The organism is Stenotrophomonas sp. AS012628 (assembly GCF_010608305.1).
Taxonomy (GTDB): domain Bacteria; phylum Pseudomonadota; class Gammaproteobacteria; order Xanthomonadales; family Xanthomonadaceae; genus Stenotrophomonas; species Stenotrophomonas geniculata.
The window spans coordinates 1-41,899 of the sequence record NZ_VMBJ01000044.1 but is presented as its reverse complement, the minus strand read 5'-3'; the positions used below and the strand labels follow the sequence as shown (position 1 = coordinate 41,899).

Sequence of the window (41,899 nt, the reverse complement as noted above, 5' to 3'; positions counted from 1 at the left end):
AGGCTTGACCACGAACATAGGATCTCGACTCTACAGACGTGGTGCGAGAGCCGAGCATGGGCTCGGCTCTACAGGAGCATGGCGCTATCGCTTCAACCGCGGGTCCGCCAGCTGTGCATCCTCCCAGCCACGGCGCACCGCACCGCGCGCCTGCGCCCATTCCAGCCGGCTGCGGCCACGTTCATTGGCCCAGCGCGATTCCAGCTCGGCTTCGACCTGTTCGTAGGCGCGGATCATGTCCTGTGCGCGAGCCGCATGGCCGATACGGTAGGCAGGCTCGTAGTCCTCGAAGAACAACTGGTCGTCGTAGTAGGGCTCGGCCGTGTAGCGTTCGCGCCAGTAGTTGCTGACCGCATCGCGCGGGGTGCTGTCGTCCGGTACGCGGCCGGGGATCTGGTACTCGGTCATGGAAGGCTCCGTTGTGGACGAAGCCCGATCGTGCCTGCGTGGCGGTTAACGGCCCGGTCCGGCAGCGTGATAACCAGATCAATCCGCCGGGCATCCCGCGGCGTTACCGATCACCCGGCGTCGGCATCCTTGCGCGGCAGCTTGTAGATCACCGCGCCGATGGCAAACGCCACCAGTGCCGCGGCGATGTTCTGCCAGCTGGCACTGGCGAACAGCGCCAGGCACAGCAGCAGCGCCAGCACCGGAATAAGCGGGCCACCCGGCAGCTTCAGCGCACCTGGCCGGTCGGCGTAGCGCTTGGCCAGCACCAGCACCGCAGCGGCCGTTCCGATGTAGGCGAACAAGCGCGTGGTCATCGACAGCAGGGCCAGCTGCACGAACGAACCGGACAGGGCCAGGCCGAGCGCGATCAGGCCCTGGCAGAGGATCGAGGCGGCCGGGGTGTGGAAGCGTGGGTGTACCTGCGCCAGGATCTTCGGCCCGTAGCCATCGCGGGCCAGCGCGAACAGGAAGCGCGGGCCCATCATCATCGTGTTGCTGTTGGTGCCGAGGATGGAGATGGTGGCGCCGACCGTCAGGATCAGCGCAAGCGCTTCGCCACCGAAGCCGGCGGCGGCATCGGCCAGCGGCGTGGCCGAGCTGGACAGGCCGGCCAGCGTGCCCTGCGCCACCACCTGCACCGCGCCGTAGATGACGGTGACGGTGATGATCATGGTGATCAGGGCGAACGGAATATCGCGGCGCGGATTGCGGTACTCGCCGGCAGCGGCCGGGATGTTCTCGAAGCCCGCGTAGGCGTAAAGCAGCAGCAAGGCGGCTTCGCCCATGCGCTGCAGGTCATGCGGGTCCGGACGCTGTCCGGAGAAGGCCAGCTGTGGGTCGATGTAGAACGCACCGATGGCCACGAACAGCAGCAGCGGCAGCATCTTGCCGATCACCAGCACCACGCCGGTACGCGCGGCCGAGCGCACGCCGATGATGTTGACGCCGGTTAGGAAGCCCAGCGACACCACGATCACCGCGATGCGCCCCATGCCGGCACCGGCCCACGGCCAGAAACGCGCGACGGCATCGGCCAGCGCGTTGCTGAGTGCGGCCGCCGAGCTGATGCGGGTCAGCCAGATCATCCAGCCGATCTCGAACCCGGCGAATCGCCCGAACGCCTCGCGTGCATACAGGTAGCTGCCACCGGGTTCATCGAAGTAGCTGGCGGCCTGCGCGTAGCACAGCACCAGCAGCGCGACCACGATGCCGGCGGCGACCACGCCCCACAGGCTGAAGGGACCGAGCAGGGCGACGGTGGCGGCCGGCAGCAGGTAGATGCCGCTGCCGATCACATCGTTGATCGACAGGCCGACGATCTGCCAGCGGCTGACCGCGCGTTGCAGCTGCGGTTCGTCCTGTGCGCTCAATGGCCGTCTCCATTCAATGAAGGCAGCTCCCATTGCGCCTGCAGTCGCCTGTACTCGGCGCGCGGCAGCAGGACGAAACGCGGCGCGTCCTGCGGCCGCAGCCAGTCCAGCAGTGCCTGCATGCGTTCCTGCGGCATGGCCGTGCAGCCGGCGGTGGCCTCGCCGGGCTGGCGCCACAGATGGGCGAAGATGCAGCTGCCCTTGCCGGGCTGGTTGTCCGGGTTGTGGGCGATCACGAAGCCCTCCCGGTAGCGCACGTCGCTCTTGTTGTGCAGATCCAGCCGCATCGGCTCGGTGGAGCCCTTGACCGCTGCATTGCCGACCTTCTTTTCATCAACGATGCGGTTGTAGAACGGCGAACCGGGCACGTCCATGCAGTAGCTGCTGTCCAGCATCGGCTGGTAGGGCATGGCGGTGCCGCGGCGGGTGACGGCATAGCCGAACGCACTGCCGAGCGCGAATATGCCGGCCGGGCTGCGGCCATCGCCTTCCTGCTTCTGCGGGCCGTCGGCCTGCGCCGGGTGCAGGCCCAGGCCCCAGGCACTGCCGGTGCGGCCGAGCGCCACCGGGAACGCCTGTCCATGCGCGTGCCAGCCCTTGCCGTCGCGCACATAGGCCTGCAGTTGCCCCTGGGTGCTGTCCCAGCCTTCGCTGGTGACCACGATCAGCTGGCGCGCACCATCCAGCGGCGCAGCGTGGACGCATACCGCCGCGGCAAGCAGCAGTGCAGCGGTAGCGAAACGGACCAGTGATTTCATCAACAGGTGCTCCGGTCAGGAATCCAGCAGGTGGTCGATCCGCTCCAGGTTCACCGCAAGCTGCCGCTGGCGGTCCGGATTGGTGTGGCAGAGCAGCACGAACAGGAAATCGAGCAGGGCGTGCATGGCGCTACGGTACAGCAGCTGCGCGACCTGCGGCGTGCGGTCGTGCGCACACACCACCAGCGCAGCATCAGCATGCGCGCGCAGCGGGTTGGCGGTGTGGCGGGTGATGGAAATCACCTTGCCACCCATGTCCTGGAACTGCCGTGACAGCTGCGAAAGCTGGGGCAGGTTGCCGAACTCGGAGAACATCAGCAGCGCATCGCCCGGGCGTGCGGCCGACAGATTGGCCAGCATCAGGATCGGGTCGGTATGCGGCACCACCAGCAGGCCAAGCAGCGACAGCCGCATGGCGAACTCGCGCGCGAACAGGCCGTCGTCACCCAGGCCGTACACGAACAGCTTGGGCGCACCGTCGAGCAGCTGCACGATGCGCTCGATCTCCGCGCGTGGATTGGCCTGGCGTGTTTCCTCCTCGGCCTGCGCCTTGCTGCGGCGCAGCGCCTCGCCCAGGCGCAGGTAGTCATCGCCGCTGTCGGGTTCGTCGGGCGCCTGCTGCGGATCGGCACCGGCGCGGGCGACGTCCTGGCCGATGGAGTACTTCAGGTCCGGGTAGCCCTTGAAGCCGAGCTTCTGGCTGAACTTCACCACGCTGGACTGGCTGATGCCGAGCGCACTGGCCAGCTGCTGTGACGAGTAGTCGCGCAGCAGGTGGGCATTGTCGAGGATGAAGTCGGCGATGCGGCGCTCGATGGCCGACATCTGCCCGCGCTCGGTGCGGATCTTCAGCAGGGGCGGCATGCGGGGTGTCCGGGCATGTGTGGGCGCGTTGCGGCTGGCAGCGTAGAGCGTGTCATGGAATGGGTCGAGCGGGTTCCAGCCTCGAAGAGGTTACGGAGCGCAGTTGTTGCTTTTGACGTTGAGTCCGCCTTCAAGCGAGCCGAGCACCGCAGGTCCGGCGAGGGCGAAGAGGCGCGGGTGTCTGAGGGTAGCGAGTTCCCGCGCCGTCCCTCGACGGGCCGAGGAGCGCAGGGAACCGGTGCGTAGCACCGGCTCGCGGCCGGCGGAGCGTTTCTTTTGGTTACTTTTCTTTTCGCGAAAAGAAAAGTAACGCGCGACCCAACGCCAGTGGCACGCAACGTCAGCCGCAAGGCAGAAATCAACCCAGCATCTCCAGCCCACGCACTTCGGTGATGCCCAACCCCGGCACGTCGCTGATGCTGATCTCCGATTCGTTGAAATGCACGCCGCCGCTGACCGGGTCGAACTGGCCCAGCGAGGGACCGTCGAGGTCAACCTTGGTGATCACATCACTCTTGGCCACGGCCAGGTGCACGGCTGCGGCCACGCTGATGCTCGACTCGATCATGCAGCCGATCATGCACGGCACGCCGTAGATGCCGGCGATGTCGGCGATGCGGATCGCGTTGGACAGGCCGCCGGTCTTCATCAGCTTGATGTTGATGATGTCGGCCGCGCGCTGCTGGATCAGGTCCATCACCTGGCTGGGGCTGAACACGCTTTCGTCGGCCATCACCGGCGTGTTGACGCGGTCGGTGACGTACTTCAGGCCACTGATGTCCGCGGCCTTCACCGGCTGCTCCAGCAGCTCCAGCACCACGCCGGCTTCCTCCAGCGTGCGCATCGCATGCACCGCCTGCTTGGCGGTCCAGCCCTGGTTGGCATCCAGGCGCAGCAGGGCGCGGCCTTCCACGGCGGCATGGATCGCCTTGACCCGTTCGATGTCCAGCCCGATGTCCTTGCCGACCTTGATCTTCAACGACTCGAAGCCGCGTTCGATCGCCGACAACGAGTCGGCCACCATCTTGTCGATGTAGTCCACGCTGATGGTGATGTCGGTGGTGATCACCGGGTCGCCGCCGCCGAGCATCTGGTACAGCGGCGCACCGTGCAGCTGCGCCCACAGGTCGTACAGCGCGATCTCCACCGCCGCCTTGGCGCTGGTGTTGCGCTCCATGGCGGTCTGCACCAGCGTGCACAGATGGTTGAGGTTGACCACGTCCTGGCCGATCAGGCGCGGGGCGATGAAGTGGCGGATCGCTTCGATGATCGAGCCGTGCGTATCGCCGGTGATCACCGCAGTGGCCGGGGCTTCACCGTAACCGGTGTGGCCGGTGTCGGTGCGGATCAGAACCACCACGTCTTCCACGGTTTCCACCGTGCGCAGGGCAGTCTTGAACGGCGTCTTCAGCGGCACGCGCAGCATGCCCAGTTCGATGGCAGTGATCTTCATTCAGGAGTCTTGGCCCGCAGGCGCTGGATGTTGGTGATGCGGTCGATGTAGCGGACGGTATCGCTGGCCATCATCGGCTCCAGCGGCGTGACCGAAACACCATTGAGGTGGGCCTGCACGCGCGTGCCGTCGGTACCGAACCAGCTGCCGCCCGCCGTATCGTGGATCACCCAGGTGCGGCCGTCGACATGGCCGATGGCCATCATCACGTGCCCGGGAATGTAGACGAGGTCGCCCACCTGCAGGTCGGTGACGGCGCGGTCGCGTACCGCTTTGCCGTCCTTGCCGGTGAAGGGCAGGCGATCCAGCGCGGGGCTGACCGCCTGTGCACTGGTATTGCGCGGCAGCAGCACGCCGAAGCTGCGGTAGATCTCGGAAACGAACCCGCTGCAGTCGCGGGTGTCGTAGTCGTGGCCCCATCCGTAGCGTTCGCCCAGGAACTTGAAGGCCTGCTGCAGCAGCAGGCGCGGGGTCAGCGGCAGGTAGTCGGCGGCTGTGTCCTGCGAGCGCGGCAGCAGCGCCGGCACCAGCTTCAGGCGCCCGTTGGCCTCGCGCACCGGCAGCTGCACCACCCACGACGCGTGCGCCTGCTGGCCGTTCACGGGTTCTGAAGCGGGCCAGTCGGCCAGCACCGGCAGGCGCACGCCCATGTCCAGCTGCAGGCGCGAGACGCGCGGTTCCTCCGGGGTGTAGGCGGTCTGCGCGGTGGCGCCGGTGACGATGCGGTACGGGCCCTTCGTGCCATAGCCGAGCACCGTGGCCTTGTCGCCGCTGGCGATGGCATCGGCCTCGATCCATGCGCTGTAGCGCTCGCTGTGCACGAACAGCCAACGGCCATCGGTACTGCGATGGACCACCGCGACCTTGTCGCCGGGGAACAGTGCCGATTCCTGGAAGCGGTCGATGTCGGTGTCACCGGCAGTGCTGAAGACCCGCTCGCGGGTGGGGAAGGTACGCAGTGCCGCGCGCTTCACCACCAGCCCGTAGGCCGGTGGCACCTGGGCAGGAATCGCATCGAGGCCGAGGTTGGCTTCGATCGCGCTGCGCAGTGCGGTCGCGATCGCCTGGCCCTTGTCGTTGTAGAGGGCGCGGGTGGGCCAACTCGACAGCGCGGTGATGCTGGCGCGAACCGTCGCCGCATCAAGCTGGGCGGGCAGTGCGGCGATGTCCTGGATGTGGCTGTCCTGCGCCCGCATCCGCGCGTTCTGTGCTTCGATCTGCGCGCGATCCAGAATCGGCGCATCGGCGTTGTCCAGGCGCGCGGCCCAGTACTGCGGGGTCAGATAGGCCTCGTGCAGGCCGATCACATAGGGCAGCGGCGCACCCGGGTCGGGCGGTGGGGCCGCCTGTGCAAAGGCCGGAGCGGCCAGCAGGCACAGGGCCAGGGTCAAGCGGCGCGGCCAATGCCGGTGCCGTTCGCGGAAAGCCAGGCTCATGCGGTGCACACCCTCCTCGAATGCCTGTTGGAATATTTATTCCTTTTGGCCCCGAAAGCAAGAATAAATTATTGACCAACATCCCGGCCCGTGTTACACAGCCGTTACCACCCGCGCTGGGGAAGTGTCGCTGTGGATCCTGCCGTTCGCAAACCGCGTCTGACTGCCGCCGCCGGCCTGGGTGCCGTGTTGCTGCTGTGGGTGTCGGCCACGCAGGCGACGGATGGGCATAGCAGCCAGCAGCGGGCGCGCCAGACGCAGGTGATCGACCTGATCGACAGAGGTCGCTTCAGCGATGCCGAAGCGCTGCTGGCAACGGCAGGCGATACCACCGAGGGGACCTTCCAGCGCGAGCGCATGCGCCGCATCCGCCTGGATTTTTCCCTCGGCGAAAACGCCGCCAAGGACGCCGTGCGCCGCTGGATTCCCGATCTGACCGACGACGAATTTGCGCGCTGGGACCAACTCGGCCTGATCGAGCATCTCGATACCGATGGCGAGCGTTGGTACTTCAAGCGCGCACCGTCGAACCTGTTCCTGCTCAGCGACGAAGCACGCGCGCGCCGCCGCACGGATGCACCGATGCCGCCTCCGGGCCCCAACGAAGTGCTCAACGCCCACCACGCAGGCGTGGTTGCCGCGGCCGAACAGAGTGGCCAGGCGTCGGTACTGCCGCAGCGCTACGAATTCACCCAGTCGCTCACGGTGAAATCCGATGTGGTGCCCGCCGGTGAAACGATCCGCGCGTGGATTCCGTACCCGCGCGAGATCCCCGGGCAGCAGGAACAGGTGCAGTGGCTGGGCAGCACCCCGGGCAAGGCGCGGGTGGCACCGGCCAGTACCCTGCAGCGCACCGCGTACCTGGAAGCCAAGGCAGTGGCTGGGCAGCCGACGCGCTTCGAGATCCGCTACGCGGTCACGATCCTCGCCCGGCATACCGCGATCGACCCGGCCAAGGTACAGCCAACCCCGGCTGATCCGGCCTTGAAGCCCTATCTGGCCGAGCAGCTGCCGCATGTGCGCTTCACCCCGGCGCTGAAGCTGTTCTCCGACCAGGTACTGCAGGGCGAGACACGTCCGTATGAAGTGCTGCGCAAGCTGTTTGCTGCCGTGGATCGCATTCCCTGGGCCGGTGCGCGCGAATACTCCACGCTCAGCAACATCAGCGATTACGCGCTGCATGCCGGCCATGCCGACTGCGGCCAACAGACCCTGCTGCTGATCGCGCTGCTGCGCATGAACGGCATTCCCGCGCGCTGGCAGTCGGGCATGGTGTTCTCCGGCGATGGCAGCGGCTACAACAACCTGCATGACTGGGGCCAGGTCTACCTGGCGCCGTATGGCTGGCTGCCGATGGACGTGACCACCGGCGCGCTTGCCAGCGATGTGCCTGCACTGCGCGATTTCTACCTGGGTGGCCTCGACGGCTACCGCATCGCCTTCAACGACGATTTCGGCCAGCCCTTCGTGCCGGCCAAGCAGCACTTCCGCTCGGAAACGGTCGACTCGCAGCGCGGCGAGGCCGAGTGGGCAGGCGGCAACCTGTACTTCGACCAATGGAGCTACGACTTCCAGTGGCGGGTACTGCCAGCCAGGCAACGCTAGCGCGACACACCGCATTCCACACCATTCAATTCTTGCAGGAGAGAGCAGGGGATGAAGGCTTACAGCATCAAGCGGGCGGCGTTGTGCGTCGCCCTTGGGGCGTGTCTGGGCGTAGTGCTGCCCGGCATCGCGATGGCACAGAACGTGAGCGGCGCAGTTGCCGGCCGTGCAACCGCGGGCGACCAGGTGACCGTGGTCAGCAACAGTACGGGTCTGACCCGTACCGTCACCGTCGGCGCCGACGGCAGCTACCGCCTCGGCCAGCTGCCGGTAGGTGACTACCAGCTGCAGCTCAGCCGCGATGGCCAGAAGCTGGGCGATCAGATTGCTGTCAGTGTGGCAGTAGGCGGAACCACCACGGTCAACCTGGCCAGTGGCGGCGGCGTCACCAATCTCGATGCGCTGCAGGTGGTCGGCACCCGCGTGGTCAACCGCGTGGATGTCTACTCCACCGAGACATCCTTCAACATCAACCGCCAGGAGATCTCGCGGCTGCCGGTGGCGCAGGACCTGTCTGCGGTCGCGCTGATGGCGCCGGGCGTGGTCGGCGGCAACTCGTCATTCGGCGGCCTGTCATTCGCTGGTTCATCGGTGGCCGAGAATGCGGTCTTCATCAATGGCCTGAATGTCACCGACATGTATACCCGTCGCGGCTTCAGCACCGCGCCGTTCGCCTTCTTCAAGGAGTTCCAGGTCAAGACCGGTGGCTACTCGGTCGAGTTCGGCCGCTCCACCGGTGGCGTGATCAATGCGGTGACCCGTTCGGGCAGCAACGAATTCGAGGGCGGTGTTGAAGTCACCGCCGAGCCCAGTGCGTGGCGCGCCAGTGGCGGCGATCATTTCCACCGCGACGGCACCCCGCATTCCTACGGCAGCCGCGACAACAACTCCTTCCTGAAGACCAACGTGTGGGGCTCCGGCCCGATCGTCAAGGACAAGCTGTTCCTGTTCGCGATGTACGAAGACCGCAGCGACAAGGGACACAACACCTCGTCCGATGGCAGTACCTGGTTCAAGAACGATTCCGGCAACGGCTTCTGGGGCACCAAGCTGGACTGGAACATCAACGACAACCACAGCCTGGCGCTGCTGGCGTTTTCGGATGAGGGCGATGTCACCAATGCGTCGTACGGTTACAACTGGAACGCCGACCAGCTCGGCGCCTGGGGCGGCGATTCGGTCACCGAGACCGGCGGCCGCAACTGGTCGGCCACCTACACCGGCCACTTCGGACAGAACTTCACCGCGCGCGCCATGGTCGGCCAGAACAACCAGCGTGCGTTCACCAATTCATCGCTGGATCAGGCCTGCAGCCCCGTGTTCACCGACAGTACCTACGGCCCGCGCCTGGGCAAGCTGCAGGGCCTGCGCGCAGGCTGCCACCCCACGGGCACGGCAGTGGCCGAGCGTGACGATACCCGTGACGTGGCGCGACTGGACTTCGAATGGCAGCTGGGTGACCACCTGCTGCGCTTCGGTGTCGACCGTGAGCTGATGACCACAAAGCAGTCCACCCGCTACCCCGGCCCGACCGAACTGAGCTACACCGCCTACGTGGCGCGCCCCGGCGATGAAGTCTGGGACGGTGCCAATGCCTACGTACCGGCTGGCGTTACCGAAATGCTGCGTGCGCGCAACCGCAAGTCGGGCGGCACGTTCGAGACCGAAGCCAATGCGCTGTACGTGGAAGACATCTGGAACATCACCCCGAACCTGATGCTGAACCTGGGCGTGCGCTGGGACCGTTTCGAGAACCGTACCGCCGCCGGCAAGGCGTTCATCAAGATGGATGACCTGATCGCACCTCGCGTCGGCTTCTCGTGGGACATGCGCGGTGATGGCAGCACCAAGCTGTTCGGCAACGCCGGCCGCTACTACCTGCCTGTCACCAACAACATCAACGTGAATTTCGCAGGTGGCCTGACTGACGAGTACAGCTACTACGTGCTCAATGGCTGGGAGAGGAAAACCTCGCCGACCGGCTCACCGTACATGGCACCGGTCGTCGGCCAGCAGATCGGGCCGACCGACACCCGCATGAACACCGGCGGTGCCGACCTGCGCCAGAGTGTGGATCGCGACCTCAAGGCGGTCTACCAGGACGAGTACATCCTGGGCTTCCAGAACATGATCAACCAGGCATGGTCGTGGGGCGTCAACGCCACCTATCGACGCATGACCCGTGCGCTGGACGACATCCGCATCAATTACACCCCATGCGGCCCGACCCCCAGCACGCTGTGGCCGATCGCCAACCCGGGCGAGAGCCTGACGATCTGGGGTGATAAGAGCATCGGCTGCGCCAACGAGGGCTGGATCACCATCGATACCGCCAACAGCGGTTATCGCAAGGGTGGCAGCGGCGAGGTGATCGGTTACTCCAAGCCCAAGCGCACCTACAAGGCACTGGAGTTCCAGATCGACCGTGCATGGGACGAGAAGTGGATGTTCAACGCGTCCTACCTGTGGTCGAAGAGCGAGGGCAATTTCGAAGGCCCTGTGAATTCCGATACCAACTACGGCGACACGGGCATGGTTCAGTTCTGGGACCATCCGGCCACCAACGAGCGCTATGGCGTGCTGTTCAACGACTTCCGCCACCAGTTCAAGCTGCGTGCCGCTTACGCGCTGAACAAGCAATGGTCGTTCGGAACCACGCTGCAGGTGCAGTCCGGTGGTCCGATCACGGCCTACGGCGTGATGTGGCCAAACGATTCCATCGCCGGTGGTAGTACCTCCAGCGAAGGTAGCGGTGGTGGCACCGGCTGGCTGTGCGTGGCCAACTGTTCCGGTCCGTACAACCAGCGGCAGTTCGAGTACAGCCCACGCGGTGCGTTCGGTCGCCTGCCGTGGACCTGGACCATGGGCGCCAATGTGACCTGGCGTTTGCCGGTGGAGGGCATCGACCTCAGTGCACGGCTGTCGGTGTACAACCTGTTCAACAACCAGAAGACCATCAACGTGCACCAGCGCTATGAAGCGCAGCCCGGCCAGTACCGCGAGGCGACGTTCGGCACCGGGACGCGCTGGCAGGCCCCGCGCTACACCCAGCTGGTGGTGACCTGGAACTTCTGAGGCCACGATCCCCGCCGTCCACCGTGACGGCGCGGGCAATGGAAGGGCTGCGCGCATGTACCACCTGCTGATCGTCGCGGCGGCACTGGCCGCACCGTCCGCTTCGGCGACCGACATCGCCTCCCTCGATGCCGACGTCGCCGCCGTGGTCCAGCACGAGCACCTGCCTGGGCTGGCCATGGCGGTGGTCGAGCAGGGGCGTGTGGTGTACCAGCATGCCGAGGGCGCGCGCGGCGATGGCGGCCATATCGACCAGGACACGCTGTTCAAGATCGCCTCCAACAGCAAGGCGATGACCGCCGCGCTGCTGGCGCGGCTGGTGCAGCAGGGCAAGCTGCGCTGGGAGGATCCGGTGCGGCGGCATCTGCCGGACTTCCGCATGCACGATGCGTGGGTGGGCGAGCAGATGCAGGTGCGCGACCTGCTGATCCACAACAGCGGCCTGGGCCTGGGCGCCGGTGACCTGATGCTGTGGCCGGAACCGAACACGTTCACCCGCGCCGACATCATTGCCGGGCTGGCGCACCTGAAGCCGGTCAGTAGTTTTCGCAGCCACTACGCCTACGACAACCTGATGTATGTGGTGGCAGGTGAAGTGGCGGCGGCGGCGGGTGGCAAGCCGTATGACCAGCTGATGCGCGAGCAGGTGTTCGAGCCACTGGGCATGACGCGCTGCCAGGTGGGGGCGTGGTCGGTGAAGCGCGTGGGCAACGTGGCGCAGCCGCATGCCCGGCGCGGTGATCGCAATAATAAAGTGGTGAACGCCGATGGAGCGATCAGCCCGGACCAACCCTCGATGGCGGCTGGGGGCATCCGCTGTTCGTTGCGCGACATGACGCGCTGGATGCAGGTGCTGCTGGATCCTGCGCTGGTGCCGGAATGGCTGGGCGCTGAGCAGCGCCGCACGCTGTGGACCCTGCACATGCCCATGCCGCTGGGCGAGCGCCAGCGGCGCTGGGACAACGCGCATTTCTACGGTTATGGGTATGGCTGGCGCGTGTCGGACATGGACGGGCAGTGGAAGGTGGCCCACACCGGCACGCTGTCGGGCATGTATTCGTCGCTGGCGCTGCTGCCCGACCGCAGGGTGGGCGTGGTGATGCTGATCAACGGCGAAGGCGAGGATGCGCGCACCGCGCTGATGCAGGCCACGCTGAAGCGCTTCACCGCACCCGACGATGCACGCCCGGCGATGGAATACCTGGCCGAACTGAAGGCGGACCAGGCCGCTCGTGCGGCAACCGGGCATCAGCGACCTGTGACTTCATCTGCGCAGCGACTCGCGGCTTCCGATCTGCAGCGCTGGCAGGGCCGCTACGCCGATCCCTGGCTGGGCCCGGCCTCGCTGTGCCCGGGCAAGGACGGCCTGCGCTTCAGCGTCGACAAGTCGCCAGCGCTGCAGGCGGCCGTGCTGAAGTTGCAGGGGCGCTGGCTGCTGCGCTGGGATACGCTTGGCGACGAAGCGCAGGCGTGGTTGCAGCCAGGCGAGGGCCCGGTACCGACGCTGGACCTGCGCGCCATCGATCCGGACATCGACTTCAGCTATGACTTCCAGGACCTGCATTTCACTCGTACTGGCGACTGCGCTGGCAGCGACCGCCAGCGCCGCTGAGCCACCGCGTGTTTCACCGGCCACCGACGCGGCCAGCGCTGGTTTGGTGGAGATCCGCGCGTTGTCGCCAGGCATCGACATGGACATCCGCTACGCCGGCGCCAACAACTTCACCGGCGCGCGCGTGCCCGGCTACGAGGCGTCGTCCTGCTACCTGCTGGCGCCGGTGGCGAAGGCGCTGGCCGAGGTGGAACAGGACCTGCGCGCCGATGGCTTCGGCCTGCGCCTCTACGACTGCTACCGGCCGGTGCGTTCGGTGCAGGCCTTCATGGCCTGGGTGAACGATCCGCGCGAGCTCTCGCGCAAGGCACAGCAGTATCCGGACCTGGACAAGTCGCGCCTGCTGGCCGATGGCTACATCGCCGAACGCTCCGGCCACAGCCGCGGTGCCACGGTGGATCTGGGCCTGCTGGATTGCCGCAGCAGAGCATGTACGCCGCTGGACATGGGCACCGACTTCGATTTCTTCGGGCCACGCGCGCATACGCAGACGAGCGGGCTGAGTGAGACGCAGCAGGCGAACCGGCGGCAACTGGTACAGGCAATGGCACGGCGTGGTTTCGTGAACTATCCGCAGGAGTGGTGGCACTACACGTTCCAGCCGGAACCGGATCCCGGCACCGCGTACGACGTCCCAGTGCGGTAGGGGTATCGGCAGGGCTGCGCCCTGCACCTGCAGAGGCAACTGCAACGGCCGAAGCAACAGCTGGCATTCCGTGGGATGGCTGGGTGGGTCCGGTTGCGTGGGACGCTGCAAGTCCCCCTCCGGGGTCCGGCCCAGCCGCTGGCGGCTGTGCGTTCGGGCGCTTGCGAAGCAGTGCTTCGCAAGCAAAGCGCCCTCACCCATGTAAGCTCGGTCGCCGCATCCATGCGGCTCACGCCCCCGCAACCGGACCCACCCAGCCTTCGACAATTCCCCGCGCGGTCCGTTGTAGAGCCGAGCCCATGCTCGGCTGTTCTTTGTTCAATCGTCGAGATATTCGATTTCGAGAGATTCACCCACGCATGGCGTGGATCTACCGTGGCTGCCGGATTGGGTCCGGGGCAGATCCCTTACACTGGCCGCCTCTTCATCCCTGCCCGCCCGATGAACCTTCCCCTGCACTTCGGCCTGCTCGGTACCCTGGAAGCCGGCGCCATCGCCCTGCTGGTCGGGCTGCTGGTGTACTTCCTGTGGTCGCAGCTGTGCCGGCTCCTGCACTGGACAGTCGGCCACGCGATCGGCTGGTCCTGCGTCATCGCCGTGATCATCTCCGCCGGCATCGATGCATGGAAGCTGTTCTACATGGGCATCGTGCGGCTGGAATCCCCACTGTACGCGCGCCTGTTCCTCGCCACCATCCATGATCCGAACGAACTCGGCAGCCGCGTGGTGCTGGAAATCGCCGGCGCGCTCGCCGGTGTTGCCCTCGGCTGGGTGTTGTTCAGTTCGCGGTCATTGGCACAGAACGTCGACTGACGCAGGTTTTTCGTTGGTTGCCGGTTAAATCCGGCAGCGCTGAATGCGCATCTTATGAGCTGCTCACTTGCTGCTAACCACCGCGCTAAAGCATGCGTGGAGGCGAGTGGTTAATCGTGCGTGTTGACGCTGGTCGCGGGGCAAAATCGATTCAGAAACGCGGTGGCAGGGTAGGTGCCGTGCGGAGACAACACGCCGCGCAACACCACCCAATCGGTAGGAGACACCCCTGATGACTATTCGCAACCGCAAGCCCCTGATCGCCCTGATCGTCGCCGCCGGCAGCGTGCTGGCCATTCCGGCGATGGCCCAGTCGGCCAAGCAGCAGGCCGCGCAGGCACAGAACGAAGCCGCGCAGGCGCAGCAGTCGGCGGCACAGGCAGGGCAGGCGGCTGACCAGGCGACCAATGCGGCCGCCGCGGCATCGGCGCAGGCCAATGGCGGTGGCCAGACCTGGGCCAGCATCGATACCGATGGCAACGGCACCATCAGCAAGACCGAGGCACAGGTGAACGCGGGCCTGGCCCAGGTGTTCGACCAGGCCGATACCAACAAGGACGGTGAACTGAGCGCCGATGAGTACAAGGCCTACGTGGCCGCGCAGCAGGCCGGTGCGGGTGCCGGCGCGGCCCAGGGCCGCTGATCCACACCTGATTCGGGAAGGCCGGTGCATGGGGACCCGGGCGGCTGCGGCCGCCCGGGTTTTTCTCGTCATCGCCACCCCTGTATCCTTGGCCGATGAACACCTCCACGCCTGCGCCGTCGCGCGCCATCGGCCTGGTCGGTTTTGACGGTGACGATACGCTGTGGAAGAGCGAGGACTACTACCGCAAGGCCGAGCAGGATTACCTTGACCTGCTGTCGCGCTACGTCGACGTGCATGACACCCAGACCGCGCGCCACCTGCTGGAAGTTCAGCAGCGCCACCTGGGCACCTTCGGCTACGGTGTGAAGAGCATGACCCTGTCGATGATCGAAGCGGCCATCGACATCACCGCTCAGCGCATCGAGGCCAAGGACATCCAGCGCATTCTGGACATCGGTCACGACACCCTACGCCATCCGGTCGAGCTGATCGACGGTGTGCGCGAAGCCGTGGCAGCCATCGCCGAGCACTACCCGGTAGTGCTGATCACCAAGGGCGATCTGTTCCACCAGGAAGCCAAGATCAAGGTCGCCAACCTGGGCGAGCTGTTCCCGCGCATCGAGATCGTCTCGGAGAAGGACCCGGAAACCTACGCCCGCGTGCTGGCCGAATTCGATCTGCCGATGCAGCGCTTCGTGATGGTCGGCAACTCGCTGCGTTCGGACATCGAGCCGGTGGTCACCCTCGGTGGCTGGGGCGTGCATACCCCGTATGCAGTGACCTGGGCACACGAGACCCAGCACGGCGTGGCCGACGATGAACCGCGCATGGTCACCGCCGATACCGCCCACGACTGGCCGGCCGCACTGGCGGCGATCGAAGCCAAGGCCGCGGCGGCGGCCTGACAGGGCCCGGCGGCTGCGGCAGAATCGGGCCATGAACCACCGACTGCGCATGCTGCTGTTGTCCCTGCTGCTGGCGCCGGCCACCGTGCTGGCCCAGCAGACGGCCGAGCGTTCGACCACCTATGAAGTGGACACCGGCGACAGCTGGGTCGATGCCCAGCTGCAGGACATCAATCATTACGCCGAGCGCTACCCGGATGCCTTTCTCGATGAGGTGTCGCGCTATGCCGGCGTGCCGCGCGGCTATATCAGCGCGCTGTTCACCACCCATGGCTGGCAGGCCGGGGACATCTACTTCGCCTGTTTCTGGGCCAAGGCCAGTGGCCAGACCTGCCGCGACAGCGTGCGCGCCTTCAGCCAGGACCCGGAGGGCGGCTGGGAGGCGGTGGTGAAGCGCATGCCCACCACGCCGGACAACCTGCATTACCGCGCCGTGCGCCATGCCATCGTGGCCAGCTACCAGCACTGGGACCGGCCGATCACCCTGGATGCCACCCTCAGGCGCCAGTTGAAGCGGTAGCGCCGGGCCAAGCCCGGCGAGCGCGCAGCGCGGCCTTGGGATCCGCCGGGCATGGCCCGGCGCTACCGATGTTTCATGTTGCTCTGCATATCGCCGCCGCCGCGCGCTCCGGCGACAATACGGGTTCGAGCTGTTCCCCGATCCCGTAATCGAGTGACTGATGAGCGCCTCTTTCGTTTCGCCTGATGTGATCCGCCGCCTGTTCGCACAGGCCATGTCCCGCATGTACCGCACCGAAGTGCCGTTGTACGGCACGCTGGTGGAACTGGTGGAGCGGATCAACGCGCAGGTGCTTGCCCAGGACCCGGCGCTGGCCGCGCAACTGCAGCGCAATGACGAGCGTGCGCGCCTGGATGAAGAACGCCATGGCGCGATCCGGGTGGGCACCGTGCAGGAACTGGCCACGCTGCGCCGCCTGTTCGCGGTGATGGGCATGTACCCGGTCGGCTACTACGACCTGTCGGTGGCCGGCGTGCCGGTGCATTCCACCGCGTTCCGCCCGCTGACCGGCGCCGCGCTGGCGCAGAATCCGTTCCGCGTGTTCACCTCGCTGCTGCGCCTGGAGCTGATCGAAGACGAAGCGCTGCGTGCCGAATCGGCGAAGATCCTTGCGCGCCGCCGCATCTTCACCGAGGGCGCGCTGGCGCTGATCGACCAGGCCGAGCGTGACGGTGGCCTGGCGCAGGCCGATGCCGAGCGCTTCGTCGAGCAAGCACTGGAAACCTTCCGTTGGCACGGCGATGCCACGGTCGACCTGCCGACCTACCACGCGCTGCACAACGCGCATCGGCTGGTGGCCGACGTGGTCAGTTTCCGCGGCCCGCACATCAATCACCTGACCCCGCGCACGCTGGACATCGACGCTGCGCAGGCGGCGATGATCGAACACGGCATGGCGGCCAAGGCGGTGATCGAAGGCCCGCCGCGCCGCGCCTGCCCGATCCTGCTGCGCCAGACCAGCTTCAAGGCGCTGGAAGAGGCAGTGCATTTCCCGGACGCGGAAGGTGGCGATGCCGGCACGCATACCGCGCGCTTCGGCGAGATCGAACAGCGCGGCCTTGCGCTGACCCCGAAGGGCCGCGCGCTGTACGACCAGCTGCTGTCGCAGGCACGCGATGCCGGTGGCGAAGGCAGCACCGGCGGCGACTACGGCCAGCGCCTGCAGGCGGTGTTCGCCAGCTTCCCGGATGACCATGACACGCTGCGCCAGGAAGGGCTGGGCTATTACCGCTACCAGCTGACCGACGCCGGCCGTGCCGCGCCCGAGCGCGTGGCGGATCTGCCGGCTGAAGTGCTGGTGGCCGCGGGCCTGGCGACGGCCGATCCGATCGTCTACGAGGATTTCCTGCCGGTCAGTGCCGCGGGCATCTTCCAGTCGAACCTGGGCGGCGAAGAACAGCGCGCCTATGCCGCGCACGCCAACCGCGAGGCCTTCGAGCAGGCGCTGGGCGTGGCGGTGAATGACGAGTTCGAGATCTACGAGCGGCTGCAGGCGGAATCGCTGGCGGCGCTGCGCGCCTGATCGGCACCGCTTTGGTGCGCGTGGTGGGTGCGGACCAAGGTCCGCACCCACTGGAAGCTGGTAGCGCCGGGCCATGCCCGGCGAACCGAGAATAATCAGCCCTTCATCGTGCCGGTATCCAGCCAGCGCTGGTGCCACGACAGCGCTTCCGGCAGCAGGTGCGGGGTGTGCTTGCCGTAGCTTTCGCGGCTGGCACGGTTGAAGTAATCCTGCAGCTGCGGGCGGAAATCCGGGTGCGCGCAGTTGTCGATCAGCACCTGCGCGCGCTTGCGCGGGGTCAGCCCACGCAGATCGGCCAGGCCCTGTTCGGTGACGATCACCGACACGTCGTGCTCGGTGTGATCGACATGGCTGGCCATCGGCACGATCGCCGAGATGGTGCCGTTCTTGGCGGTGGATGGGCTGAGGAACGCCGACAGGAAACCGTTGCGGGCAAAGTCACCCGAACCGCCAATGCCGTTCATGATCCGCGTGCCCATCACGTGCGTCGAATTGACGTTGCCATAGATGTCCACTTCGATCATGCCGTTCATGCCGATGCAGCCCAGGCGGCGCACCAGTTCGGGGTGGTTGGAGATTTCCTGCGTGCGCATGATGATGCGCTCGCGGTAGAAATCGATGTTCTCCTTGAACGTCTCGTTGGCCTGCGGGCTCAGCGCGAAGCCGGTGCACGAGGCATAGCTCAGCACGCCGTCGCGCAGCAGGTCGAGCATGCCGTCCTGGATCACTTCAGTGAACGCGGCCAGGTCGCGGAAACCGCTCTTGGCCAGGCCGGCCAGCACCGCGTTGGGGATGTTGCCCACGCCCGACTGCAGCGGCAGCAGGTTCGGCGGCAGGCGGCCCTTCTTCACCTCGTGCTTGAGGAACTCGATCAGGTGCGAGGCGATCTGTTCGCTGGTTGCATCGATCGGGCTGAACGGGCTGTTGCGGTCCGGGCCGTTGGTACGCACCACGGCCACGATCTTGTCCGGGTCGCAGCGCAGCGCGGTGTCGCCAATGCGGTCGTTGGCGTTCACCAGCGGAATCGGCTTGCGGTGCGGCGGCAGCGCAGTGCCGTAGTAGATGTCATGCATGCCGTCGACGCCGGCCGGCTGCCACTCGTTGACCTCGACGATCACTTTCTTGGCCAGGTCCAGCCAGGTCTTGTTGTTGCCGACCGAGGTGGAGGGCACCAGCGAACCGTCTTCACGGATGGCCGAGACTTCGATCACGGCGGTATCGATCTCGCCGTAGAAGCCGAACCACACGTGCTGGGCCACGTGGCTGAGGTGGATGTCGATGTAATCCAGCTTGCCCTCGTTGATGCGGTTGCGCGCATCCGGGTCGCTCTGGAACGGCATGCGCATGGCGATGCCATCGGCCTTGGCCAGCGCGCCATCGAGTTCCGGCGCGGTGGAGGCGCCGGTCATCAGGCTGATCTGGAAGGGCTGGCCCTGGGCATGCACCGTTTCGATGCGGCGGGCCAGTTCCACGGGAACGGCCTTGGGATACCCGGAGCCGGTAAAGCCGCTCATGGCCACGGTTTCACCGGGCTGGATCAGCGCGGCTGCGGCCTCTGCGGAGACCACGCGGTCACGGAGACGCGCGTTGGCGATGCGATCAACAGACATGACGACACGTGTTGCTGGGGGGAATCCCGATTATCGGCCATCCTCATCCGTACGGGGGGTTCTACCTTCGTGGAATGGCTTTTCCCCGGAGGGCTCACCCATACCCGCCGGTTTTGTTTTGCAGTGCAGCGTGCAAAGTGCTTTCGCAGCCCGCACGATGGCCCTGCATCCCGACGTGGGGGAGGGAGCAGAGCCCGCTGGCAGTTCGCTGCAAGCGGGCTTTTTTATTGCCTGCCGCCCAGCATGAATACGCGGCACCCCTTCAGGGTCGGATCCTTTTGCCAAGGGCAAAAGGCTCTGACCCCACCCGCGGCATCAAGCGGCGGCATCTCGGGGGCAGAGCCCTTCGCCGTTGGCAAAGGGATCCGACCCCGCGAGAATCAGGGCATGACTCTCGCCCCCGCTGACCTGCCCGCCTCCCTGCAGCCTCTTGTCGACCGCGCCCTGGCGCGCCTGGCCCAGGTCCTGCCCGAGCCCGTCCCGGCTGACCTGCTGCCGTTGCTGACCCGGTTGGCGGTCACCAGCGATTTCGCACTCGATACCCTGGTGCGGCAACCGGCGCTGCTGGCGCAGCTGGCCGCGCCCGGCTGCCCGCCGATCCCCGCACCCGTGCTCGACCCGCTGCAGCCCAGCGATTGGCCGGCGCAGATACGGCGCTGGCGCACGGCCATGTCCACGCGGCTGATCTGGCGTGACCTGACCGGGCTGGACGACGTGGCGCAGACCCTGGCCGGCGCCACCACCCTGGCCGAGGACTGCCTGCGGCTGGCGCTGGATGCCCTGCAGCAGGAGTTCGCCCAGCGCCACGGCGTGGTTCGCGATGGCGAAGGCGCTCCGCAGCAGCTGGTGGTGTTTGGCCTCGGCAAGCTGGGCGGCGGCGAGCTGAACTTCAGTTCCGATATCGACCTGGTCTACGCCTACCCACACGGCGGCGAATCCGACGGGCCGCGCGCGCTGGCCGCCGAAGAGTATTTCGCCCGGCTCGGCCAGCGCCTGGCCAAGCTGCTGGACGAAACCACCGTCGATGGCTTCAGCCACCGCGTCGACCTGCGCCTGCGCCCGTTCGGCAGCGCCGGCCGCGTCGCGCTGTCGTTCGCAGCGATGGATCAGTACTTCCAGCGCGAAGGCCGCGACTGGGAACGCTACGCCTGGCTGAAGGCGCGCGCGGTGGCCGGCGATATCGAGGCCGGTGAAGCGTGGCTGCAGACCCTGCGCCCGTTCGTGTACCGCCGCTACCTGGACTTCACCGCGCTCGATGGCCTGCGCGAGATGAAGGCGGCCATCACCGCCGAAGTCGCGCGCCGTGAACTGCATGAAGACATCAAGCGCGGCGCCGGTGGCATCCGCGAAATCGAATTCCTGTGCCAAGCGCTGCAGCTGATCCGGGGTGGCCGTGAACCAGCACTGCGCGAGCGCCGCCTGTTGGTGGCGCTGGACGCCTTGGTCGCCGCCGGACAGATCGCGCCTGAGGATGGCAGCGCGCTGCGCGAGGCTTACCTGTTCCTGCGCCGCCTGGAAAACCGCCTGCAGATGTTGCGTGATGCGCAGACGCATGTGCTGCCCAGCGATGCGCTGGACCGCGAGCGCATTGCCGTCGGCCTCGGCTACCCGGACTGGGACGTGCTGCGCGCGGCGTTGGCCGAACAGCAGCAGCGCGTCAGTACTGAATTCGCCGCGTTGCTGGCACCGCGCAAGGGCCAGGCCGCGCCCGATGCACTGGCCAACTACTGGCGCAGCCTGCCCGAAGGCAGCAATGCACCGCTGCTGGCCGAAGCCGGTTTCCTCGATGCCAATGGCGCCGACCAGTCGCTGCGCGATTTCGCCCAGGGCACCGGCGTGAAGTCACTGTCTGATGCCGCGCGTGCGCGACTGGACCGTGTGCTGCCCGCGTTGTTGCATGCGGCCACACGTTCGCCGCAGCCGGATGCCGCGCTCAAGCGCGTGCTTGGCCTGCTTCAGGCGGTGCTGCGCCGGACCAGTTATCTCGCGCTGCTGGACGAGCAGCCCAGCGCGTTGGCGCGGCTGGTCGATGTGCTGGCGCGCAGCGCACTGCTGGCCGAACGCCTGGCGGCGTATCCGCTGCTGTTGGACGAATTGCTGGACGTACGCGTGTCCGGGCCGATGCCGGATGCCGCCGGGATGCTGGCCGAGTGCCAGCAGGTGCTGCCGGTGGAGGATCCCGAATCGCAGCTGCGCTGGCTCAACGAGACGCGGCTGGCGCTGAGCTTCCGCATGGCGATGGCCACGCTGGACGGCCGCCAGGGCGCGGTGGACAGCACCCGGCAACTGGCCGAACTGGCGCAGGCGGTGGTGGTCACCGTGCTGGCAATGGCCGAGGCGGACATGCGCGCCGCACACGGTGAGATTCCCGGTGGCCGCTTCGCGATCATCGGCTACGGCAGCCTGGGTGGCCTGGAACTGGGCTTCGGCTCCGATCTGGACCTGGTGTTCCTGCACGACAATCCGGCCGGCGTGGACGCCAGCGACGGCGCGCGTCCGCTGGAGCCGGGGCGCTGGTATGCGCGCCTGGCGCAGAAGGTGATGGCGCTGCTCGGTGCGGTCACTGCTGCGGGCCGCCTGTACGACATCGACGTGCGCCTGCGCCCGGATGGCGGCAAGGGTTCGCTGGTGTCTTCGCTGGCCAGTTACACCGAGTACCAGCGCGAGCGTGCGTGGACCTGGGAACACCAGGCCCTGGTGCGCGCGCGTGGTGTGGCCGGCGATGCCAGCCTGCTGGCTGACTTCGAACAGGTGCGTGCGCAGACGCTGGGCCGCGAACGCGATCCGGCCACGCTGTATGCCGATGTGTTGAAGATGCGTGGCCGCATGCGCACCGAACTGGACCGCAGCGATGCCGCGCGGTTGGACCTGAAGCAGGGCGCGGGTGGTGTGGTGGACCTGGAGTTCCTGCTGCAGACCGGCGTGCTGGCGCGCAGTGCGCAGCATGCGGCGCTGCTGCAACCACGCGATACGCCGTCGTTGATCGATGCGCTGGCGGTTGCCGGTTTCCTGCCGGAAGACACGGCGCAGGCGCTGCATGGCGCGCATGCCACGCTGCTGGACGTGGGTCTGGCCTGCACGCTGGATCGACGTCCGCGACTGGCACCGACCACGCCCGCGATTGAAGAGGCGTGTGCCGCGATTACCGCAGCGTGCAGAGCTGCAGCGTTGCCGTTCGCCTGAGTGGTTGCATCCGCCAGAGCAATGGCCCTGCGATGACCCGCTGTTGGTAGGTGCCGACCGTTGGTCGGCACAATCTGTCAGCAGCGATGAATTCTGATGGAGCGTGCCGACCAACGGTCGGCACCCACCGGATCAATGGCTCGGCGCTGACCTGCCGGACCGATGATCTGGCCGTTGGCCTGCAGTTGGTAGGTGCCAACCTTGGTTGGCACAATCTGTCAGCGGTGATGAACTCTGATGGAGCGTGCCGACCAACGGTCGGTACCTACCAGAGCATGTGCGTTCAGCTGGTGGCGCGCAGCGGCGCCATCTTCCACAACAGCGCGCGGAACGGCGCCAGCAGGCAGACGCCGATCGCCAGCTTCACCGCCAGGTCGCCCGCAGCCCAGCTCACCCACGGCAGCGCCGAACCAGCAAACGCGATCGACCAGAAAACGGTGGTATCCACCGTTGCGCTGCAGGTGGTGGCCACCATCGGCGCGCGCCACCAGCTGCCACGGCGCAGGCGGTCGAACACGGTAATGTCCAGCAGCTGCGCCACGATGAACGCCGAGCACGAGGCAATGGCGATACGCGGGGTGGCCACCCAGATCGACAACAGCACCGCCACCGCGAAACCGATCCACGCCACGCGGCGGGCGGGGCCCGGGCCGAAACGGCGGTTGATCAGGTTGCTGACCAGGAACGCGACCGGATAGCTGAAGGCACCCCAGGTCAGCCAGTCGTTGATCGGGTACTGCACCAGTACGTTGGACAGCAGCACCACCGCGCCCATCGCCAGCACCGCCAGCACCAGGGCGCGCGGGGTCAGCGGGGCAAACACAGGGGCAGGACGCACGGACATGGCGAGCCGGGAGGACAAAGGGGATCGCCCATTATCCGCCCGGCCCGCGGCAAAGCCAAAACCGATCGTTCAGCTTTACAGCGCTTCGCTCATCACATCGCCAGCGGCGTAGGCGGTTGGCACATAGGCCAGCGCCTGGCCCTGCGCGCTCTTCACGGTCCAGCCGGCACCGGCGTCGGTCGGGTCGAAGCGCACCTGCTGGCCAACGACGAAGCCGGCGACCGGGTCATCGCCTGCAGCCGCCGGCCATTGCAGCGTTGCGGTCTGGTCGGCCTTGCCAGGTACCTGCAGGTGCACCTGGCGATCACCGGCTGGCGTGGTGGCGACCTGCTTCACCTCCATCGGCGGTAGCGGAACCGCCGGTGTGCGTGCGGCGACCTTGCCGTTGCGCTCGCTGGCCTTGAACGGGGCCTTGGACAGTTCGGCCAATCCCATCGACGTGGCCAACGGAATCGACAGCACGATCAGCGACGTGACCAGCACGCTGGTCTGGCCGCTGTTCAACTGCGGCGCGGCGCCGGCATGGACGTTGGGCACCAGCAGTGCGGAGAGCAGCAGGGCGGCAGCAGGAACGCGCAGGCAACGGAACATGGAGACCTCCTGGTCAGGGTGGGGACGGCGGCTCAGCGCCGGGTATCGAAGATGTCGCGCGGGCCGGTGGCCTCGGGCAGGTATTCCAGCGGGCGGCCCTGGTTGTCCTTCAGCTGCCAGCCCTGGTCGGCGCCGGTCGGTTCGAAGTTCACGGTCTGGCCCACGGTGAACTGCACGGCAGGATCGCCGATGCCGCGCGGGTACTGCATCGACGCGGTGTTCTGCGGGTCGTTGGCATCACGCAGCAGCACTTCGCGGCGGCCGTCGACGGTGGTGGCGATGGCGCTCACCTGCATCTGCGGCAGCTTGATCTGCTGCTGGCGGGCCAATGGCTGGCCAGCATCGGCGGCATCCTGGGCTTCCTTCGCCGCCGCCGCGCGGGCCGAGTTCACCATCTGCGAGGACATCTCCAGGCTCGGCCCCTGCGGACCCGGGTCATGGATGATCACGATGCGGCGCTCTGCATGGGCGGCCGTGGACCAGGCCAGGCTCGCGACGATCAGCATCGGCATCAGGAAAGCAGGCAGGGTGCGCATGTCGTTCTCCTTGCTGGATTCAGGGCGTGGCGGCGGCAGCACCGGCCACCGGTACATGGGGGATCACCAGTTCCTGCTGCAGCTGGCTGCGCTGGTGCAGGAAGTCGAACACCGATTCCACCGTCACCACCGAATAGTTGCCGGAGATGCGTTCGCCGGCGGGATGGTCGGTGGTGGTGGCATTGGCCACGAACAGGCGCGCACCCACGCGCTTGCCGAGGCCGATATGCAGCACGCTGGGCTGGTACTTCTGCTGGCGCAGCCACTGCTGTGCCTGTTCGCGCTTGACGATGGCCGGCGCGCCTTCGGTCTGCGCCATCGCTGCGGCCAGCACTTCCAGCACCCACTGGTTGGAGTTCTGGTAGTCGGTGGCGAACGGGTAGGCGACCACGTTGTACCTGGTTTCGTGCAGCGCCTTGGGCTGGATCGAGGGCGACACCAGCATCGCCTTCAACGCGGCACGCAGCGGCGCCGCCGGCACGCCGATGCGCAGGTCGGTATGGCCGCCGCTCTCGCCGACGAAGTTGCCCAGCCCTTCGTGGTACAGCTGCGAGCTGTCGGTCTTGCAGCGGTTGAGCAGGTGCATCGCGCGCCAGCGGCCATCGTCCTCGCGCAGCAGGAAGGCCAGGTGGCTGTGTCGCAGGCCGTATCGGCTCAGGTCCTGGCCACCGCGCGCGGCGACCACCACGTCCACATCGGGCAGCGCATCCAGGCGCTCGGCGGTAGTCCAGGCCACGTCCAGCATCGCTGCCTGTGAGGCGACGCTGGGGTAGCGTTCGCGGCATTCGGTGCTGTTGGCCCATGCGGGCGCGGTCGCCAGCAGGCTGGCGATCAGCAGGGCGGCGCGGGGCAGGCGGGAGAAACGATCCATGTCGATACCTTCAACGGCGGGCAGGCCCGCGCGCCGATCATACGCCGCTCAGCGCAGCGGGCGGTCCACGCCCTTGCGCTTGAGCTCGCGGTCGCAGGCCTCGCTGATCGGCGCGATCGGTAGCGGCAGGGGTTCATAACGCCCGTTCTCGTCGCGTGGATTGCGCAGGGTCGGCTGTTCGCGGTACGCGTCCAGCTGCTGCTGGCACTGGTAGGAAATCGGGTCCAGTTCGGTGGGTGCGGTGGAGCAGGCAGCGAGCAGGGCCAGCGGCAGCAGGAGCAGGGTGCGCATGAAGACGTTCAGCGTGATGGGGGAAGCTGGACTCTAACCGTGCAGCCGGATCGAAATGTTCAGAAATCGCTGCGTAATCGGGTCGTGCCGGGCGATGGCCGGGTCTTCGGCAATGCGTACAGCGTTGCCGGCCAGCGGCCGGCACTACCCCAGCGCGAGGCGCTGCTTCACTTCCGCCGCCACCCGCGCGGTCTCGCGCAGTGGCTCGATGCGGTCGTACTGCCAGTCCAGCCAGTGCGCCTGCAACCGCCCGCGCTCGCGCAGCTGCTGCTGGAAGCGCGCCAGGCGGCCCTGCGCGGTATCGGCCAGCGCCACCATCACCGGCATGCGCGTGGCACAGGCTTCAGAGAGCAGGTTCACCGAATCGGGCGAGACCACCACGCGGTTGGCCCAGCCGAGCAGGCCGCCATAGGGATTGGTGCCGTCGCCGCCGTCGCCCCAGATCACGTGCGGCAGGTCCGCGAAGGTCGCGCGCAGGATCTCGGCCAAGGCGGGCGGCGTGCGTCGCGAGGTGGTGGCCAGCAGGCTGCCGCCCTCGCTGTGGATCTGGTCGGCCAGCGCGCGGAACACACCGACCATCGACGTTTCATCCCACGGCGCCAGCGGCGTCGGTCCACCCACCAGCAGCGCGGTGCGCGGGCCGGGCAGGGTGCTGAAGCCGGCGAACGCGGCGCGGCCCCAGGCCAGCCAGTCATCGTCCACCGGGTTGAGGCTGCCGAGCAGGGTCAGCACGTTGCTGCCGCGCAGGGCGTCGTGTTCGGGCACCACCACCACATCCCAATGGCGAGCGTTGATGCGCGGGTCGAGGATCTGCACCACCTGGCTGCCACGGACACGCAGCACGCGCAGGGCACCCGCAGCCTGGCGGCCACAACCGATTGCCAGCGCCGGGGCATCGGCAGCCAGCGTCGCGAAGGCCTCGCCGTAGCCATTCACATCGCCGGGTAGGCGACGCGGCGACAGCCAGCGCCATGGCGCGCGGGGCTGCAGGACCAGCGGCCGATGGGTGCCCTGGCGCAGCGCCGAGGCCAGCGCAACCGCCTGGCGGACATTGCCTGCGCGGCCGTCCGTGACCGTCCAGGGCGCGCTCGATCGTTTCACCATTGGCATTAATTCGTTTCAGCCCTGCTGGGTGTTGCAACAGTCGCGACACTCTACACTGCGGCTCGTCGATTCGCCCCGCGCCGCCCGCGGGCACTGACTTCCTTTCGCCGCCCTGGAGATCCACCGATGTCCCACGCGCTCGACGCTGCTGCCCTCGATCAGATGTTCCGTACTGCCCGTACCCAGAACGCCTTCCTCGACAAGCCGGTTCCTGAGAGCCTGTTGAAGGAACTGTACGACCTGGTGAAGTGGGGCCCGACCGCCGCCAACACCACGCCGGCCCGCTTCGTCTTCGTCACCTCGAAGGAAGCCAAGGACAAGCTGGCCCCGGCCCTGTCCGAAGGCAACCTGGCCAAGACCATGGCCGCCCCGGTCACCGTCATCATCGGCTTCGACCTGGACTTCCACGAGAAGCTGCCCTACCTGTTCCCGCACACCGATGCCAAGGCCTGGTTCGACGGCCCGCAGGAAGGCCGCCACGAAGCCGCCATCCGCAACGGCAGCCTGCAGGGTGCCTACCTGATCCTGGCCGCTCGCGCGCTGGGCCTGGATGCCGGCCCGATGTCGGGCTTCGATCCGGCCAAGGTGGACGAAGCGTTCTTCGCCGGCACCTCCATCAAGTCGAATTTCCTGGTCAACCTGGGTTACGGTGACTCGGCGGGCTTGTTCCCGCGTCTGCCGCGCCTGTCGTTCGACGAAGCGGCGCGCATCGCGTAAGTCGTTGTATCGGTTTCGGGCCCGCCGTCCCGCGGCGGGCTCTTGCTGCACCGTGTACCCACCCTACGATCCGGAGAGTTCCTGAGATGAGCGCCACCCGTAAACTGCTGCTGCCGCTGGCCCTGACCCTGGCCATCGCCGCCTGCTCCAAGCCGGCCGACACCGCTGCCCCGGCCGCCGATGCCGCCGCCCCGGCCACCACCGAGCAGGCCGCCACCCCGGCTGCCGATGCCGCCGCCGCTGCGCCGGCCGCCGAAGCGATCAAGATCGCCTCGGGCACCTACAAGCTGGACCCGACCCACACCGACGTGCTGGCCCAGTGGAGCCACTTCGGCTTCTCCAACCCGAGCGCGCACTTCGGCAACGTCGAAGGCACCCTGGTGTACAACGCCGAAGACGTGACCAAGTCCACCGTGGAAGTGAAGCTGCCGCTGAGCGGCCTGAACAGCTTCACCGCCAAGTTCGACGAGCACCTGAAGAGCGCCGACTTCTTCGACGCCGCCAAGTTCGCCGATGCCACCTTCAAGAGCACCAAGGTGGAAGCGGCCGGCACCAACAAGCTGACCGTCACCGGCGACCTGACCATCAAGGGCATCACCAAGCCGGTCACCCTGGACGTCACCGTCAACGGCGGCGGCGAGCACCCGATGGCCAAGGTTCCGGCGGCTGGCTTCGATGCCACCACCACCCTGAAGCGCAGCGATTTCGGCGTCGGCGCCTACGCCCCGAACGTCAGCGATGAAGTGAAGATCCGCATCACCACCGAAGCCACCGGCGAAAAGCCGGCGGCTTGATGCATCCAACTCACTCGTCGTGAGAAGGCAGAAGGCCCGCTGAAAAGCGGGCCTTCTTTTTTGGGTGCGGGGGAACACGCGTTGGTAGATGCCAACTTTGGTTGGCGCACGAGCACTCCGCAGGCCAACCAAGGTTGAGCACTACCGGGTATGCGCGCTCAGCGCAGCGCGCCCAACCATGCCACGCACGTTTCGCTCGGGCTCTGCTTGGCCTTCACCGTCATCCCGCTCACGCGCACGAAGGTCTGCGCTGCCTGCGCCACTACCTGGCGTGCGATCAACGCCGCCTGCTTGGTCGCGGCCTGCTGCTTGCGCAGCTGCACGATGTGCACCGACGGGCGGCCCACCGGTGCGTACTTCTGGTCGCGGCGCAGCACATCGGCCACCTGCGCCACTTCGAACTCGGCCTGCAGGTAGCGGTGCTGTGCCTCCACCAGCTCGCGCAGCGGCGTGCGCAGGGCTTTGGTGTCGGCGAAGGCGGCCAGCGCCGCATCGCAGGCGGCGTCATCGGCAAAGCGGGTACGCAGCGCGTCCACGCTGGCCAGGGTCAGTTTGGCCATGTGGGCCTCGTTGCTGCAGGAAAGGAGCGCGATTGTCGCATTGCTTGGCGGCTGATGCGTTGAACCGGGCGGCGGAATACCTGTAGAGCCGAGCCCACGCTCGGCTCATCGCGCGCAGCGCGAGGGTTCGCCGATCGCGGAACGAAGAGCAGCCGAGCATGGGCTCGGCTCTACAATGGCCCGCTGTATCACCCACGGAAGTGCGCGAAGGTCTTCTGTGCGGGATGGTGGAAGACACGCTGGTGGAACGGGCCGGTACCCTCGGCCTGGAACCCAAAGTGGTGCGCGAGGCGCTGACCATGCACGTGGATGAGCTGCTGCACACCCGTGGCGTGCTGCGGCTGGTGAAGGCGCAGATCAACGGCATGATGCCCGGCGTGTACTTCGGGCTGCTGTTGCCGGTGCTGATCATCGCCCTGCTGGTGGCGCTGGAGATATGGGCCGCGAAGCGGTTCGGGTGGACGCGGCAGGGGGCGCCCAGTGCTCCTGTAGAGCCGAGCCCACGCTCGGCTCATCGCGCGCAGCGCGAGGGTGGATCGAAAAGCAGCCGAGCGTGGGCTCGGCTCTACATGGTCAAGGGCGTGCGGACCAACGGTCCGCACCCACCCAGGAAGGTGCGTCAAGGGCGTGCGGACCAACGGTCCGCACCCACCAAGCAGGGTCCGCACCCACCGGCTGCCCGGTCAATCGCCGTCGGTTTCGTCTGGGTGCGCCTTCCAGTAGCCGGTCGAGCGAATCCAGTCGCGCGGTACGCCCAGGTGGCCTTCGATGAACTTGCGCATCATGCGGGCGCGACGCGATTCGGTGGCGATCCAGTAGAAGACATCACCTTCCGGGGCCTCGAAGTCGGTCAGCATGTCTTCCAGCAGCGTGCTGCTGGCCGCCGGGAAGCCGTTGCGCTCCAGCCAGTGGATGCGCACGTTCTCGTACTGCGGCAGGTCCTGGCGCTCGGCTTCATCGCTCACTTCGATGAAGGCCTGCACTTCGGCATCCTCCGGCAGCACGTCCAGCCAGCGGGCGATGGCCGGCAGCGCGGTTTCATCGCCGATCAGCACATAGGCGTCGTAGGTGTCGGCCACCACGAACGAACCGCGCGGGCCACCGATTACCAGCACGTCGCCCGGCTGCGCGCGCTCGGCCCACGGCCCGGCAATGCCCTGGTCGTGCAGCACGAAGTCGATGGCCAGCTCGCCGGTCTCGTGGTCCCACCAGCGCGGGGTGTAGTCGCGGGCGGGCGAGGGCTCCTTGCCGTCCGGGTAGCTGCGGCCTTCGGCGGTCAGCACCGGCAGCACCATCTCGCCCGCAGCGTTGGGGAAGAACAGCTTGATGTGGTCGTCGGCGCCGGGCGAATCGAAACCGGCCAGCGCGTCGCCGCCCAGCACGATGCGGCGCATGTGCGGGGTGACCTCTTCAGTGCGCAGCACGGTCAGTTCACGGAAGCGCACATCCAGGCGCAGGCGCGTGTTGTTGTGTTCGGTCATGGGGGTTACCTGTAAAGGTGTCGCGCGGGGGCGCGCGGCGTAGGGAAGACCTGGCTGGAGTCAGTCTGGCTGGGTCGTTGAAATCGGTGGTTGCTCGTTACCGGCGGTACCGTTGAGCAGGGCAGACGCCCGCGTCAGCAGCGCCGCCACTTCGTCCGCCTCGCCCTCGGCCCAGCGGCCGTGGTGGTGCACCAGCGCCCGCTTGAACTCGCGCAGGGCGCAGGCCAGCGGCGGCGGCAGCGAGGCCTTGGTGATCTCGCGGGCACGGTCGAAGGCACGTCGCTGCGCCAACCGCACCTGGGTGCGCTGCACCTTCAGCTCGAACTCGCCGGCGGCGGTGATGCGGAAGATCCGCTTGCCGTCCACTTCCTCGGCCTCGATCCAGCCGGCCTGCTCGAAGCTGGCCAGCAGCGGGTACATGGTGCCGGCGCTGGGCGTGTAGGCCTGCATGAACTGGTTGCTGATCAGCTGCATCAGCTCGTAGCCATGGCGCGGCTGCTCGCCGATCAGGGCCAGCACCAGCAGGCGCAGGTCGCCGCGGCTGAGCACGCGCGGCTGACCGTTGCGACGGGGCACCGCCGAATCGGTGGAACGGGCTCTGGGAGAGGGGCTTCGGCTCATTTCGATATATCGGTAAACGAGTGTGAAAACGATATATCGATATGTCGAAAGCGACAACACCCGATCCGGCCACAAGCAGGTGCAATTTGGGCCACGGCCAGCCCCACCCACAACAAAAGGGGCGCCCCTTGCGAGGCGCCCCGGCGATGCTGTGGAAGGGAGCAGGGCCACCGGGCCCATCACTCACGGGCCACCCTGGGCCCACGGCCAGCGGCAATCCAGAGGCAGGTGCGACACGTTGTCGCCGGTTCAGTGCCGGCGCGCGGAACACGCCCACCGTGGCCCCGGCGCTGCCCTACAACCGTCATCGGCAGCGGTAACACTGCGTCCTGCACATGGGCGCAGCGGCCCGCAAGCGACAGCCCGCGCAGCCGCCAAGGCCCGCCGCAGGGCCGTCAAGGGCGCTTGCAAGCCCCTTGCGGACACTGGCCGGTTGCATCCATACGCCTGCGTAGCCAAGTGACGAAAGCCCTTGGTGCGCTACACTTTGCGGTCTAGAAATCTATACAACAGTCGCGCGCGTGCGTGCGGTTATGGGAGCGCTAATGAACTGGTTGAACGAGGTGCTGAACAACGACCCGAATCCTGTGGAAACCCAGGAGTGGATCGAGTCGTTGAAGGCCGTTATTGATGTCGAGGGCTCCGAGCGCGCGCATCAGCTGCTGGAAGGCATGGTGGAACTGACCCGTCGTTCGGGCGCCTACCTGCCGTTCTCTCCCACCACCGAGTACGTCAACACCATCGAGCCGCAGCTCGAGGCCAAGAGCCCGGGCAATGCCGAGCTGGAATGGCGCATCCGTTCGATCATCCGCTGGAACGCGATGGCCACCGTGGTGCGCGCCAACCGCAAGCCGGGCGACCTGGGCGGCCACATCGCCTCGTTCGCCTCCGGCGCCACCCTGTACGACGTGGGCTTCAACCACTTCTGGCGCGCCCCGAGCGAGAACCACCCGGGCGACCTGCTGTTCATCCAGGGCCACAGCGCCCCGGGCATCTACGCGCGTTCCTTCCTGGAAGGCCGCATCAGCGAAGAGCAGCTGGACAAGTTCCGCATGGAAGTGGACGGCGGTGGCCTGTCGTCGTACCCGCACCCGTGGCTGATGCCGGACTACTGGCAGACCCCGACCGTGTCGATGGGCCTGGGCCCGCTGGCCGCCATCTACCAGGCGCAGTTCATGCGCTACCTGGAAAACCGTGGCCTGATCGAGAAGTCCGACCGCAAGGTGTGGTGCTTCATCGGCGACGGCGAGAGCGACGAGCCGGAAACCCTGGGTGCCATCGCGCTGGCCGGCCGTGAAGGCCTGGACAACCTGATCTTCGTGGTGAACTGCAACCTGCAGCGCCTGGACGGCCCGGTACGCGGCAACGGCAAGATCATCCAGGAACTGGAAGGCGTGTTCCGTGGCGGCGGCTGGAATGTCATCAAGCTGCTGTGGGGCGGTTACTGGGATGCCCTGCTGGCCAAGGACACCAATGGCGTCCTGAAGAAGCTGATGATGGAAACCGTCGACGGCGAATACCAGAACTGCAAGGCCTTCGGCGGCGCGTACACCCGCGAGCATTTCTTCGGCAAGTACCCGGAAACCGCTGCGATGGTGGCCGGTCTGTCCGACGACGACATCTGGCGCCTGAACCGTGGTGGCCACGACCCGCACAAGGTGTACGCCGCCTACCACCAGGCCGTGAACACCAAGGGCATGCCGACCGTGATCCTGGCCAAGACGGTCAAGGGCTACGGCATGGGCAGCGCCGGTGAGGCACTGAACCCGACCCACCAGACCAAGAAGCTGGACGACGAAGCGGTGCGCCACTTCCGCGACCGCTTCAACATTCCGGTGACCGACGCGCAGCTGGCCGACGGCCAGGTGCCGTTCTACCACCCGGGCCCGGATTCGCCGGAAGTGCAGTACCTGCAGGAACGCCGTGCCGCGCTGGGTGGCTACCTGCCTCAGCGCCGCCGCAAGGCCGAAAAGAGCTTCAACGCACCGAAGCTGGAAAGCTACGAGCGCCTGCTGAAGAGCAGCGGCGAGCGCAGCTACTCCACCACCATGGCCTTCGTGCAGAGCCTGAACATCACCCTGCGCGACAAGGAACTGGGCCCGCACATCGTGCCGATCGTGGCCGACGAAGCCCGTACCTTCGGCATGGAAGGCCTGTTCCGGCAGATCGGCATCTATGCGCCGTTCGGCCAGAAGTACAAGCCGGTCGACGCCGACCAGCTGATGTTCTACCGCGAAGACCAGAGCGGCCAGGTGCTGCAGCAGGGCATCAGCGAGCCGGGTGCGATCAGCTCGTGGATGGCGGCCGGTACCAGCTACTCGGTCAGCAACGTGCCGATGCTGCCGTTCTACATCTACTACTCGATGTTCGGCTTCCAGCGCGTGGGCGACATCGCCTGGCAGGCCGCCGACATGCGTACCCGCGGCTTCCTGCTGGGTGGCACCGCCGGCCGCACCACGCTGAACGGTGAAGGCCTGCAGCACGAAGATGGCTTCAGCCATCTGGTGGCCGGTGGCATTCCGAACGTGCGCAGCTACGACCCGACCTTCGGCTTCGAAGTGACGGTGATCCTGCAGCACGGCACCAAGCGCATGATGGAAGACCAGGTGGACGAGTACTACTACGTCACCCTGATGAACGAGAACTACACCCACCCGGAAATGCCGGAAGGCGCGGCCGAAGGCATCGTCAAGGGCATGTACCTGCTGACCGACGCCGGCAAGCCGAAGAAGGGCGAGCTGCGCGTGCAGCTGCTGGGCTCCGGCACCATCCTGCGCGAAGCCATTGCCGCGGCCGAGCTGCTGGACAAGGACTTCGGTGTGACCGCCGACATCTGGAGCTGCCCGAGCTTCAACGAACTGCGTCGCGATGGTTTCGACGTGGAACGTGCCAACCGCCTGCATCCGGAAGGTGAGCAGCGCAAGGCCTACGTGACCGAGCTGCTGGAAGGCCGCCAGGGCCCGGCGATTGCCGCCACCGACTACGTGCGTGCGTATGCGGATCAGATCCGTGCGTTCGTGCCGATGAGCTACACGGTGCTGGGTACGGATGGTTTCGGCCGTTCGGATACGCGTGCGAACCTGCGCCGGTTCTTTGAGGTGGATCGCTACTACATCGCGCATGCCGCGATTGCGGCGCTGGCGAAGGAAGGGAAGATGACCGCGAAGGACGTGGCCCGGGCGATCAAGCAGTACAAGATTGATCCGGAGAAGGCTAACCCTGTCGGGGTTTGATTGAGCTGCACTGCTGGTACAAAAGGGGTGGCCATTAGGTCGCCCCTTTTTTATGGAAGTTAAGTAAGCGCCTTACCAACAGAGTATTTCACTTCTTCTTTCTGACAGCCTTTGGTCTATATTTCTTTATTTTGCTCAGGGTTGGATCTAACGGAATGCTCGTTAACTCAACGTTGAATCCTAGTGCTTCGAGGTGAGAAATGGAGTTCTTTAGAGTGACCTTGGAAAAGAAGGGTAGTTCGATGGGCAGCGCCTTGGACGTGGCTATTGCATACGTGATGGTGTAATTGCTTGGATCAGGACGTCTGGCTGTATCCGTCAGTGCGATATGGCTTGGCAGTTTTGCATTCAGTCTTCTGCGGAAATCTTCGTCTTTCAGGAATATCTCTGCGGCCACTGCGCCTTGCGAAAAAAGATGGCTAAGTGTCGCGGATGATCTGTAGTACTTGACATGCACAAAATTACTACTTCCAACAATTAGGTCGCAAAACTCAATTTTGTCGTATGGGCCGCCTGTTTTTACATTATTCTTATCCATCAGGTGGATGTTTGTAGTGCTCTTGGCAACTTGCGAGTTGTATTCGCCCTCGTTGGCGTACGAGTATGGTGGCAGGAAGGTCCGGGATATTTTTGCGTTAGATAGCCGTCTGTCTATCTCGGCAATGAAGTCCGCTTCTATCTTGAACCATGACCCATTCCTAATTATGAATCTGTCGTTTCCATCCACTATTTCTGCGTGGATGCATCTGTAGGCCGGCCAGCTTTGAGTTGACCGATAGTTGGCATCATTGATATGAACGGTAATGTTCTTCAGCGCATCAAGGCTGAATTTCACTGACTTTGAGTCTAGATAATCGCGAAGATCGGAAATGCATAAGGTTTGATGGCGTGGTGTGCTTTGGTACATGTCAAAGGAGTACCCAGCGTTTGATTCCCAATTGACAATTTCTGGCTCCCCAAGCCAGACATTGGTGCCTCCTACTTTTGATATTTCGTCATCAAGAAGAAGGTCAAGAATTCTAATTGTGTCCGGGTCTCGTACCTTTGCGATGTTATCTATCCACGCGTAGGCGCTCGGTAGGGGTGAGTTAAATAGCTCGATCGTCTTGGAAAGTATTCTCGGGATTCCATTAAGGTCCGTTTCGACCATTAGCGTAAGAGCGTCTCGGCCTGTGATATGTGTGCCGAGTAGTGGGACTTTGCAGGCTCCAGTAACTGCATAAACCAAATCGGATTCAGTGTTCGCTTGAAGATCGAATATATCTACCTCAAGGGAGCTTTGTGTCCTAGAATTGAGCGGATTGTCGTCATAGCTGGCTTTGTCGAGGCTTCTGAGTTTTTCCGGGTCAACTGCGTTCAGTGTTACGCGCAATCCGAAATCTCTCTCAGTGAGCTCCCCGTTAATTAGGTGAAATCCTGAGCCAAAAGAGATAAGGAATTTTTTCCCATCCAAGTTGGCGTAGAGAGCGGCGCCAACGTTGCTACTTTTCCCGAATTCCACCGTTGGACCATCAGGATGCTCCGTAAATATACGTGTCCAAAGAGGTGGATGCGCTGGCGCCTCCCTTTTTACATAGAGAAACGCCTCAATACCTGGGATGTTGAAGACGTACTTTCGCCCAACCAGTTCCAGCTTTACGCATTCGTCCGGGCTGTAGTGACCATCCTTAACTAAATAAATTGAGAGCTTTTCCTTACGTTCAGTAGTGTTCGCCAAATGTCATCCCCCTGAATGAAATGGCACGAAAGCGCTGCTGATGTCTTGCTGATTTAACTCTTATTTCCGGTTGTGTCAATGATTCTAAGTACGTCCTGGAGACCCTTTCCTAAAACCTGTGAGGAAGGACATGTGGACATCGGAACGCCAACTAGCAGAATCGGCCGAAGCGCTGCTTCTGCACCGCCGGCAGCGAGATGTCCCCGATCCATTCAGTTCCAGTGCTACAAGAGGGATGGACAGAGCCGAGCACGCAGTTTCGGTTGTGCAGATCGATCTTCACATGTCGCGCCGCAACTCGTGCGTGAGAAGAGCAGCATGCTATTCGTGAGCCTCAAGAGCCGCGAGAACGATATGAACTGCGCAAACGAAAGTGGAACGCGGATGTAGTTGTGGGCATCTCGCGCCATCAAGGAGAAGGAGAGCTGCCAGCGCATTCCCTGCATCTCGCTGTATTCGATGAAAGCGTGCTGATTGCGACATAGGAGGGTACTATCCCGTCTCGAAGGCCAATAGGCCGCATCAATTGGATGTGACGGGGGAAGCAGGGATGGCGTACTGGTGGGTGAACCAGAAGCAGACGTTTGATCGGGCGGTTAAGGCTGGCTACTTGTGGTCGCCGAAGACCAATGTGGAAGGGAAGACAAATCCCTTCTATGAGCACATGACCCAGGTGCGTCCAGGTGATGTGGTTTTCGCTTTTGCCAATGCTCAAATCAAGGCTGTCGCGATCGTCAATGGGGCGCACTATGCAAAAGATCGCCCTGATGATTTCAAAAAGACGGACAACGAGTGGCGCAGGGACGGCTGGGCCGTTCCGGTGGACTATCACCTGATGGAATCGCCGCTAAAGGTGAGCGAGCATATTGCGAAGATTCGGCCGCGTCTTCCGATGAAGTACTCGCCGCTGAAACCGGATGGCAAGGCTAACCAGGCCTACCTGTTCCCAGTGCCGCCGGAAATGGCTACTGAGCTTTTGTCGCTGCTCAACGTTGACGTTGATGACCTGAGCGCTTGGCAAGAGGAGGTGCGAGTCAAGGAGATCAAGGAAGACAAAAATATTGGGGAGACAGTGAAGACCCAGCTGATCAATGCCAGAGTGGGACAGGGAATCTACCGTAAGAACGTGAGCGACATCGAAAAGGTCTGCCGCGTTACCGGCACGAGTGAGCCCAAGTTTCTCATCGCTAGCCACATTAAGCCCTGGGCGAAGAGCACCAACTCTGAGCGCCTTGATGGAAGCAATGGGCTGATGTTGGCGCCCCATATCGATCGGCTATTCGACCGTGGATACATCTCGTTTGAAGATGACGGTCGGCTAATTCTGAGCAAGCAGTTGCCGGAGGCAGTGCGCTTGAGGTGGGATGTGGTGCAGAAGATTCCGAGCGTTCCGTTCTCGGCGGCGCAGGTCTCGTACCTGAATTACCATCGGGCCGTACTGCTGCGTAAGTAGGAAATAATCACCAGAGGTAGGCATCTCCGAATCGGGGATGCCTTGTGGAACCCGCAAGGGTGACTTCCATCCGACGTCAGCCGATAGCACGTGGATGACCAGCAGCCACGTGACACATGGCCAGATCCAACTGGGCTATTCCCGCACGTGCAACCGCTCAGCCACCTGCGCAGTCAACGCCACACACGCCATCTTCAATCCTTCCATAACCCGATCCCCCAGGTACTCCTCGGGCGCACCATTCTGCCGAGTGCGCTCCGCAGCCAGCATCAGCTCCGCCACCACGCGCAGCCCTGCCAACGCGCAATCCGCATCCGCCAGCTGAAGACAACGCCCAGGCAGTTGATGCCGCTCCGGCCAAGGCTGGCCGTCCGCAGCCGCACCAGTGCCGATGCGATGCAACGTGGCGACGAAGGCGTTGGGATCGATGGACCGTTCGCGGTCGGGTTCGGTGTTGTCCGGATCGTACTGCGCGTGCAGGGAACGGAAGTCCGATGTGTTCATGGCAATGCTCCGTACAGGACAGATAGCAGCGCCACCAGATAAAGGCGGCGGACGATGCGTGGTTCGAAAGCCGGACAGTAACCAAGCCGGTGGGTCCGAAGACCCCCACGCACCGCCCGCCATGGAACGCGAACGGATTGCCAGCCGGCGCCACGCAAAGGTGACGCCGGCTGACAAGCGTAAAACACATGGTTACTGAACGGGCTTTCGAACCCGCGCCACCCTTTTCCGGTGGCACGCCAAGAGATACCCGCGCAGCTGCCAAATGCCAAGAAACTGCAGAACTGACGATTGCCAGTCCTGACGCTTTCGGGATTGTCGCACACGGTGTTAAGCCGGCAAGCGATTGCGCCGCAACGGTCTTGAAGGGCTTGGCGCTATTGGCCCCAAGCGCAGGATGCCCACAGCCAGGCCCACGGCGTAGGACCAATCACGACAGATTGCACCAGCGGTTCAGCCGGGCGGCGCCTCGGCCGTGGGCACGAAGGTCATACGGACCCGAACCCGCGCGTGCAGCGCGACGCCCTCAATCACAACCGGTTCGAAGCGCCACTGGTCCACTGCGGTAAAGGCCGCACGATCAATCTCCCGCAGTCCGCTGGACCGCGCCACCATCACGTTGGAAACGTGGCCCAGCTCATCCAATTGAGCAACCAGCAGCACCTCCATGGGAGCCTGCAGCAAGGTATCGGGCGGCGTGGCAGGGGCCGTTGAATACACAACGGCAGGCGCCTGCTGCAGCTCGAAAGTGGGGTTGTCACCGCGCTCTACGAACACTTCGGTGGAAACCTGCGGGTCTGCCGCCATGGCCATGGCAGGTGTGGCGCCCAGCAGCATCAGAACGAGGTTCAGTGCCAGGGCGGTGTTCAAACGGGGCATACGTGGTTTCCATTCCGGTGCGCTGCCAGCATAGCGGCCATCCCCTGGCATCGCTTGCCTTGAATGCCTGCGTGCGGGATTGCTGCGCGGATTACATAGGCGCGCCCGGCCGTGGCCACAGTGCATCGTCGCGCTCCAGGTCGTAGTCGCCGCCGAACGCCAGCGCAGCCTCACGCGGTGGGAGGTCTGCGTAGCAGCCCAGCAGATACTCATCCATGCCGGCGTCGCTATGGTCGATGGCGAACAGGTGGAGGAGCTTCTTGTCGAAGGCTTCCAGCCATGTGGGGTGGATCTTGGTCATGGGCATCCTCCAGTGGGGACGGGGGGAGGCTTAGGCCTGTCTCAGCGGCTGTGACGGTGCGGCCCCGCCCAAATTTGGCGGGGCCGCATCCGCTTCGCTTTCGGCCGTTGATCAACTCGTATGGCAGGCTGCAGCGCAAGTGGCACAGCCATTCGACTGCCGGTACCACCTCCGGGCTTCAGCCACGGCCGTCCTACAGCTGGTGTGCAAGCCGAGGTCCTGTGTGGACTGGGCGCGAGCAAGCCAATAGCATCCCTGTTTATGCACCTCATGGTCTCCATTGGCCTGCGGCGTTCTGTTCACAAAGTAGCGGTCCATTTACTACCCCCTATGCGTGTACGGTAAGCGCACCATTGCGCGTGGTCGACTTTGATCACTCCCAGTCGCAGGAGCCGCGACGCAGCGAACTTCGTCGCAGAATCATCTGCCGCCGGGGTGTATAAGTACGGGCGAAGGCGCCTTCAACGGCTTCGATGAGCCTTGGAAGAGGAAAAGCGATGTTTCGACAAGGAAGATGGTTGGTCTGCCTGGCCTTGATACTGTCAGGTTCCCTGCTGAGCGGCTGCCGAGCCAGCTCGGAGGCGGTACCCGGGCCGCGTGCTCCGGCAGAGAACGGGACCCTGGTGCCCTTCGTCAGGCCGCTGCCGCTGGTGGCAATGACCACACCCATGGTGGTCGAGTTCACCCTACCGCCCCCAGGGAAAAGTTCCTCGCCAACCTTGTTTCTTGGAATCCGGGTGGGTGGAGAAGACGGGCTGAAATCACTGAATACGAGCCGTGAGATCCGCAGTATGGGCCTACCCGCCGAGGTGAAACTGGAGCGGCTGGAGGCGCAAAAGCGCATTCCTGTTCCGTTGGTGAGGGTGGAGTCGGTGGCAGGCACGCCCGCGCGTATTGAGCCCATCGGACCCACGGGCCGGGTGGAAGGCGGGTGGTTGGATGACGTCGATCATCAGTCTCTGCAGTCAGCAGGATTGGAGGCGCCTGACAGTCACCACACACAACTTGCCCTCGCTTGGGCTCAGGAACTGCAGCCTGGCCACTACAGGCTGAGTATGCAGATACTGAAGCCTGATGATCGATTGGCGGCCACGCAAGCCGAGTTGCTGGTGGCCTACGTAAACAAGTCGAAGTAGGAGTGCGTCATGGACGACAAGTACACAGTCACAATCTTCGTTGCCGCTCCCGGCACGCCGCTGCTGGCTGGAGGGACATCCAGCGCCGGCCACGTCTACTACAAAGTGGCACATGGCAAGGACGAGGTGAGCTTTGGCTTTGCACCCATCGAGCATGGCGTCGTGACTGGGCCTGGAATGGTCTACAACAATGACGCCGAGCAGTACAAAGACCCGTACTACACGCGGACGATGGAAATCAGCCAGCGGCAGTACGACAAGCTGGTGGAATTTGGCACAAAGCCCGGCGAGCATGGATTCAATACTGAGTATCACGGGGTGGAAAACAGCTGTATCGACTACACGTGGGGCGCACTGAATCACGCCGGCCTTCATCGAACCAACCTTCTCTTCATGCAGGACAAGAGCTTCGAAGGTGGCCTGAAACCGCTCAGCAATGTGGAGTACATCCGCAGCATCCGCGCGCCCTTTCCAGATAGCGCGCTGAATAGCGAGCACTACAAAAAAATGCCGGAGAGAACGTTGATGCAGCGAATCATCAGCGATGAGCAACTGCCGCGGGGCGATCGCGATATGCTCGATTCCATCCGCAAGGGAATAGCGGGCATTGATGAGGCGCATGGCCGCTCCTACGATGGGACCAGCGAGCGGATCTCAGTGGGCTTGTTGGCCACGGCCAAGGAGAGCGGGCTGGAGCATGTCGACCATGTGGTATTGGGCAATGCTCCAAGCGATGGTTCGCCGCAGCGACTGTTCGTCGTGCAGGGGGAGCTCAACGATCCTGCCCATGTGCGAGCTTCGATGACGGCGGAGGAGGCTGCGCGAACACCGGTGGAGCAGTCATTCGCCAAGGTCGAGCAGATTGCGCAGGCCCAGCAGGAGCGCGCCTCGTTGGCGCCGCAGGAGCCGGCCCTGGAACAAACCCGGGCGCCGCTGCAGATGGGCTGACTTCCAGCGACTGCACGGAAGATCACAGTTTCGAGCGCCTCGGCCTCGAAACTGCCTCCATCTCTACCTGTCCCCCATCCCACCTATGCCATCATCCGCCCAGGACCGCAGTACCCAACAAGGCTGAGCAGGCATGGAGCAGGCAACACGCTACACCGCAACGCTGTACCTGGCCGCCCCCGGCACACCACTTAAGAGCGGGGGTATCTCGCCGCGCGGCCACATGTACCTGCAGGTGGCAGCAGGCGACGAGGCCCACAGCTACGGCTTCGCACCGCCGCGCTACGCGCCGGGCGAAGCCCCCACGGGTGCGCAGTACGCGCAGGTGCGCCACGACGATGCCGACGAGCATCTGGACCCGTATTACAGCCGCACCCTGGAAATCACCGAGGAGCATTACGGCTGCCTGCGTGATTTCGCCGAGGAGCCGGCCGAGTTCGAATTCGATGTGGATCGCCCGGCCACCATCAACCGCTGCAGCGATTTCGTCTGGGCGGCGCTGCACTATGCGGGCTTGCATCCGCTGCCGGCCCCGCTGGACGGCGGCAGCAACCTGGGCGAGTTCGCGGTGCTGTTCAACCTGCCGGAAATACAGTGCATTGCCGCGCCGTTCCCGGGCAGCGATCTGAATGCCGAAACCCATCACGCGATGCCCGAGCGCGAGGCCGAGCATCATCGCCAGGGCGACCGCGCCAGCGATGAGCCGCCGCCGACACCGATTGAAGTGGCCGGCACGCTGCTGGACCCCTCGCATCCAGACCACCGCCTGTTCTCGCAGCTGATCCAGAAAGTGGCCGAGCTGGATGCGGCGCATGGTCGCCCGTTCGACGCGGCCAGCCAGCGCATCAGCGCGAGCCTGCTGGTGCTGGCCAAGCAGAACAATCTCTCGCGCGTGGACCACGTGCTGCTC

37 protein-coding genes and 1 pseudogene are annotated in these 41,899 nt (G+C 65.1%); 18 read left to right on the top strand and 20 right to left on the bottom strand.

The genetic code is table 11. The annotated features are described in order from the left end of the window. Window positions 1-84 precede the first annotated feature (84 nt). From G5A07_RS17225 to G5A07_RS17200, 6 genes are all read right to left on the bottom strand, one after another. Window positions 85-408, bottom strand: coding sequence for a hypothetical protein (locus tag G5A07_RS17225; protein WP_010484215.1), 324 nt, complete (start codon window positions 406-408; stop codon window positions 85-87). 110 nt (window positions 409-518) lie between these two features. Beyond that, the gene (locus G5A07_RS17220; RefSeq protein ID WP_010484214.1) at window positions 519-1,820 is read right to left on the bottom strand and encodes an amino acid permease; all 1,302 of its coding nucleotides are present in this window, start codon (window positions 1,818-1,820) and stop codon (window positions 519-521) included. Next, entirely contained in the window at window positions 1,817-2,578 is a 762-nt protein-coding gene (locus G5A07_RS17215; protein ID WP_191863677.1) for a L,D-transpeptidase family protein, read from the bottom strand. Before G5A07_RS17215 ends, G5A07_RS17220 begins: the two co-directional genes overlap by 4 nt. A 15-nt stretch (window positions 2,579-2,593) precedes the next feature. Beyond that, on the bottom strand, window positions 2,594-3,442 hold the full coding sequence (locus G5A07_RS17210; RefSeq protein ID WP_191863676.1) for a MurR/RpiR family transcriptional regulator: 849 nt from the start codon (window positions 3,440-3,442) through the stop codon (window positions 2,594-2,596). Window positions 3,443-3,800: 358 nt separating this feature from the next. After that, the gene (locus G5A07_RS17205; RefSeq protein ID WP_012478950.1) at window positions 3,801-4,895 is read right to left on the bottom strand and encodes a dipeptide epimerase; all 1,095 of its coding nucleotides are present in this window, start codon (window positions 4,893-4,895) and stop codon (window positions 3,801-3,803) included. After that, window positions 4,892-6,331, bottom strand: a complete 1,440-nt coding sequence (locus tag G5A07_RS17200) for an SH3 domain-containing protein (RefSeq protein ID WP_191863675.1) — start codon at window positions 6,329-6,331, stop codon at window positions 4,892-4,894. Before G5A07_RS17200 ends, G5A07_RS17205 begins: the two co-directional genes overlap by 4 nt. Before the next feature lie 132 nt (window positions 6,332-6,463). On the opposite strand from G5A07_RS17200, the gene G5A07_RS17195 reads away from it, so the two are divergent. The 9 genes from G5A07_RS17195 (at window position 6,464) to G5A07_RS17155 (ending at window position 17,615) form a co-directional block, all read left to right on the top strand. Continuing rightward, window positions 6,464-7,936 carry a transglutaminase domain-containing protein gene (locus G5A07_RS17195; protein ID WP_191863674.1) on the top strand — a complete coding sequence of 491 codons (1,473 nt, stop codon included), beginning with the start codon at window positions 6,464-6,466 and terminating at the stop codon, window positions 7,934-7,936. Window positions 7,937-7,987: 51 nt separating this feature from the next. Then, on the top strand, window positions 7,988-11,011 hold the full coding sequence (locus tag G5A07_RS17190; protein ID WP_191863673.1) for a TonB-dependent receptor: 3,024 nt from the start codon (window positions 7,988-7,990) through the stop codon (window positions 11,009-11,011). Between the two features lie 55 nt (window positions 11,012-11,066). Further along, window positions 11,067-12,623 carry a serine hydrolase domain-containing protein gene (locus G5A07_RS17185; RefSeq protein ID WP_100447484.1) on the top strand — a complete coding sequence of 519 codons (1,557 nt, stop codon included), beginning with the start codon at window positions 11,067-11,069 and terminating at the stop codon, window positions 12,621-12,623. Continuing rightward, window positions 12,556-13,269, top strand: a complete 714-nt coding sequence (locus tag G5A07_RS17180) for a M15 family metallopeptidase (RefSeq protein WP_049454488.1) — start codon at window positions 12,556-12,558, stop codon at window positions 13,267-13,269. The genes G5A07_RS17185 and G5A07_RS17180 overlap by 68 nt, the downstream gene beginning before the upstream one ends. 441 nt (window positions 13,270-13,710) lie before the next feature. Continuing rightward, window positions 13,711-14,082: a hypothetical protein gene (locus G5A07_RS17175; RefSeq protein ID WP_099560566.1), complete on the top strand. Its 372-nt coding sequence runs from the start codon at window positions 13,711-13,713 to the stop codon at window positions 14,080-14,082. Window positions 14,083-14,314: 232 nt separating this feature from the next. Next, window positions 14,315-14,725, top strand: coding sequence for an EF-hand domain-containing protein (locus G5A07_RS17170; protein ID WP_004139214.1), 411 nt, complete (start codon window positions 14,315-14,317; stop codon window positions 14,723-14,725). A 95-nt stretch (window positions 14,726-14,820) separates the two neighbouring features. After that, window positions 14,821-15,573, top strand: a complete 753-nt coding sequence (locus tag G5A07_RS17165; protein WP_109814295.1) for an HAD family hydrolase — start codon at window positions 14,821-14,823, stop codon at window positions 15,571-15,573. A 31-nt stretch (window positions 15,574-15,604) separates the two neighbouring features. Beyond that, entirely contained in the window at window positions 15,605-16,093 is a 489-nt protein-coding gene (locus tag G5A07_RS17160; RefSeq protein ID WP_191863672.1) for a hypothetical protein, read from the top strand. A gap of 160 nt (window positions 16,094-16,253) precedes the next feature. Next, complete coding sequence (locus tag G5A07_RS17155; protein ID WP_053442430.1) at window positions 16,254-17,615, top strand: VOC family protein; 1,362 nt, start codon at window positions 16,254-16,256, stop codon at window positions 17,613-17,615. Between the two features lie 95 nt (window positions 17,616-17,710). Here the strand turns inward: G5A07_RS17155 and G5A07_RS17150 are convergent, their stop codons facing one another. Continuing rightward, entirely contained in the window at window positions 17,711-19,225 is a 1,515-nt protein-coding gene (locus tag G5A07_RS17150; RefSeq protein WP_191863671.1) for an acetyl-CoA hydrolase/transferase family protein, read from the bottom strand. 387 nt (window positions 19,226-19,612) lie between these two features. Between G5A07_RS17150 and glnE the strand changes: the two genes are divergently transcribed. Then, a complete protein-coding gene (gene glnE / locus G5A07_RS17145) occupies window positions 19,613-22,408 on the top strand; it encodes a bifunctional [glutamate--ammonia ligase]-adenylyl-L-tyrosine phosphorylase/[glutamate--ammonia-ligase] adenylyltransferase (protein WP_054170804.1) in 2,796 nt (931 codons plus the stop codon). A 283-nt stretch (window positions 22,409-22,691) separates the two neighbouring features. Here the strand turns inward: glnE and G5A07_RS17140 are convergent, their stop codons facing one another. The 6 genes from G5A07_RS17140 to G5A07_RS17115 form a co-directional block, all read right to left on the bottom strand. Beyond that, window positions 22,692-23,252 (bottom strand): queuosine precursor transporter, encoded by a 561-nt coding sequence (locus G5A07_RS17140; RefSeq protein WP_191863670.1) that lies wholly within the window; start codon window positions 23,250-23,252, stop codon window positions 22,692-22,694. Between the two features lie 75 nt (window positions 23,253-23,327). Beyond that, window positions 23,328-23,843, bottom strand: coding sequence for a hypothetical protein (locus tag G5A07_RS17135; RefSeq protein ID WP_191863669.1), 516 nt, complete (start codon window positions 23,841-23,843; stop codon window positions 23,328-23,330). A gap of 32 nt (window positions 23,844-23,875) precedes the next feature. Beyond that, on the bottom strand, window positions 23,876-24,379 hold the full coding sequence (locus tag G5A07_RS17130; protein WP_191863668.1) for a hypothetical protein: 504 nt from the start codon (window positions 24,377-24,379) through the stop codon (window positions 23,876-23,878). Window positions 24,380-24,398: 19 nt separating this feature from the next. Further along, window positions 24,399-25,250, bottom strand: coding sequence for a DUF2145 domain-containing protein (locus G5A07_RS17125; RefSeq protein ID WP_191863667.1), 852 nt, complete (start codon window positions 25,248-25,250; stop codon window positions 24,399-24,401). Between the two features lie 48 nt (window positions 25,251-25,298). After that, on the bottom strand, window positions 25,299-25,541 hold the full coding sequence (locus tag G5A07_RS17120) for a hypothetical protein (RefSeq protein ID WP_191863666.1): 243 nt from the start codon (window positions 25,539-25,541) through the stop codon (window positions 25,299-25,301). 144 nt (window positions 25,542-25,685) lie between these two features. After that, window positions 25,686-26,645, bottom strand: coding sequence for a mitochondrial fission ELM1 family protein (locus G5A07_RS17115; protein WP_191863665.1), 960 nt, complete (start codon window positions 26,643-26,645; stop codon window positions 25,686-25,688). 126 nt (window positions 26,646-26,771) lie between these two features. On the opposite strand from G5A07_RS17115, the gene G5A07_RS17110 reads away from it, so the two are divergent. Together G5A07_RS17110 and G5A07_RS17105 are read left to right on the top strand one after the other, a co-directional pair. Further along, window positions 26,772-27,362, top strand: coding sequence for a malonic semialdehyde reductase (locus G5A07_RS17110; RefSeq protein WP_191863664.1), 591 nt, complete (start codon window positions 26,772-26,774; stop codon window positions 27,360-27,362). An 86-nt stretch (window positions 27,363-27,448) separates the two neighbouring features. Continuing rightward, window positions 27,449-28,156, top strand: a complete 708-nt coding sequence (locus tag G5A07_RS17105) for a YceI family protein (RefSeq protein ID WP_005407837.1) — start codon at window positions 27,449-27,451, stop codon at window positions 28,154-28,156. A 158-nt stretch (window positions 28,157-28,314) separates the two neighbouring features. Here the strand turns inward: G5A07_RS17105 and G5A07_RS17100 are convergent, their stop codons facing one another. Continuing rightward, complete coding sequence (locus G5A07_RS17100; protein WP_159359705.1) at window positions 28,315-28,716, bottom strand: hypothetical protein; 402 nt, start codon at window positions 28,714-28,716, stop codon at window positions 28,315-28,317. Window positions 28,717-28,913: 197 nt separating this feature from the next. On the opposite strand from G5A07_RS17100, the pseudogene G5A07_RS22605 reads away from it, so the two are divergent. Continuing rightward, a pseudogene (locus tag G5A07_RS22605) lies at window positions 28,914-29,186 on the top strand (hypothetical protein); the annotation flags it as partial. Between the two features lie 213 nt (window positions 29,187-29,399). Here G5A07_RS22605 and G5A07_RS17095 read toward each other — a convergent pair. Next, window positions 29,400-30,197: a siderophore-interacting protein gene (locus G5A07_RS17095; RefSeq protein WP_049454464.1), complete on the bottom strand. Its 798-nt coding sequence runs from the start codon at window positions 30,195-30,197 to the stop codon at window positions 29,400-29,402. Window positions 30,198-30,257: 60 nt separating this feature from the next. Then, entirely contained in the window at window positions 30,258-30,818 is a 561-nt protein-coding gene (locus tag G5A07_RS17090; protein WP_191863663.1) for a PadR family transcriptional regulator, read from the bottom strand. Window positions 30,819-31,363: 545 nt separating this feature from the next. Here G5A07_RS17090 and aceE point away from each other — a divergent pair. After that, window positions 31,364-34,051 carry a pyruvate dehydrogenase (acetyl-transferring), homodimeric type gene (gene aceE / locus G5A07_RS17085; RefSeq protein WP_191863662.1) on the top strand — a complete coding sequence of 896 codons (2,688 nt, stop codon included), beginning with the start codon at window positions 31,364-31,366 and terminating at the stop codon, window positions 34,049-34,051. A gap of 88 nt (window positions 34,052-34,139) precedes the next feature. Here aceE and G5A07_RS17080 read toward each other — a convergent pair whose 3' ends face one another. Then, window positions 34,140-35,768 (bottom strand): TIGR04141 family sporadically distributed protein, encoded by a 1,629-nt coding sequence (locus tag G5A07_RS17080; RefSeq protein ID WP_191850536.1) that lies wholly within the window; start codon window positions 35,766-35,768, stop codon window positions 34,140-34,142. A gap of 565 nt (window positions 35,769-36,333) precedes the next feature. Between G5A07_RS17080 and G5A07_RS17075 the strand changes: the two genes are divergently transcribed. Next, the gene (locus G5A07_RS17075) at window positions 36,334-37,221 is read left to right on the top strand and encodes an HNH endonuclease (RefSeq protein ID WP_191850539.1); all 888 of its coding nucleotides are present in this window, start codon (window positions 36,334-36,336) and stop codon (window positions 37,219-37,221) included. A 135-nt stretch (window positions 37,222-37,356) separates the two neighbouring features. Here G5A07_RS17075 and G5A07_RS17070 read toward each other — a convergent pair whose 3' ends face one another. From G5A07_RS17070 to G5A07_RS17060, 3 genes are all read right to left on the bottom strand, one after another. Then, window positions 37,357-37,725 carry a hypothetical protein gene (locus G5A07_RS17070; RefSeq protein ID WP_057499938.1) on the bottom strand — a complete coding sequence of 123 codons (369 nt, stop codon included), beginning with the start codon at window positions 37,723-37,725 and terminating at the stop codon, window positions 37,357-37,359. A gap of 453 nt (window positions 37,726-38,178) precedes the next feature. Beyond that, on the bottom strand, window positions 38,179-38,604 hold the full coding sequence (locus G5A07_RS17065; RefSeq protein ID WP_191850541.1) for a TonB family protein: 426 nt from the start codon (window positions 38,602-38,604) through the stop codon (window positions 38,179-38,181). Between the two features lie 91 nt (window positions 38,605-38,695). After that, entirely contained in the window at window positions 38,696-38,905 is a 210-nt protein-coding gene (locus G5A07_RS17060) for a hypothetical protein (protein ID WP_191850543.1), read from the bottom strand. A 668-nt stretch (window positions 38,906-39,573) separates the two neighbouring features. Here G5A07_RS17060 and G5A07_RS17055 point away from each other — a divergent pair. From G5A07_RS17055 to G5A07_RS17045, 3 genes are all read left to right on the top strand, one after another. Next, a complete protein-coding gene (locus G5A07_RS17055) occupies window positions 39,574-40,041 on the top strand; it encodes a hypothetical protein (RefSeq protein WP_239502352.1) in 468 nt (155 codons plus the stop codon). A gap of 9 nt (window positions 40,042-40,050) precedes the next feature. Beyond that, window positions 40,051-40,989: an XVIPCD domain-containing protein gene (locus G5A07_RS17050; RefSeq protein ID WP_191863659.1), complete on the top strand. Its 939-nt coding sequence runs from the start codon at window positions 40,051-40,053 to the stop codon at window positions 40,987-40,989. A gap of 133 nt (window positions 40,990-41,122) precedes the next feature. Beyond that, a partial coding sequence (locus tag G5A07_RS17045) for an XVIPCD domain-containing protein (RefSeq protein ID WP_191863658.1) occupies window positions 41,123-41,899 on the top strand: 777 nt, incomplete at its 3' end.

What these genes read in the sequence shown, in the direction of transcription:
- G5A07_RS17225 (WP_010484215.1), bottom strand. Translation starts at nt 408, where the DNA reads ATGACCGAGTACCAGATCCCCGGCCGCGTACCGGACGACAGCACCCCG.
- G5A07_RS17215 (WP_191863677.1), bottom strand. Translation starts at nt 2,578, where the DNA reads ATGAAATCACTGGTCCGTTTCGCTACCGCTGCACTGCTGCTTGCCGCG.
- G5A07_RS17210 (WP_191863676.1), bottom strand. Translation starts at nt 3,442, where the DNA reads ATGCCGCCCCTGCTGAAGATCCGCACCGAGCGCGGGCAGATGTCGGCC.
- G5A07_RS17205 (WP_012478950.1), bottom strand. Translation starts at nt 4,895, where the DNA reads ATGAAGATCACTGCCATCGAACTGGGCATGCTGCGCGTGCCGCTGAAG.
- G5A07_RS17200 (WP_191863675.1), bottom strand. Translation starts at nt 6,331, where the DNA reads ATGAGCCTGGCTTTCCGCGAACGGCACCGGCATTGGCCGCGCCGCTTG.
- G5A07_RS17190 (WP_191863673.1), top strand. Translation starts at nt 7,988, where the DNA reads ATGAAGGCTTACAGCATCAAGCGGGCGGCGTTGTGCGTCGCCCTTGGG.
- G5A07_RS17185 (WP_100447484.1), top strand. Translation starts at nt 11,067, where the DNA reads ATGTACCACCTGCTGATCGTCGCGGCGGCACTGGCCGCACCGTCCGCT.
- G5A07_RS17180 (WP_049454488.1), top strand. Translation starts at nt 12,556, where the DNA reads ATGACTTCCAGGACCTGCATTTCACTCGTACTGGCGACTGCGCTGGCA.
- G5A07_RS17175 (WP_099560566.1), top strand. Translation starts at nt 13,711, where the DNA reads ATGAACCTTCCCCTGCACTTCGGCCTGCTCGGTACCCTGGAAGCCGGC.
- G5A07_RS17170 (WP_004139214.1), top strand. Translation starts at nt 14,315, where the DNA reads ATGACTATTCGCAACCGCAAGCCCCTGATCGCCCTGATCGTCGCCGCC.
- G5A07_RS17165 (WP_109814295.1), top strand. Translation starts at nt 14,821, where the DNA reads ATGAACACCTCCACGCCTGCGCCGTCGCGCGCCATCGGCCTGGTCGGT.
- G5A07_RS17160 (WP_191863672.1), top strand. Translation starts at nt 15,605, where the DNA reads ATGAACCACCGACTGCGCATGCTGCTGTTGTCCCTGCTGCTGGCGCCG.
- G5A07_RS17155 (WP_053442430.1), top strand. Translation starts at nt 16,254, where the DNA reads ATGAGCGCCTCTTTCGTTTCGCCTGATGTGATCCGCCGCCTGTTCGCA.
- G5A07_RS17150 (WP_191863671.1), bottom strand. Translation starts at nt 19,225, where the DNA reads ATGTCTGTTGATCGCATCGCCAACGCGCGTCTCCGTGACCGCGTGGTC.
- glnE (WP_054170804.1), top strand. Translation starts at nt 19,613, where the DNA reads ATGACTCTCGCCCCCGCTGACCTGCCCGCCTCCCTGCAGCCTCTTGTC.
- G5A07_RS17140 (WP_191863670.1), bottom strand. Translation starts at nt 23,252, where the DNA reads ATGTCCGTGCGTCCTGCCCCTGTGTTTGCCCCGCTGACCCCGCGCGCC.
- G5A07_RS17135 (WP_191863669.1), bottom strand. Translation starts at nt 23,843, where the DNA reads ATGTTCCGTTGCCTGCGCGTTCCTGCTGCCGCCCTGCTGCTCTCCGCA.
- G5A07_RS17130 (WP_191863668.1), bottom strand. Translation starts at nt 24,379, where the DNA reads ATGCGCACCCTGCCTGCTTTCCTGATGCCGATGCTGATCGTCGCGAGC.
- G5A07_RS17125 (WP_191863667.1), bottom strand. Translation starts at nt 25,250, where the DNA reads ATGGATCGTTTCTCCCGCCTGCCCCGCGCCGCCCTGCTGATCGCCAGC.
- G5A07_RS17120 (WP_191863666.1), bottom strand. Translation starts at nt 25,541, where the DNA reads ATGCGCACCCTGCTCCTGCTGCCGCTGGCCCTGCTCGCTGCCTGCTCC.
- G5A07_RS17115 (WP_191863665.1), bottom strand. Translation starts at nt 26,645, where the DNA reads ATGGTGAAACGATCGAGCGCGCCCTGGACGGTCACGGACGGCCGCGCA.
- G5A07_RS17110 (WP_191863664.1), top strand. Translation starts at nt 26,772, where the DNA reads ATGTCCCACGCGCTCGACGCTGCTGCCCTCGATCAGATGTTCCGTACT.
- G5A07_RS17105 (WP_005407837.1), top strand. Translation starts at nt 27,449, where the DNA reads ATGAGCGCCACCCGTAAACTGCTGCTGCCGCTGGCCCTGACCCTGGCC.
- G5A07_RS17100 (WP_159359705.1), bottom strand. Translation starts at nt 28,716, where the DNA reads ATGGCCAAACTGACCCTGGCCAGCGTGGACGCGCTGCGTACCCGCTTT.
- G5A07_RS17095 (WP_049454464.1), bottom strand. Translation starts at nt 30,197, where the DNA reads ATGACCGAACACAACAACACGCGCCTGCGCCTGGATGTGCGCTTCCGT.
- G5A07_RS17090 (WP_191863663.1), bottom strand. Translation starts at nt 30,818, where the DNA reads ATGAGCCGAAGCCCCTCTCCCAGAGCCCGTTCCACCGATTCGGCGGTG.
- aceE (WP_191863662.1), top strand. Translation starts at nt 31,364, where the DNA reads ATGAACTGGTTGAACGAGGTGCTGAACAACGACCCGAATCCTGTGGAA.
- G5A07_RS17070 (WP_057499938.1), bottom strand. Translation starts at nt 37,725, where the DNA reads ATGAACACATCGGACTTCCGTTCCCTGCACGCGCAGTACGATCCGGAC.
- G5A07_RS17065 (WP_191850541.1), bottom strand. Translation starts at nt 38,604, where the DNA reads ATGCCCCGTTTGAACACCGCCCTGGCACTGAACCTCGTTCTGATGCTG.
- G5A07_RS17060 (WP_191850543.1), bottom strand. Translation starts at nt 38,905, where the DNA reads ATGACCAAGATCCACCCCACATGGCTGGAAGCCTTCGACAAGAAGCTC.
- G5A07_RS17055 (WP_239502352.1), top strand. Translation starts at nt 39,574, where the DNA reads ATGGTGGTCGAGTTCACCCTACCGCCCCCAGGGAAAAGTTCCTCGCCA.
- G5A07_RS17050 (WP_191863659.1), top strand. Translation starts at nt 40,051, where the DNA reads ATGGACGACAAGTACACAGTCACAATCTTCGTTGCCGCTCCCGGCACG.